Here is a 54,289-nt window from a genome sequence, read left to right on the forward strand (position 1 = left end):
GCGGGACGAGCGCACGGCGCTGATTCTGGTCGGGCGGGCGCTGGCCGCCGAAGGTTTCGACGAAAGCCGCCTTTACGCCGCCGATTACGACCGCCGCTTTCGCCCGGTCGGTGCCGCACCGCGATTCCCGGAATGAAGGGGCTGGTCATCAGCGCCCCTGCCTCGGGCAGCGGCAAGACCACGGTGACGCTGGGCCTGATCGCGGCGCTTCGGGCCCGGGGCTTGGTGATCCAGCCCTTCAAGAGCGGGCCGGATTACATCGACCCCGCCTTTCACCGCGCGGCGGCGGGGCGCGAATCCTTCAATCTCGACAGCTGGGCGATGGGTCCAGAGCAGATCGCGCATCTGGTCGGCAAGGCGGTCGGGGCCGACCTTGCGCTGGCCGAGGGTTCGATGGGGCTTTTCGACGGAGTTGCCCGCCGCGGCGGCGCGGGAAACGGTGCCAGCGCCGATATCGCCGCGCTGACCGGCTGGCCCGTCCTGCTGGTGCTGGACTGCCGCGGGCAGGCGCAATCCGTCGCTGCCATCGCCCTTGGCTTTCGCCAGATGCGGCGCGACCTGCGGCTGGCGGGGGTTGTGCTGAACCGCGTCGCCTCGGCCCGGCACGAGGCGCTGATGCGGCTGGCGCTGGACGCCGTGGCGATCCCGGTGCTGGGAGTCCTGCCCCGCGACGCTGGGATCGAGCTGCCCGAGCGGCACCTTGGGCTGGTTCAGGCGCGCGAACATGCCGCGCTGGACCTGCTTCTGTCGCGGGCAGGCGAATGCATGGCCCGCCACCTTGATCTGGACGCGATCCTCGCCGCGGCCGGCGGCGGTCTTGCGCCGCAGCCGCATCGTCCTTTGTCGCCGCCAGCCGGGCGCATTGCGCTGGCACAGGATGACGCTTTCTCGTTTGTCTATCCGCACCTGCTGGACGGCTGGCGCGCAGTCGGGGCCACGATCCTGCCATTCTCGCCCCTGGCGGATCAGGCGCCCGATGACAGTGCCGGGGCCTGCTGGCTGCCCGGAGGCTATCCCGAGCTTCATGCCGGTGCTCTTGCCGCCGCCGCGCGTTTCCGCGACGGGCTGGCGCGTTTCGCCCTGACGCGCCCGGTCCATGGTGAATGCGGCGGCTACATGGCTATGGGGGCGGGGCTTGTCGACGCGGCGGGCAAACGGCATCGCATGGCCGGGCTTTTGGGGATCGAGAGCAGCTATGCCAGTCGCCGGATGCATCTGGGCTATCGTCTGGCCACGCCGCTGGCGCCGCTGGCCGGAATCCATGCCGGGGTGCTGACCGGGCACGAGTTCCACTATGCCACCATTCTAGACCAACCCGACGCACCGCTGGCCCATGTCACCGATGCCGAGGGCGTTCCCGTTTCCGAAACCGGCTCGCGCCGCGGCAATGCCACCGGCAGCTTCTTCCACCTGATCGGGGAAAGACCATGATCGACCTGACCCTGATCGGCATCGGCACCGGAAGTCCCGGCCACCTGACCCGGCAGGCCATCGCCGCAATGCTGGATTCGGACCTGATCCTGATCCCCGACAAGGGCGAGGACAAGGCGGACCTGGCCTTCCTGCGCGAGGCGCTGTGCCGGCAGGTCCTGCCCAGCCCGCCGCCGCTGGCACGGTTTCCCATGCCCCGCCGCGATGATGCGCAGGGCTATCTGCCGGGGGTGCGAGACTGGCACGATGCCGTCGCCTGTTCCTGGCTGCAGGTGCTGGAAAGCCACCGCGCCAGCCGCCCCAGCCTGCTGATCTGGGGCGATCCGTCGCTTTACGACAGCAGCCTGCGCATTGCCCGCCACCTGTCGGCGCGCATGGCGCTGAACCTGCGCGTCATTCCGGGTATCACCGCGATCCAGGCGCTGTGCGCGGCCCATGCGATTCCCCTGAACGACCTTGGCCAGCCGGTGATCGTCACCACCGGACGCAGGCTGCGGGATCAGGGCTGGCCATCGGGCGCGGACAGGATCGTGGTGCTGCTGGACGGAGAATGCTCGTTTGACCGGCTGGACCCTTTGGGGGTGACGATCTGGTGGGGGGCCTATCTGGGAATGCCGCAGCAGATCCTGCATTCTGGTCCTCTGGCGCAGGCTGGGCCAGAGATCACGCGCATCCGGGCCCGCGCCCGTGCCGCGCATGGCTGGATCATGGACAGCTACCTGCTGGCCCGCCCCTGAAAAGGTGGCCGCCGTCCTTGCGTCGCGTGGAGGGAGGAGAGACGCGGTAAGAACGGCGGCGCTGCCATGAAGAACCCCGTGCGGCGCGGGGTGACAGGGATGCGGCCCCGTCCATTTCAGGTTGCGCCGCAGTGCAGAACAACTCAACGCCAATCCGGTATTGTCGGCTGTATGGACAGCCTCTGCTTGTTTCAGCGCCAGTCCGGCCCGCCCGATGGGCGAAAATCTCGCAAGATCGCAAGCAAGACCAACGCCCAAGCCGATGTGATCACGCAAATGGCACCAACGGTCCGATTGGCAGAATCCAAGGCCTGTGCAACTCTGGCGGCGCGAGCCACGTGCAGCCCAACGCCACACAAAGGACAGACGACATGCGCCAGATCCTGACCGCCGCCTCCCTTGCCGCGCTTTCCCTGCTTCAACCTCTGGCCGCGATGGCCGATGACGACGCCATCGAACAGGCGATCGAGGCCCGCCACGGCTTTTACAACATGCTTGCCATCAACATGGCGACCCTGTCCGGCATGGCCAAGGGCGACATCGCCTATGACGAGGCCGTGGCCAGCCGCGCCGGCGCCAATATCGAGGCGCTGACCCATTACGACCTGCCCAGCCTGTTCATCGAAGGCAGCGCCCATGGCCAGGCCGAGGACAGCGCCGCCAAGCCCGAGATCTGGACCAACCTGGACGATTTCAAATCCAAGTTCGCCGGCCTGGTCGAGGCCGCCACCGGCGCTTCCGAGGCGGTGAAGGGCGGGCAGGACAAGGTCGGCCCGGTGGTCGGCAAGCTGGGCGCTGCCTGCAAGGCCTGCCACGACGTCTATCGCGAAAAAAGCTGATGGCGGGGTCCGCCCCCCGACCCGCGCCTGACGACCCGGTGCAAGAGGTCGCGCTGTGGGATCCGCTGCTGCGCGGGTTCCACTGGACGCTTGCGCTGTTCGTGTCGCTGGGCTGGTGTCTGGGGCAATTCGGCCCGGCCAAGATGACGCTGCATTTCTGGTGCGGCTATGTCGTGATCGGGCTTCTGCTCTTTCGGCTTGTCTGGGGATTCATCGGGCCCGCACCGGCACGGTTTTCGCATTTCCTGCGCGGACCCGGGGCGGTCGCGGGATACATGCGGGGCATCTTCCTGCGCGAACCCAGCCATTGGCCCGGCCACAATCCGCTGGGCGCGCTTTCCGTCATCGCCATGCTGGCGGTGCTGGCCGCGCAGGTTTCAAGCGGGCTGATCTCGGACCCGGACGATTACATCAATATCGGCCCGCTGGCCGGCTATGTCAGCCCGGCGCTGCGAGCCAAGGCAGTCGGCTGGCACGAGGTCGGGGCCAATCTGGTCCTGATCCTGGTGCTTCTGCATGTCGCGATGATCCTGTTCTATCGCTTCTGGAAGCGCGAGGATCTGGTCCGGCCGATGCTGACCGGGCGCAAACAGGTGCGTGATCGCGGGACAGACTGATTGAGCGAATCGCCGCTGCATGCGACCCTGAAGATGCGAACTGCGCACGGATGGCGCCCGATTTCGCCGACCGTGTTTCCCCGCCCTTTCAAGGAGCACGACGACATGACCAAGATCATTGCCGCCGCAGCACTGATCCTGTCCGTGGCAGCTCTGCCAGCAATGGCCTGCCCCTACAGCAAGGCAAAAGCCGATCAGTCCGCTTCGACCACGACGGCCCCGGATGGCACGACGATCATCCTGAAGCCCAAAGCGAACAGCTAAGCGACGGCGGAAAAGTGAAACGGGGCCGGTTCGACCGGCCCCGATTTCAGTTGAACCTGTTGTCCCGCGGGAAGCCGCGCGGTGCCATGTAACCCGCGCCCGCGCGCTTGCCCAACCATTCGGTCAGGTCGGGTTCGCTGCGGGTGCGCCCACCGCTTTCCTGCCAACGCAGGCCGTCGGCCAGCGTGATGCAGATCGCGTCGGACAGGCCACCATCCTTGAACTTCTGCAGGCGCACGCCCTTGCCGCGTCCCATCTCGGGCAGCTCGTCCAGCGGGAAGACCAGCATCTTGCGGTTTTCGCCCACGGTGACGACATGGTCGCCCGTGACCGGGCGGCACAGCAGCGCATCGCCGTTCAGCACCTGCTTGCCGGCGCGGGTCTGGGCCAGGATGTCCGGCGCGCCGACGATGAACCCGTCCCCCGCTTTCGACGCGACAAGATAGCGGGTCCCGTCGCGCCACGGGAACATGTCGATCACCGCGGCATCATTCGGCAGGTCGATCATCAGCCGCAGCGGCTCGCCCATGCCGCGCCCGCCGGGCAGATTGTTCGCCGGCAGGGTATAGAATCGTCCGTTCGCGCCATAGACCATCAGCTTGTCTGTGGTCTCGGCATGAAGTGCCAGGAACGGCCCGTCGCCATCCTTGAACTTCACCTCGGCATCCAGCGGCTGGTGGCCCTTCATCGCACGGATCCAGCCCATCTTGGACAGGATGACGGTGATCGGCTCGCGCTCGATCATCGAATCCATGTCGATCTCGGCCACTTCGCCGGTTTCGCCGATCTCGGTCCGGCGCAAACCGCCGGGGGCCGACTTGCCGAACTTGCCGCGGGTCTCGCGCAGCTCTTCGGCGATCTTCGCCCATTGGCTGCTTTCGTCGGCCAGCATGGCGGCCAGACCCTCGCGTTCCCTTGTCAGGTTCTCATGCTCGGCGCGAAGCTCGATTTCCTCAAGCCTGCGCAAGGCACGCAGGCGCATGTTCAGGATCGCCTCGACCTGGACTTCGGACAGCTTGAACTCGGCGATCATCACCGCCTTGGGATCATCCTCGAAGCGGATGATCTCGATCACGCGGTCAAGGTTCAGGAAGGCGATCATATAGCCTTCCAGCACCTCAAGCCGCGCCGCGATCTTGTCCAGCCGGAAGTTCGCACGCCGCACCAGCACGTCGCGCCGGTGGTCCAGGAAGGCGCGCAGCACCTCTTTCAGCGAACAGACCTTGGGCACGCGGCCGTCGATCAGGACGTTCATGTTCAGCCCGAAACGGATTTCCAGGTCCGAAACGCGGAACAGGGCCGCCATCAACTGCTCGGGGTCGACGTTGCGGGCGCGCGGCTCCAGCACGATGCGCACATCCTCGGCCGATTCGTCGCGGACATCGGCAAGGATCGGCACCTTCTTCAGCTGGATCACCTCGGCCAGCCGCTCGATCAGCTTGGATTTCTGGACCTGATAGGGGATCTCGGTCACGACGACCTGCCAGATGCCCCGACCCAGATCCTCGACCGACCAGCGCGCGCGCAGGCGCAGGCTGCCACGGCCAGTGCGGTATGCCTCGGCGATGGTCTCGCGGCTTTCGACCAGAACGCCGCCCGTCGGAAAATCGGGACCGGGCATGATCGAGATCAGCGTGTCGTCGCGGGCATCCGGCGACTTGATCAGGTGCAGGCAGGCGTCGATGACTTCGTGCAGGTTGTGCGGGGGCACGTTCGTCGCCATCCCGACCGCGATGCCGCTGGCGCCGTTGCACAGCAGGTTCGGGAAGGCCGCGGGCAGCACGATCGGTTCTTCCAGCGTACCGTCATAGTTCGGGCGGAAATCGACCGCATTCTCGGCCAGCCCCTCCATCAGGGCCTCGGCGCTCGCGGTCAGGCGGGCTTCGGTATAGCGGCTGGCGGCCGGGTTGTCGCCGTCGATATTGCCGAAGTTTCCCTGCCCGTCGACCAGCGGATAACGCATGGCAAAGGGCTGCGCCAAACGCGCCATCGCGTCATAGATCGCGGCATCGCCATGCGGGTGATAGTTCCCCATCACGTCGCCGGTAATCTTGGCGGATTTCCGGAACGCACCCGTCGGCGAAAGCCTCAGTTCGCGCATCGCGTAAAGGATGCGGCGATGGACCGGCTTCAGCCCGTCGCGTGCATCGGGCAGCGCCCGGTGCATGATCGTGCTGAGCGCATAGGTCAGGTAACGCTCGCCAATGGCGCGCGACAAGGGTTCGGAGCTGGTCTGATCCGCATTCGGATCGGGGATGTTCGGATCGTCGGACATGTCCGGTTGAATATTCCTGCGCGCGCCGTCGGTCCAGCCGGAAATGCGCGTATTGCGCGAGCGCGCCGCTTGTCGCAGAACCGTCCCGGCAACAGGGGGCCATGCATGAAAACCGTTCTGATCACCGGCTGTTCATCGGGCATCGGACTGGATGCCGCCAGGCACATGCGGACGCGGGGCTGGCGCGTGATTGCCACCTGCCGCAAGCCCGAGGATCTGGCCGCCCGCCGTGACGAAGGCTTCGACGCCATCCACCTGGAACTTTCTGATGAAGACAACGTGGCCCGCGCGGCGGATGAGGCACTGGCGTTGGGGCGCATCGACGCGCTGGTGAACAACGCCGCCTTCGCGATTCCCGGTGCGGCCGAGGATCTGCCCCGCGGCGCCCTGCGCTCGATCTTCGAGGCGAACCTGTTCGGCACCCATGACCTGACCCGCCGCCTGCTGCCGCAATTCCGCGAACATGGCGGGCGCGTGGTCAACATCAGCTCGGTTCTCGGCCTTGTCGGCATCCCTTGGCGCGGTGCCTATGTCGCGACGAAATTCGCGCTTGAAGGGCTGACCGACGTGATGCGCGTCGAGATGGCCGACACCCCGGTCAAGTTCATCCTGATCGAGCCCGGACCGATCGGCACCCGAATCCGCCTGAACTCGATCCCGCATTTCGAAGCCTGGATCGACTGGCGGTCCAGTCCGAGGGCCGAGCAGTATCGCCGCGTGCTGCTGAAACGCCTGTATGAACCGGGCGCGAAAAAGGACCGCTTCGAACTGCCTCCGGCGGCAGTCAGTGCCCGGATCGCGCAGGCGCTGGAAAGCCCGAACCCGCGCCCGCGCTATTACGTCACCACGCCCACCCATGTTTCGGGAATCGGCCGCAGGCTGCTTTCCACGCGCGCACTGGACTGGTTTGCACGCCGCAGCTAGTCTTCCCGAGAAAGGCTTCAAGATGCACGACAAACCCCTGCTAATCCTGCTGGCGATCTGCTGCCTCGCCGTCCTCGTGATCCTCACGACGGGTATCGGCGGCTTTGCCAAGGGCGGCGAATTCAACCGCAAGCACGGCAACCGCCTGATGCGCTGGCGCATCATCGCGCAGGCGGTCGCGATCGTCGTGTTCCTGCTGTATCTTTGGGCAAGGAGCCGCTGATGGTTGTCCTGAACCGCATCTATACCCGCACCGGCGACAAGGGCGAAACCGCGCTGTCGAACGGCGAACGCGTTCCCAAGCACGGCCTGCGGGTCGAAGCCTATGGGTCGGTCGACGAACTGAACGCCACGCTGGGTCTTGCGCGATTGCATGCCGAAGGCGAGATGGCCGCGCGGCTTTCGGTGATTCAGAACGACCTGTTCGACCTTGGCGCGGACCTGTCCCGCCCCCGGATGCATGAGGATGCCGAGGCCCCCTATCCCGTTCTGCGCATCATCGACAGCCAGGTCGATCGGCTGGAATCAGAGATCGACGGCATGAATGCAGCGCTGGCACCACTGCGCAGCTTCATCCTGCCGGGTGGCAGCGCGCTGTCCGCGCATCTGCACCTGTGCCGGACAGTCGCCCGCCGGGCCGAACGTGGGGCCGTGGCGCTGGCCGCGGCCGAGGACGCCAACCCCGCCGCGGTGAAATACCTCAACCGCCTGTCGGACTGGCTCTTCGTTGCGGCCCGCGTCGCCAATGAAAACGGCGCGCAGGACATCCTGTGGGTGCCGGGCGCCAGCCGTTAGCGACATCGGCGCGGGATCGTTGCGAAACGACGCGACGGCGTCGTTTTTTCCCTGTTATTGCCCCGACCGGCCAGCTAACAAAACCCCCGAACAGGTGACGCAACCAAAAGGGAGAGAGACCGATGAAGGTTCTCGTGCCAGTGAAGCGCGTGATCGACTACAACGTGAAGGCCCGCGTGAAGGCCGACGGTTCCGGTGTCGATCTGGCGAACGTCAAGATGTCGATGAATCCCTTCGACGAGATTGCGGTTGAAGAGGCGATCCGTCTGAAGGAGGCCGGCAAGGCCGCCGAGGTGATCGCGGTCAGCATCGGCGTGAAGCAGGCGGCCGAGACGCTGCGCACGGCGCTGGCGATGGGTGCGGACCGGGCGATTCTGGTGGTTGCGGCCGATGACGTGCACCAGGACATCGAACCGCTGGCCGTGGCCAAGATCCTGGCCGCGGTGGCGAAATCCGAGGGCGCCGAGCTGGTGATCGCGGGCAAGCAGGCGATCGACAACGACATGAACGCGACCGGCCAGATGCTGGCGGCGCTTCTGGGCTGGGGCCAGGCGACCTTTGCCAGCAAGCTCGAACTCGAGGCCGGCAAGGCCAAGGTCACGCGCGAGGTCGATGGCGGGCTGCAGACGATCGAGGTCGCGCTGCCGGCGGTGGTCACCGCCGACCTGCGCCTGAACGAGCCGCGCTATGCCTCGCTGCCCAACATCATGAAGGCCAAGAAGAAACCGCTGGACGAAAAGACCGCGGCCGATTTCGGCGTCGATGTCAGCCCGCGGCTCGAGGTGGTCTCGACCCGCGAACCGGCCGGCCGCAGCGCCGGCATCAAGGTAGGCTCGGTCGACGAGCTGGTCGCGAAACTGAAAGAAGCGGGGGTGATCTGATGGCTGTTCTTCTGCTGGGTGAAGTCACCGGGGGCGAATTGAACCGCGACGCGACCGCCAAGGCGGTCAATGCGGTGAAATCCCTGGGCGACGTGACCGTGCTTTGCGCCGGGGCGCAGGCCCGGACCGCCGCCGCCGAGGCCGCCAAGATCGCGGGCGTCAGCAAGGTGCTGGTGGCCGAGGCCCCGCTTTACGGCCATCGCCTGGCCGAACCGACTGCGGCGCTGATCCAGTCCCTGGCCGGCGATTATTCCCATATCGCGGCGCCCGCGACGACCGACGCCAAGAACATCATGCCGCGCGTCGCCGCTCTGCTCGACGTGATGGTGATCTCGGATGTCTCGGCGGTGATCGATGCCGACACGTTCGAACGCCCGGTCTATGCCGGCAACGCCATCCAGACGGTGCGTTCGAAGGATGCCAAAAAGGTCTTCACCCTGCGCACGGCCAGCTTCGACGCGGCCTCCGAAGGCGGCGCGGCCAGCCTGGCCGAGGCCGCCCCGGCCACGGACCCGGCGCTGTCGATCTGGCTTGCCGACGAAGTCGCGGCCAGCGACCGCCCGGAACTGACCTCGGCCAAGCGCGTGGTCTCGGGCGGGCGCGGCGTCGGCTCGAAGGACAGCTTCGCGGTGATCGAGAAGCTGGCCGACAAACTTGGCGCGGCGGTCGGCGCCTCGCGCGCGGCGGTCGACAGCGGCTATGCCCCGAACGACTGGCAGGTCGGCCAGACCGGCAAGGTCGTGGCCCCCGAGCTTTACGTCGCGGTGGGCATCTCGGGCGCGATCCAGCACCTTGCGGGCATGAAGGACAGCAAGGTCATCGTCGCCATCAACAAGGACGAAGAGGCCCCGATCTTCCAGATCGCCGATTACGGCCTGGTCGGCGACCTCTTCACCCTGGTGCCGGAACTGACCGACAAGCTCTGAGCTTCACCGTTTCGGAAAATACCCCGGGGGAGATCCCGAAGGGATCGGGGGCACAGCCCCCACCCCACCCAAACCCGGAAAAACCGTCCGTCACACGGACGGTTTTTGCATTGATGCAACACCGGCGTTGCGCCTATCGTCCCGGCGATAGCGCAAGGGGAAGTCATCATGGCAATTCAATCGGTGGGCGTGATCGGCGCCGGTCAGATGGGCAACGGCATCGCCCATGTCTTCGCCCTTGCGGGCTACGACGTGCTGATGACCGACATCTCGCGCGACGCCATGGACAAGGCGCTGTCGCTGATCGACCGGAACCTTGAACGGCAGGTCAGCCGCGAGAAGATCTCGGCCGAGGACAAGGCCCGCGCGATCGGGCGCATCCGCACGACGATGAATCTGGCCGACCTGGGCCAGTGCGATCTGGTCATCGAGGCCGCGACCGAACGTGAAACGATCAAGCAGGCGATCTTCGAGGACCTGCTGCCACATCTGAAGCCCGAGACGATCCTGGCCTCGAACACATCGTCGATCTCGATCACGCGGCTTGCCAGCCGGACGGACCGGCCGGGGCGCTTCATCGGCGTGCATTTCATGAACCCTGTCCCGGTCATGCAGCTGGTCGAACTGATCCGCGGCATCGCCACCGACGAGGCGACCTATCGAGAGCTGGCCGATGTCGTCCACAGGATCGGCAAGACCGCCGCCAGCGCCGAGGATTTCCCCGCCTTCATCGTCAATCGCATCCTGATCCCCATGATCAACGAGGCGGTCTATACGCTTTACGAGGGGGTGGGATCGGTCAAGTCCATCGACGAATCGATGAAGCTGGGTGCCAACCACCCGATGGGCCCGCTGGAACTGGCCGATTTCATCGGTCTGGACACATGCCTTGCGATCATGAACGTGCTGCATGACGGGTTGGCCGATACGAAGTATCGCCCCTGCCCGCTTCTGGTGAAATATGTCGAGGCCGGGTGGCTGGGCCGCAAGACTGGGCGCGGCTTCTATGACTATTCCGGAGAAACTCCGGTCCCGACCCGGTAACCGCATCCCGGGCTGCCGGGGCGCTGCCCCGGACCCCGGGGTATTTGCAAAACGGTGAAGATCAGGTCTTGCGGCCGATGCGGGGCTCGGTCCCCGCGACGATGCGGGTAATGTTCGCACGGTGGCGCAGGAAGATCAGGGCCGCCATGAAAGCCGTGACCCCGGCCATGCGCGCCCCGTCCAGCCATAGCGCGATGAAGGGGGCAAGCACCGCCGCGACCAGCGCCGACAGCGACGAGATCCTGCCGATCACCGCCGCGAGCAGCCATAGCCCACAGGCGGCAAGCCCCAGCCGCCAGTCGAGTGCAAGAAGCGTCCCGAGGAAGGTGGCGACGCCCTTTCCCCCCTTGAAGCCCAGCCAGACCGGGAACAGGTGCCCAAGGAAAGCGGCCGCGCCCGCGATCATCGCGGCGTCCGGCCCGGCAAGCCAGCGGGCAAGCAGCACCGCGGCCGCGCCCTTTCCGGAATCGAGCAGCAGTGTCGCCAGGGCGGCAGGCTTGTTGCCGGTGCGCAGGACGTTCGTCGCGCCGATATTGCCAGAGCCGATCTTGCGCAGGTCGCCCAGACCCAGCGCGCGCGCGATGACAAGTCCGAACGGGATCGAGCCGAGCAGGTAGCCCAGAATGGCCCAAAGGATCATGCCGATGCCTCCTCGCCAAAGACTCGGCGGCCCGCGACCCAGGTACCCAGCACCTTGCCCTGCATCCGCGCCCCGTCAAAGGGCGTGTTCTTGGATTTCGAGACCAGGGTGAAGCGGTCAAGAACGAAGGGCGAATGCGGGTCGAAAAGCACGAGGTCGGCCGGAGCTCCCGCGACGAGCCTCCCGCCATCCAAACCAAGACGTCGCGACGGGTTCAGCGACATCGCGCGCCAGAGCTGCGGCAGGCTTAGCCCGCCGGAATGGTAAAGCCGCATCGCCGCCGGCAGCAGCGTCTGCAAGCCCACCGCCCCCGGCGCAGCCTCGGCAAAGGGCAGGCGTTTCGATTCCTCGTCCTGCGGGGTGTGGAAGCTGGCGATCACGTCGATCACGCCATCGGCCACCGCCTCGATCATGGCAAGGCGGTCATCCTCGGCGCGCAGGGGCGGGGTGAAGCGGAAGAAGGTGCGATAATCGCCGACATCGAATTCGTTCAGCGTCAGGTGGTGAATCGAGATCCCCGCCGTGACGTCAAGCCCGGCGTCGCGTGCGCGCTGCAAGGCGGGCAGGCTGGCCGCGACGGTGATCTGGTCGGCGTGGTAGCGCGCCCCGGTCATCGCGACCAAAGCAAGATCGCGGTCCAGACCCATCACCTCGGCCATGGGCGAGACGGCGGGCAGCCCGTAAAGCGAAGCGAACTTGCCGCTGGTCGCGGCGGTGCCGCGCGACAGGACCGGCTCCTGCGGGTGGCCGACGATCAGCGCGCCCAGACCCCTTGCATAGGTCATGCAGCGCGACATCAGTCGCGTGTCCGCGATGACGCGGACGCCGTCGGTAAAGGCGACCGCGCCGGCATCCTGCAGGAAGGACATCTCGACCATCTCGCGCCCGCCGCGATCGCGGGTCAGGGCGGCCATGTGTCGGATGTTCACCGGCGCATCCGCGGCACGTCGCGTGGCAAATTCCAGCGACTCGGGCGCGTCGATTGGCGGCAGGGTATCGGGCCGGGCAATGATGGTCGTGACCCCGCCCGCCGCCGCGGCCAGACCCGCGCTGCGGAAACTTTCCTTGTGCCGTTCGCCCGGCTCGCCGATCTTGACGCCCCAGTCGACAAGACCGGGGGCCAGGTACTTGCCGCCGCAATCGATCAGTTCGGCCCCCTCGGGTGCCTCGACATTGACGGCATCGATGCGGCCATCGCGGATCGTCAGCGCGCCGATTTCATCCGTCAGGCCCTCGGGATCGATCAGGCGTGCGTTCTGGAAATGCAGGATCATGCGGGTACCTTTTCGCGATTGGCCCGGATTTCGCGCGCCTGCGCGTCGGCAGCAGACAGGCGCATGGCTTTGATGGATGACAGGTGATTGAGAGGAAGAGCCGTCAGCGGATCCCGCCCTTTGAAAGGACCGCGCGCACGCGAACCGCGACGCGCAAGCTTGACCTGCGCCGCCGGGACGCGACCCGCCGTGATCACGCCATCATCTCCGAGGCTTTCGCCCCGCGTTCGGCGCGCAGGTTCCGTGCCAGCAGGTCCATCGCGGCCATGCGGACGGCGACGCCCATCTCGACCTGGTCCTGGATCACGCTGCGGTTGATATCGTCGGCGATGGTGCCGTCGATCTCGACCCCACGATTCATCGGGCCGGGATGCATGACGATCGCATCGGGCGCGGCCAGTGCCAGCTTGTCGTGGTCAAGGCCCCAACGGTGGTAATATTCGCGCTCGGAAGGGATGAAGCCGCCGTCCATACGCTCTTTCTGAAGACGCAGCATCATGACGACATCCGCGCCCTTCAGCCCCTCGCGCATGTCCTCATAGACCTCGCAGCCCCAGTCGCGGGCCCCGGCGGGCATCAGCGTGGCCGGGCCGACAAGGCGCAGGCGATTCTCCATCTTGCCCAGCAGGAACAGGTTCGAGCGTGCGACGCGGCTATGTGCGATGTCGCCGCAGATGGCGACGGTCAGGCGGTGCAGCCGCCCCTTGGCGCGGCGGATGGTCAGCCCGTCCAGCAGCGCCTGCGTCGGATGCTCATGCCGGCCGTCGCCTGCGTTGATGACCGCGCAATTCACCTTCTGCGCCAGAAGGTCGACCGCGCCCGATTCCGGGTGGCGGACGATCAGCAGGTCCGGATGCATGGCGTTCAGCGTCAGGGCGGTGTCGATCAGCGTCTCGCCCTTCTTCACGCTGGAGGTCTGCATCGACATGTTCATCACGTCGGCCCCCAGCCGCTTGCCCGCCAGCTCGAAGCTGGACTGGGTGCGGGTCGAGTTCTCGAAGAACATGTTGATCTGGGTCATGCCCTCCAGCGCATCCGAATGTTTCACGGTGCGTCGGTTCAGGTCGACATAGGTCTCGGCCAGGTCGAGAAGCGTGGTGATCTCGGCCGGGGCGAGCGGCTCGATCCCCAGAAGATGGCGGGCACGGAACATGGCTTGGGTCCCCCGGTTCGGTTGCGGGTTATATGGCAAATGCCGCGCTTGGCGGCAAGCAGCCACGCGGCGCTTGCCGCGAGCATCCTGCCCCTTGTCTTTGCGCCTGATTTGGCCCATCGCGGAAAGCATGAACGATATGAACGGCATTGTCAGCTTCGTCTCGTCGGGGCCGGGTGATCCCGAGCTTCTGACGCTGCGCGCCGTCAAACGGCTGCAGACTGCGGATGTCGTCCTGTTCGACGACCTTGCCTCGGGGCCGGTGCTGGATTGCGCGGGCCCGGACGCGCTGCGCATCGCGGTCGGCAAGCGCGCGGGTCGGCCCTCGGCCAAGCAGGAGCATGTGAATGCGCTGCTGGTCGAACATGCGCAGGCGGGCCGACAGGTCGTTCGGCTGAAATCCGGCGATTCCGGTGTCTTTGGCCGGCTTGAGGAAGAAATCGCCGCCCTGCGCGCGCATGGCATCCCGTTCGAGATCGTGCCCGGCGTGCCATCCGCCATGGCCGCGGCCGCGGTCGCCGGATTGCCGCTGACCAGGCGGCTGACCGCACGGCGGCTTCAGTTCGTGACCGGGGCCGATGTGACCGGCGGTCTGCCCGCAGACCAGAACTGGGCGGCGCTGGCCGATCCCCATGCCACGACGGTTGTTTTCATGGGGCAGCGCACCTTTCCCGCGATGGCGGAACAACTGATCGGCCACGGCCTGCCGGCTGCTACCCCTGCGCTTTTGGCCGAGGCGGTCGGCCATCCGCACCAGCGGCTGGTGCGCACCACCGTGGCGGGGCTGGCGGCGCTGTTGCAGGCCGAAGGCCCAAGCGCCCATCCGGCGCTGATCCTTTACGGCCCGCTGGCCGAGAGCAACTAGGCGAAATCGCCGATCTCCGGCTCCGCCCGGTTGCGCCTGCCGCCACCGGGACTATTCTGTCCCCCTGATACAGGAGCGGTCATGCTGGGCTTCGTCACCATCGATCATCGGGCGGGCGCCGCCGACCGGCTTCTGGCCGAGATCGCGGATGCGCTGGAAACAGGGGGGCTGCGGCTGGCCGGCGCGATCCAGGTCAACCTGGACCACGGCCCGGACCGCGACTGCGACATGGATCTGCGAATCCTGGGCGACGGCGACGATGCGCCGATCCGCATCTCGCAAACGCTGGGAACCTGCTCCGAAGGCTGCCGCCTTGATACCGGCGCGCTGGCCCGCGCCGTCGGCCGGGCCGAAGCGGTGCTGGCGCAGGGCGCGGATCTGGTGATCGTGAACAAGTTCGGCAAGCAGGAGGAGTTTGGCCGGGGCTTTCGCGAATTCATCGCCAGCGCCCTTGCGCATGGCATCCCCGTCCTTCTGTCCGTCCCGGCCGAACAGTTGCCTGCCTTCCATGCCTTCGCGGGAGACATGGCCGAACCGGTGCCCCCTGAAGGGGCACTGGATTGGTGCCATGCCCGCATCGGGCGCGCAGCATGACCGAAAGCATCGACGCGCGCGGATTGCTGTGCCCATTGCCGGTGCTGAGGCTGCGCAAAAGGCTGATCCCCCTGCCCCCCGGCGCGCGTGTCACTCTGCTGGCGACCGACCGCGCCGCGATGATCGACGTGCCGCATTTCTGCACCGAAGGCGGGCACCGCCTTGTCGCCACCCGCGACATCGGCGATGGCGGAACCGAATACACCGTCGAACGCGGAACCGATGCTTGAAATCTTTCTCAAGACCCTGCCCTTTTTCCTGCTGATCGGCACCGGCTGGCTGGCCGGCCGCGTCGGACTGTTCCCGCAAGAGGCGACTGCGTGGCTGACGAAATTCGTCTTCTACTTCGCGTTGTCCGCGATGCTGTTCCGGTTTGCGGCGACCGTGGACATCGACCGGCTTTTCGATCCGGCCTTCGTTCTGGCCTATCTGTGCGGGACACTGGCGCTTTGGGTGGTCGCGATGGCCGTGGGCCGCTGGCGACGCCTGCCGCTGTCCGAAGCCGGAATGGAGGCGCATAGCGCGATCACCGGAAACACCGGCTTTCTGGGCGTGCCGATGCTGGTCGTCTTGCTGGGGCAGCAGGCGATCGGGCCGGTCCTGATGGTGCTGACGATCGATCTGGTGCTGTTTTCGACCGTCATCACCTTGATCGTCACCGGCGCGCGCCAGGGCCGCATCACTGCAGCGACCATCCTGCCGCTGGCGCGGGGGATCGCGGCAAACCCGATGATCGTCTCGATGGTCGCGGGCCTTGTCTGGGCGCGGCTGCATCTGCCGATGCCGGCCCCACTGGACGAATTCCTGTCCCTTCTTGGGGGCGCGGCGACGCCCGGCGCGCTGTTTGCCATCGGCGCCAGCCTTGCCGGTCGCTCGGCCGAGCGGCTGGGCCCGGCGCTGTGGCTGAGCGGAGCGAAGCTGTTCCTGCATCCGCTGGCGGTCGGCGTCGCGGCACTGGCGCTGTTCCACGTCGACCCTTTCGCGGCAGGGGTGATGATCGCCGCGGCAAGCCTGCCGGTCGCGGGGAACGTCTATATCCTCGCGCAGCATTTCGGCGTCGCGCCGCATCGGGTTTCGACCGCAATCCTGATCTCGACCGCGGCCAGCATCGCCACGGTCCCTGTCGTCATTCACTGGATCACGAAAGGCTAGACCATGCTCGGCATCTCGGAACTGCGGCTGACGAATCTTTTGCTGGCGGTCGATGACGATGGCATCGCCACGGTCACGCTGAACCGCGCAGCCAAGCGCAATGCCCTTGACGCAGAAACCATCGAGGAGCTGATCGGTGTCTTTACCGCGCTGCCATCCTCGGGTGCGCGGGCCGTGGTCCTGCGGGCCGAGGGGCCGCATTTCTGCGCCGGGCTGGACCTTGTCGAGCATGGCCGCGCCGAACGCACCCCCGCCGAGTTCATGCGCCTGTGCCTGCGCTGGCACGAGGCATTCAACAAGATCGAATATGCCGGGCTGCCGGTCATCGCGGCCCTGAAAGGCGCGGTGGTCGGCGGCGGGCTTGAACTCGCCTCGTCCGCGCATATCCGCGTGATGGACGAGACCACCTATTTTGGTCTGCCCGAGGGGCAGCGCGGCCTGTTCACCGGCGGCGGCGCGACGATCCGCGTGCCCGCGCTGATCGGCAAGGCCCGCATGGTCGACATGATGCTGACCGGCAGGCTTTATTCCGGGGATGAGGCCGTGGCCGTCGGCCTGGCGCAATACCGCGTCCGCGACAGCGAGGCCAAGGCGCTGGACCTGGCCCGGCAAAGCGCCCGGAACACGCCCCTGTCGAATTTCGCGGTCTGCTCGGCGATTTCGCACATGCAGAACATGTCGGGTCTGGACGCCGCCTATGCCGAGGCGATGGTGGCGGGCATCGTGAACACGCAGGACGCGGCCAAGGACAGGCTGGACGCCTTTGCCCGCGGGACCGCACACAAGATCGCCCCGGACTAATCGACCGGGCGGATCAGCTTCTTTTCCAGAATGCGCAGGACATTGGCAAGGTCGTGGCCGCGTTTCAGGATGCGCCCGTCCATGCCGATGACCGCGTATTGCCCCTGCGCGCCGCGCAGGCGCGGCCGCTTTTCGATCCGATACAGCGGGTGTTCGGCAGCACGGCGAAAGACCGAAAAGACCGCGACCTCGCGCAGGAAGGACATGGCGTAGTCCCGCCATTCCCCCGCCGCGACCATCCGACCATAGACCGACAGGATCAATCCAAGCTCGGACCGGTCAAAGGCGACCCGGTCATGCTGCGAGGAAATGCCGAAGGGCGCATTCATCATGACGAAATGGTGACATCTCGCGCCGCGCCGATCAATCGAAAAGGCGCGCGCGCCTGCGGCCGCGGCCCGCCATGCGCGACAGCGTGCCGTCGCGCCACATGCCCTCGTGCAGCCCGACCATGACGACATGGCCCGCGATCAGCGCCAGCATCAGCCAGCCCAGCTCTCCGTGCAGGGCATTGCCGAAGCCGACCATCCAGCCGATCTGGGGATCCTGCGCGGCAAAGATCTGGAAACCGAAGGGGGCAAAGACGCGCTCGGACCCATAGGCGCGCAGCAGGGCCGCAAGCGGCACCAGCAGCATCACCGCGTAAAGCGCCAGGTGTCCCGCCCGCGCCGCGACACCCATCAACCCACCGCCATGCGAGGGCCGGTTGCCGCGGTTCGCCACCGCCCACAGAGCGCGCAGCACGATCAGCACGAACAGCACCGTCCCGACCTTCTGATGCGAGCCGGTGAAGAAGGACACAACCGGCGTGCGCCCCAGGATAAGCTTCAACCCCATTCCCAGGAACTGCCAGGCCAGCAGCGCCGCCATGGACCAATGCAGGGCGCGCGTCAGGCGCCCGTAACGCGTGCTGGTGTCTCGCAGGGGCAGGCTTCCGGCCCGATCGGATGGGTGCATAATGGTGCCCGCTAAAAAGTTGACTGAAATTCCATGTCAACCTAGGGCCAGCCGCGGACCAGGGGCAAGCCTTGACGCCCTCGCTCACGTCGATGTGGTCGGACGAAGACATCGTCACGACGGATTCCGCTGCAATCGCTGCGGGGGTGACAAGGATGTCAGGAGGAGGTCCCGGGGCGCTCCGGCAGGAGCCTAAGCCCAGGCTGCAGCGGTCCATGGCTTTCGCGCAAGGCTCGATCGCTGCTCGCAGGCAAGGCTGGTGGCGCCGAACGACGCCGGATCCGGGAAACTTCAGTTCGCGCGCTGACGCGACCGGAAGGGCAGCGGCGCGACGGGAATGCCGTCTTCGATCAGGCTGCGCGCGTCCTCGAGCTTCGCCTCGCCATGAATGGCGCGGGCGGGGGCATCGCCCTCATGGATGGCGCGCGCCTCGGCCGCAAAGGACATGCCGACATAGTCTGAATTTTCCTCGATATGCCGGCGAAGCTTGTCCAGCGCGGCCTCTTCGGGGTTGCGGGCCGTATGCAGATCCCCGGACGGTTTGGAACGCGACGTGGCTATTCCGGGCGCCATCAGCACCTTTTCGACCACCGTCGATCCGCAAAGCGTGCAAGCCACCTGTCCCGCGCTCCGCAAGGTCTCGAACCCTTCGGAAGATCGGAACCAGCCATCGAATTCATGGCCCTTTTCGCAGCGCAGGTCATAGCGGATCATCGTCGATTCCTTTCCCTGCAGATATCGGTTCTGGCAGGGTCTTATGCAAGGCCGCCATGCGCGAGGTCCAGGATCCGTGCGACCAGTGGTTGTGGATCGCCCGCCCGCGACAGCAGCATTTCGCGCGCGGTCTTGCCCATTCCCCGCTGGCGCCGCGGGTCTTGCGCCAGCTCGACCAGCCGGGCCGACAGATCGGCCGCGGTGCAGCCCATCGCCGCGCCCGCCGCATCAAGATCGGCGTAGTCGGCGGCGTGGTTCGAGACATGCGGCCCATGCAGGATCGCGCAGCGCCAGGCACCCGGTTCCCACGGGGTATGGCCGCCATGATCCGCAAAGGAACCACAGGTGACGCAGATACCGGCGGCGGCATACCAATCTGCCATCTCGCCCAGCGTGTCGGCCAGCAGGATCTGCGCGTCCAGATCTCCGCCCGTACTGCGGCGGCGGAAGGCAATGCCCCGCGCGGCCAGGCGCGCCGCGACGGCATCCCCCCGTACCGGATGGCGGGGTGCAAGGATCAGCCGCAATCCGGGCACGATCTCGCGCGCGGCAAGATAGGCATCCAGCACGATCTCGTCCTCGCCCTCATGGGTGGACGCGGCCAGCACGGTCTCGGCGCGATCCGGCCCGTCATGGGGCGGCTGGATGCGCGCCGGGTCCAGAAGCTTCAGGTTCAAGCGGCTGCCGATCGCATCGGGGGGCAGGCCCAGCTGCATCAGGCGCTGTTCGCTGCCGGCATCCTGCGCCGACAGCAGGTCGATGCGTTCCAGCATGGGTCGGATCAGACGCGGCAACCGGGCCCAGCGCTCGGCCGAGCGGGCTGAGATGCGCGCACCCACCACCACCTGCGCCACGCCCAGTTCATCCGCCATGACCGAGCGGTTGGGCCAAAGCTCGTTCTCGACCGTGACCAGCACCGAAGGCTCGATCCGGTCAAGGAAGCGGCCCACGGCCTGCGGCACGTCCAGGGGCGCCAGAACCGCCGTCCATCCCAGCTTGCTGGCCAGAGCGCGACCGGTCGTGCTGTTGGTGGTCACGGTCAGGCGGCTTTGATCAGCCAGCGCCTCGGCCAGCAACCGGGCCGAGGTCAACTCGCCCACGCTGGCGGCGTGAAGCCAGATCCCCCCCGGCACGACCTCGGGGCCGGTCAATGCAAGGCGTTCGCGCCAGTCCGCGCCCGTCATCGGGGCGGTCAGGCGCAGGGCCGTACCGGCAAGCGCAGTCGCGCCGCGCCAGATCATTGCGGTTTCTCGACGATGGGTGCCAGGGCTCGTCTCCGATCGGGTCGGGGCCAGCCTAGCCCCGCCCCCGGCCGGGATCAACGCAGCACGGCCTCGGCTGCGGCGCGGATCGCGCGGATGTTTTCGCCATAGGGTGCACTATTGGAAACCGAGCCGCCCTTGAACACGGCCGAGCCCGCGACCAGCACATCTGCCCCTGCCTCGACGACCAGCGGCGCAGTGGTCGGATCGACCCCGCCGTCGATCTCGATATGGACGGGACGGTCGCCGATCATCGCCCGCAGCGCCCGCACCTTCTCGATCTGGCTGCGAATGAACTTCTGCCCGCCGAAACCGGGGTTCACGGTCATCACGCAGATCAGATCCACGTCGTCGATCAGGCCCTTGGCCGCCTCGGCCGGGGTGCCGGGGTTCAACGCCAGTCCCGCCTTGGCCCCGGTCGCCCGGATCGCCTGCAGGGTGCGGTGGATATGCGGCCCGGCCTCAAGATGGGCGGTGATGAAATCCGCGCCCGATTCCGCGAAAGCATCGATATACTGATCCACCGGCGAGATCATCAGGTGGACATCCATCACGCCCCGGATATGCGGGCGGATCGCCTTGCAGGTGGCCGGGCCAAAGGTGATGTTCGGAACGAAATGCCCGTCCATGACGTCGACATGGACCCAGTCGGCGCCCTGCTCCTCGACTGCGCGGATCTCCTGTCCGAAATTGGCGAAATCCGCCGAAAGGATCGAGGGGGCGATCTTGATGCTGCGGTCGAAGCTCATGGCACGTCCTTCCTGCGGCTGCCGTCAATGTCGAGCCCGCCGGAAAAGACGCGGCTCGCTCGGATATCGGCCTCCGTTATCGTGGAAAGCGATTTGGCGTCAACCACGGCTGCTGCGGAAAAAAGCCGGTTCGCCTGACGCAGTCGCGCCCGGTCCAGCGCATTGCGGATGCTGCGGGCATTGGCGAAATGGGGCTGCTCGCGGCGCAGGCGGACATATTCCGCCATCGCCGCCGCCCCACCCGGATCAAGGACATATCCCTGCGCGCCAAGCATCGCACCCGAGATGCGCCCCAGCTCCTCGTCCGAGTAATCGGGAAACTCGATATGATGGGCAATGCGCGAGCGGAAGCCGGGATTGGCGGAAAAGAAGCGGTCCATCCGGTCGGCATAGCCCGCCATGATCACGACCAGATCGTCTCGGTTGTTTTCCATCACCTGCAACAGGATCTCGATCGCCTCCTGCCCATAGTCGCGTTCGTTGTCTGGCTTGTAGAGGTAATAGGCCTCATCGATGAACAGCACGCCCCCCATCGCCTTTTTCAGCACTTCCTTGGTCTTGGGTGCGGTATGGCCGATATATTGCCCGACCAGATCGTCGCGGGTGACACTGACCAGGTGCCCCTTGCGGACATAGCCCAGCCGATGCAGCAGCCCCGCCATCTTCAGCGCGACGGTGGTCTTGCCCGTGCCGGGATTGCCGGTAAAGGACATGTGCAGGGTCGGCGTCTCATGGGCCAGGCCCAGTTGCCGCCGCGCCCGGTCCACCAGCAGCAGCGCCGCAGTTTCACGGATGCGCTGCTTGACCGGGGCCAGGCCGATCAGCTCGCGGTCAAGCTCGTCAAGGATCTCGCGTACGCCCGAGGATTCGTATTCCGCCCTCAGATCGACCGTGACCGGTGCCGCATCGCCATCCATGACCCCACTCCTTCCTTCATCGTTTGGAAAATACCCTCGGGGGGTCCGGGGGGCAGACGGCCCCCCGGCGCCGCCGGGCCAACAGGCCCGGCAGATGCGTCAGCCCACCATCTCGTGGGTATAGCGGACATGCCGCCCGTCCGCCTCCATCCTCCAGGTGCGGAAGCTCGGCTCATGCGCGGGGCGGTTGACGATGAAGGACATCATCACCGTCTCCCATCCACGACTGCTGTCGAAGGCGTTGATGCGGATATAGGCGTCGCCATGCGCCTTGCGGCACTCGTCCAGTTCCATCATCACGCCCTTCGCGTCCTTCAGGTCGAACATCGGGTTGCCCCACATCTCCCAATAGGTGTTGCGGGGATGGGGCTCGTCGGTGAATTCGATTCCGACCGCCCAGTCGCGGGACAGGATGTATTCGATCTGGTCGCGGATCTGCGCGTCGGTCAGGTCGGGCAGAAAGGAAAAACAACCTTGGGTAATGCGCATCTTTCCTCTCCTTAGCTGACGGATGCGGTGGGAACGAAGTCGGAGGTGTCGGTCGAGGTATAGTTGAAGGTGATGTTCCCCCAGGTATCCAGCGCCGCCTCCAGCGGCTTGCACCACTTCGCGGCCTTGCGCAGGACCTCGGGGCCTTCGGACTTCAGGTCGACGCCCTCGTTCCTGGCCAGGACCATTGCCTCCAGCGCAACGCGGTTCGCGGTTGCGCCCGCCTGGATGCCCATCGGGTGGCCGATGGTCCCGCCGCCGAATTGCAGGACGACGTCATCGCCGAACAGGTCGATCAGCTGGTGCATCTGCCCGGCATGGATGCCCCCCGACGCGACGGGCATGGTCTTCTTCAGGTTGCCCCAATCCTGTTCGAAGAAGATCCCGCGCGGCAGGTCGACCTCGTTATGGATCTCGCGGCAGACATTGTAGAAGCCCTGCACGGTCATCGGGTCGCCTTCCAGCTTGCCGACGGCGGTGCCGCAATGCAGGTGGTCGACGCCCGCCATGCGCAGCCATTTCGCGATCACGCGGAAGCTGATGCCGTGGTTCTTCTGCCTTGTATAGGTGCCATGCCCGGCGCGGTGCATATGCAGGATCATGTCATTCTGGCGGCACCAGTTCGAGATCGACTGGATCGCGGTCCAGCCCACGATCAGGTCGACCATGACGATGACCGAGCCAAGCTCCTTGGCCATTTCGGCGCGGCGATACATCTCTTCCATCGTGCCGGCGGTGATGTTCAGGTAATGACCCTTGATCTCGCCGGTCACGGCGGTCGCCTTGTTCACAGCCTCCATGCAGTAAAGGAAACGGTCGCGCCAATGCATGAAGGGCTGGCTGTTGATGTTCTCGTCATCCTTCATGAAGTCGAGGCCACCCTTCAGCCCCTCATAGACGACGCGGCCATAGTTCTTGCCGGACAGGCCCAGCTTCGGCTTGGTGGTCGCGCCCAGCAGCGGACGGCCGAACTTGTCCAGCCGCTCGCGCTCGACCACGATGCCGGTCGGCGGGCCGGCAAAGGTCTTCATGTAGGCAACCGGAAAGCGCATGTCCTCCAGCCGGGCGGCCTTCAGCGGCTTGAAGCTGAACACGTTGCCGATGATCGAGGCGGTGACGTTCGCAATCGAGCCTTCCTCGAACAGGATCAGGTCATAGGCGACGTAACAGAAATACTGCCCCGGCGTGCCCGGCACCGGCTCGACCCTGTAAGCCTTGGCGCGATATTGGTCGCAAGCGGTCAGCCGATCGGTCCAGACCACCGTCCAGGTCGCGGTCGAGCTTTCTCCGGCGACGGCAGCAGCGGCCTCGATGGGGTCCACGCCCTCCTGCGGCGTGATGCGAAACAGGGCCAGGACATCGGTGTCCTTCGGCACGTAATCGCCGTCCCAATAGCCCATCTGGGCATATTTCAGAACGCCTGCGGCATAGCGCTTCTTGGCGTCGGTGATTTCGGTCTTCGACATCTCGTTCATCGAACTTCCTCCCTTCAGGCGGCTCTGGCGCCGGCAATGGCCGGGTCCAACGCCCCCGACGCGTAGCGTTTGGCCATCTCGTCCATCGGGATGACCCTGATGCGGCCGGCGTGGCCCGCCGTGCCGAAGCGTTCGAACCTGTCGCGACACAGCGCGGCCAGTTCCTCCATCGCGGGGATCAGGAACTTGCGCGGGTCGAATTCCTGCGGGCGTTCGCGGGCGACCTTGCGGAAATGCCCGGTCATGGCCATGCGGCAATCGGTGTCGATATTGACCTTGCGCACGCCGTGGCGAATGCCGCGCTCGATCTCCTCCACCGGGACGCCATAGGTCTGGGGCATCTCGCCGCCCGCCCCGTTGATGAGATCCTGCAGATATTGCGGAACGCTGCTGGACCCGTGCATGACCAGATGCGTGCCGGGCAGGCGCTGGTGGATCGCCTCGATCACATGCATGGCAAGAATGTCGCCATCGGGCTTGCGGGTGAACTTGTAGGCGCCGTGGCTGGTGCCGCAGGCGATCGCCAGCGCGTCGCAGCGGGTGCGCTGGACGAAATCGGCCGCCTGATCGGGATCGGTCAGCAACTGGCTGTGGTCCAGCTTGCCTTCCGCGCCAGATCCATCCTCGGCCGCGGCCTCGCCGGTCTCAAGGCTGCCCAGCACCCCCAGCTCGCCCTCGACCGACGCACCGACCGCATGGGCGGCCTCGGACACCTTGGCCGTCACCGCGACGTTGTAATCGTAGTCGGCGGGCGTCTTCATGTCCTCCAGCAGCGAGCCGTCCATCATCACGCTGGTGAAGCCGTGGCGGATCGCCGACATGCAGGTGCCAAGATTGTTGCCATGATCCTGATGCAGGCAGATCGGGATCGTGGGGTTCATCTCGGCCAGCGCCTCGACCATGCGGCGCAGCATGATGTCGCCAGCATAGGACCGTGCGCCGCGGCTGGCCTGCAGGATCACCGGGGCGTCGGCCTGCGCGGCCGCCTTCACGATGGCCAGCCCCTGCTCCATGTTGTTGATATTGAAGGCGGGCACGCCATAGCCATGCTCGGCGGCGTGGTCCAGAAGTTGCCGAAGCGTGATCAGCGCCATCACTTTCCTCCCGTGATCAGTTGCTGGGCCAGCTCCGCCGCGGCCTCGGCCGTGATGCCGAAATGGCGATACAGCGCCGGGGCGGGGGCGGATGCGCCAAAGCCGGCCATCCCGATGAAGCCGTCACCGGGCCGCAGGAAAAGTCCGTCCCAGCCCTGCCGGATCAGTGCCTCGATCCCGATGCGCGGGGCCGCGCCCAAGACCTCTTCGCGATCGACCTGGGGGCGGGCGGCGAAAAGCTCGAAGCTAGGGGCGGACACCACGGCCGCGGCGACGCCACGCGCGGTCAGCAGATCGGCAGCGCCCAGCGCAAGCTCGACCTCCGATCCGGTGGCGATCAGCGTCACGTCCCGCGGCCCTTGTGTCTCGCGCAGGACATAGGCGCCCTGCCGCGTCATGTTCACGCGGGCGAGGTCACGGACCGTGGGCAGGTTCTGACGCGACAGGCATAGGACCGAGGGGGTGGCCGGCGCAGTCAGCGCGATTTCCCAGGCCTCGGCCGTCTCGATCGCGTCGGCAGGACGAAAGACCGTCAGGTTCGGGATGGCACGAAGGGCGGCCACATGTTCCACCGGCTGGTGGGTCGGGCCATCCTCGCCCAGCCCGATGCTGTCATGGGTCATGACATGGACCACCGGCACCCCCATCAGCGCCCCCAGCCGGATCGCCGGACGGGAATAGTCGCTGAAGGCCAGGAACGTCCCGCCATAGGGGATGAACCCGCCATGCAAAGCGATCCCGTTCATGATCGCCGCCATGCCATGTTCGCGGATACCGTAATGGACATAGCGCCCGCCACGGTCTGCAGCCGTGATGGCCGCCATCCCTTTCGTCCGGGTATTGTTCGATCCGGTCAGGTCTGCCGACCCCCCGATGGTGTTCGGCAGTGTCGCGTTGACCACCTCCAGCGCCATTTCGGACGCCTTGCGGGTCGCGACAGAGGGCCGCTCGACGGCGATGCGTTCGGCATGTTCGGTGATGGCGCGGCGCAGTGCGGATGCGTCGGGCGCGGCCAGCATGGCAGAAAACCTGGGCTTCAGAGGGGAACGGGTCAGCCGTTCCTGCCATGCCGACCGCGCCGTCGCCCCCCGCGCGGAGACGGCGCGCCAGGAGTCGAGGATGGCTTGCGGAAGTTCGAAGGGGTCATGCGTCCAGCCAAGATGCTGGCGGGCCGCCGCGATCTCGTCCTTGCCCAGCGGCGCACCGTGGACATCGTGGCTGCCCTGCTTGTTCGGGGCGCCATAGCCGATCATCGTGCGGCAAGCGATCATCGAGGGGCGGTCATCCGTCCGCGCAGCTTGGATCGCGCGGGCCACGGCCTCTCGGTCATGGCCGTCGACGGCCTGCACATGCCAGCCCGACGCGGCGAAGCGCGCCTGCTGATCGGTGCCGGTCGACAGGTCGGTCGCGCCGTCGATGGTGATGCGGTTGTCGTCCCAAAGCACGACCATCCGGCCAAGGCGCTGGTGCCCGGCGAAATCGATCGCCTCCTGGCTGACGCCTTCCATCAGGCAGCCGTCGCCGCAAATGACATAGGTCCAGTGGTCGACCAGATCGTCACCGAAGCGGGCGTTCATCATCCGCTCGGCCATCGCCATGCCGACGGCGGTGGTGATGCCCTGACCCAAGGGACCGGTCGTGGTCTCGATCCCCCGGGCGTGGCCGTATTCGGGATGACCGGCGGTGCGCGATCCAAGCTGGCGAAAGGCGCGCAGCTGCTCCACCGGCATGTCGTCATAGCCCAGCATGTGGTTGATCGCATAGACCAGCATCGAGCCGTGCCCGGCCGACATCACGAAACGGTCGCGGTCCGGCCATTTGTCATCGGCAGGATCGATCCGCATGAAGCGGTTGAACAGCACCGCCGCCACATCCGCCATGCCCATCGGCGCGCCGGGATGGCCGGATTTCGCGGCCTCGACCGCGTCCATCGCCAGCACCCGGATCGCGGTCGCCATCTGGGCTTCGGCGTCGGTTTCCATGCGCGTCATCTGGTTCATCGCGGCCACTCCTTCAGGCGCGTTTCGATTCGCTGACCATCCGCGTCACCATCGGCGTCAGGATCAGCTGCATCGCCAGGTCCATGCGCGGACCGGGAACGACGATGGAATTGGCGCGGCTCATCCACGAGCCCTGGATCATCGTGGTCAGATAGGGGAAATCGATGCCCCGTGGATTGCGGAAGCGGATCACCACCAGGCTTTCGTCCGGCGTCGGGATCCAGCGCGCGATGAAGGGGTTCGAGGTATCGACCACCGGGACGCGCTGGAAGTTGATGTCGGTCTGCGTGAATTGCGGGCAGATCACATGCACATAGGCGTGCATCCGGCGCAGGATCACGTCTGTCACCGCCTCGGTCGAATAACCGCGGCTGGCCTTGTCGCGATGGATCTTCTGGATCCATTCGACATTGATGACCGGGACGACCCCGATCTTGAGGTCGGCGTGACCGGCGATGTCGATGCCATCGGTCTTCACGGCGCCGTGCAGGCCTTCATAGAAAAGCAGGTCAGACCCCGGCTCGAACTCAGACCATTCGGTGAAGGTGCCGGGCGCGGAACCCCAGATTTCGGCCTCGCGCTCGTCATGGACATAGTGGCGGGTCTTGCCGCTGCCGCTCCGGGCATAGTCCCGGAAGGCCTCTTCCAGCCGCGGCAGCTCATTCGCGTCCAGGCTGAAATGGCTGAAAGTATGATCTCCTGCCTCGGTCCGGCGCGCCAGTTCGGCCTTCATCGCTGCGCGGTCATAGCGGTGGAAGGCGTCGCCCTCGATCGAGGCGGCCCTGATTCCCTCGCGCCGGAAGATCTGGTCGAAGGTGTTCTTGATGGTCGTGGTGCCCGCGCCTGACGAACCGGTGACCGAAATGATGGGGTGCTTCCTGCTCATGTGTTCCTCTCAGGCACGGAAAAGGCCGCGATTGCCGAACAGCGCCGAAACCTCGGTTTCGGGCAGGTCGTGATAGGCGGCGATGCGGGCGACCTTTTCGGCCGATCCGAAGACAAAGGGCGAGCGCTGGTGCAATGCCTGCACCTGCTGGTCGAGCATCGGCTCGCAGGAATCCGACGCACGCCCGCCCGCCTGCTCGATCAGGAAGGCGATGGGACCGCATTCGTAAAGCAGGCGCAGGCGGCCGCGCTCATACCCTTTGCGGGCGTCGGCGGGATACAGGAACACGCCGCCCCGGATCAGGATCCGATGCGTCTCGGCCACCAGCGAGGCGATCCAGCGCATGTTGAAATTCGTCTCGCGCGGGCCGTCGATCCCGGCCAGGCAATCGTCGATGAACGCCCGGACCGGACGCGCCCAATGGCGATAGTTCGAGGCGTTGATGGCGAATTCGAACGAACAGTCGGGCATCATCAGCCGCGTGTTCTCGATCCGGAAAGCGTCGGTCGCGGGGTCCAGGACATAGTGCTGCACCCCGTCGCCGAAGCTGACCATCATCGCGCAGCGCGGACCATAGATGATGTAGCCCCCGCCGATCTGCTGGCGCAGGGGCCGCAGGAAGCTGGCTTCGGCCGTGTCCTCGGCCGGATAGATCGCGAAGATCGAGCCGATCGAGACGTTGGTGTCGATGTTGGATGAGCCATCCAGCGGGTCCATCGCCACGGCAAGCACCCCGGCGGGATCGACCTCGATGGCGTGGTCCTGCTCCTCCGAGACCAGCCAGCGAACTCCGGTCCCGGCCAGCGCCTCGCGGAACATGTCGTCGGCCAGCACGTCCAGCGCCTTTTGTCCGTCGCCATCCGAGTTTCTGCCCACCGCCGCGCCCAGATCGCCTCCACCGCGGATGATCGCGGCCAGCCTGGCACCGGTTTCGGCGATGGCCTGCATCATCGGGCGGAATTCGGCCGGAATCCGGCGACTGTCGATGCTTGTGGCGGTCATCGGCCCCTCCCTTGGCGCGCTTCCCACCTTCTTGTTGACACGGCTGAATTTTAAGGAACATTTAAAAAACTGAAAGCTTCTTTCGGAAAACCTGAATGAACAGGATCGACGCCGTCACCTTGCGCCAGTTGCGCGCCCTGCGCGCCGTCATCGACAGCGGCTCGCTGACGGGGGCGGCCGGCGACCTGGGTCTTAGTCCGCCCGCCGTTCACGGCCAGCTTCGCGCGCTTGAGGATCTGATGGCCGCGCCCCTGGTCCTGCGTGGAGAGCATGGTGCCTTTCTGCCCACCGACGAAGGCCGCGCCATGCTGGAGGCCGAGGCCCAGATCGCAGTCGCGCTGGAAACCTGCGCCCGCCGCGTCGCCGCGCTGCAAAGCGGCCATACCGGGAACGTGTCGCTGGGCGTGGTCTCGACCGGCAAGTATTTCGCCCCGCGCCTTGTCGCAGACCTGCGCCGCGCGCTGCCAGAGGTCGAAGTGACCTTGCGCATCGGCAACCGCGACACCGTCATCCAGTGGCTTGGGGCGCGCGCGGTCGATCTTGCCATCATGGGGCGACCGCCCCGCAGTCCCGCCGTCGTAGCCGAGCCGGTCGGCCCCCATCCCCATGTCATCGTCGCGCCGCCCGGACATCCGCTGGCGGATGCCGATCCCGCGCTGCCGCAGGATCTTCTGGCCGAGACCTTCCTGGCGCGAGAGCGCGGCTCCGGCACGCGGATCCTGATGACGCGCTTTCTGGACCGGATCGGCGACGGGACACCTTGGCGCATGGTCGAGATGGGCACCAACGAGACCATCAAGCAGGCCGTCATCGCGGGACTGGGGATCGCGCTGATCTCGCTTCACACCGTGACCGAGGAATTGCGGGCGGGGCGGCTTGTCTCGATCAGGGCCATCGGCCTGCCGATCCAGCGCAGCTGGTTCCTGCTGCGGCGCGAGGATACGCCGCTTTCCCCAGCCGGGCAGCGCGTGCATGACCATGTCCGCGACATGAACGGATCCTTCCTGCCCCGCGTCTGACGGCCCCCCTTGGGGTTTTCCGTCCAAGGCCTATATTGGGGGCAACGCGCGCCGCCGCTTGGCCCGGTCGCGCCCCTCATTCCGAAGGACAAATGATGGCTCAAACAAAGGATCTTTCCTGGGACGACTGCGTGTTGCCCTTTCAACTGGAAGCATCGGGGGTGCGCGGGCGCGCAGTCCGGCTGGGTCCGACCCTTGAACATATCCTGTCGCGCCACGACTATCCGGTCGCGGTCAGCGCCATGGTGGCCGAACTTGTGGCATTGACGGCGCTGATCGGTCCCACGATCAAGCTGCGCTGGAAACTGTCGCTGCAGGTTCGGGGCAATGGTCCGATCCGTACCATCGCCACCGACTATTACGCCCCCGAGACCGAAGGTGCCCCCGCCCGCATCCGCGCCTGGGCCAGCTTCGACGCCGAGCGCCTGTCCTCGGACCAGCCCGGTTTCGAGCAGGTGGGCGAAGGCTATTTCGCCGTGCTGATCGACCAGGGTCCGGGCATGACCCCCTATCAGGGGATGACGCCGCTGGACGGGGGATCGCTGTCGCGCTGTGCGCAGACCTATTTCCAGCAGTCCGAACAGCTGCCGACCCAGTTCGAGGTGACGGTCGGCCGCTCGCGTCTGGCCGGTGACAGCGCCGAGCATTGGCGCGCGGGCGGGATCATGTTGCAGACCCTGCCGGCGCAAAGCCATGCCGCGCCCGAAGACGGTGCGGAACTGGAATCGGCCGACATCCTGCAAGGCGCCGAGTCCGAGGACTGGAATCGCGCAACCATGCTGATGGGCACGGTTGAGGCGATCGAGCTGGTCGATGCCGGCCTGCCGCTGCCGAATCTGGTCTATCGCCTGTTCCACGAGGAACAGCCGACGGCCTTCCACCGCCAGGACCTGCATTTCGGCTGCTCGTGCAGCCCCGACCGGGTGCGTGGCACGCTGTCGATCTATTCCGCCAAGGACATCGCGCACATGACGACCGAGGACGGAATCGTGACCGCCGACTGCCAGTTCTGCGGCGCGCATTACGAATTCGACCCGCGCAGCCTGGGCTTCGAGGCGACCGTGGACAGTCAGGGCAAGCCCCTGCCCCCTGCCCAGCAAGCGGCGCAATGACATGCTGACCGCGCCGCAGACGCTGCTGCGCGACCAGCTTCGAAGGGCGCTGTCGACCCCGGCGGCGCCCTCGTCCGACTATGACCTGGTGCAAGCGGCGCCCCCGGCCGAGGTGGAGCTGCGCCCCGCCGGCGTGCTGGCGGCGTTTGACAGGCAGGGCCGGCTGGTGCTGACCAAGCGCGCCAGCAGCCTGCGCCATCACCCCGGACAGATCGCGCTGCCCGGCGGCAAGGTCGATCCCGGCGACGCAGACGAGGTCGCGGCCGCCTTGCGTGAGGCGCATGAGGAAATCGGCCTTGATCCCGCGCAGGTCGAGATCCTGGGCAGCCTGCCCCCGCACCGCACGGTCACGAATTTCGCCATGACCCCCGTCCTGGGGTTGATCCGCGGCGAGTTCACCCCCCGGGCCGAGGCCGGGGAGGTCGAGGAAATTTTCACCGTTCCCTTTGCGCATATCGCCGATCCCGCCAGCTATCGCATCGAACGCCGACTGTGGCGTGGCGACTGGCGGAACTATTACGTCGCGCCTTATGGCCCGTATTACATCTGGGGGGCGACGGCGCGGGTCTTGCACGCGCTGGCATTGCGGCTGGCGGCATGACCCGGATCGAGGCCCCCTTTCTTCACGACCCCGCGCTGCGCCGGGTTCTGGCCGCGCTGAGCGATGCGGGGCATCAGGCGCTGGTGGTCGGCGGCGCGGTCAGGAACGCCCTGCTGGGCGAGCCGATCGCGGATGTCGATATCGCCACCTCTGCCCTGCCCGACGACACGCGGCGGCTGACCGAGGCGGCTGGGTTGCGCGCCGTGCCCACGGGTGCCGAACATGGCACCATCACCGTCGTTGCCGATAGCAAAGGCTTTGAGGTCACGACCTTTCGCCGCGATGTCGAGACGGACGGACGCCATGCCGTCGTCGCATTTTCGGACCGGATCGAGGAAGATGCGCTGCGCCGCGACTTCACCATGAACGCGCTTTACGCGGATGCCTCGGGGCAGGTGCTGGATCCGGTCGGCGGCCTGCCCGACCTTGTGGCCCGGCGGCTGCGCTTTGTCGGAGACGCCCGCGCCCGCATCGTCGAGGATTACCTGCGCATCCTGCGCTTCTTCCGCTTCCATGCCCGCTATGGCGCGAAAGGTGCGGCCGATCCCGCCGCGCTGGCGGCCTGCGCCGTGCTGGCGCCGGGCCTTGATGGCATCTCGAAGGAACGGATCGGGGCGGAAATGCGCAAGCTTCTGTCCGCACCGGACCCGGTCGAGGCCGTGGCGATGATGGCCGATGCAGGCGTCCTTGCGCGCATCCTGCCGGGGTCGCGGCCCGATGCCCTGCCCGCGCTGATCGCTGCCGAGGTTCAGGCGGGCGCGTCGCCCGACTGGCAGACCCGGCTGGCCCTGCTTGCCCCCACCAATCCGGTCCATGACCTGCGCCTGTCGCGCGAGGAAGCCCGCGCGCAGGAACATCTGGCAACTGCCCTGACCCTGCCGCTGCCCGAGGCCGCCTATCGGCTTGGCGCGAGAACCGCGCGCCGCGCCGCGCTGATCCGCACCGCGCAGGGCGCCGCCTTCCGCCCCGACTGGCAGGAACGGATCGACCGTGCGGCGGCCGCGCGGCTGCCCCTTGCGGCCCGGGACCTGATGCCGGAACTGTCCGGACCCGCCTTGGGCGAGGCCCTGCGCGAGGCCGAGATTGCCTTTGTCGCCAGCGACTTCACCCTGCCGCGCGATGCCCTGCTGCGGATTGCGCTGGACCGGTCCGGCGAGATGAAAGGTTGACCGCGAGATGCATGACTACTTCGCCCGCATGATCGACGCCTTCCGTCCGGCCGATGGACCGCCACCGCGCAGGCTGATGGCCTTTTTCCGCTGGTGCCTGTCGGGTGCCTGGCCGGGGCTGACGCTGGCGGCCATCGCATCGGCGCTTGGCGGAGTTGCGGATGTCATCTCGGCGATCCTGCTGGGCTGGGTGATCGACGCCGTGGTCGTGACCCCCGCCGACCAGATCTGGGCGCAGCATGGCGGGCTGATCATCGGCTTCGTGCTGTTCTTCCTTGTCGCCCGCCCCGCGATCTTCGGCCTGTCCACCGCCAGTTCCAGCGTCATCATCGGGCCGAACGTGCTGCCGTTGGTCCTGTCGCGGCTGCATCGGTGGACGATGGGTCATTCCGTCACATTCTTCGACAACGACTTTGCCGGGCGCATCGCGCAAAAGCAGATGCAGACCGCGCGTGCAGTGACTGACGTCGCCTCGGAAATGGTGAACGTCGTCGCCTTTGCGCTGGCCTCGGTGCTGGGGTCGGCGGCGTTCCTTGTCTCGATCGACGGCTGGGGCGCGATCGCGCTGCTGGTCTGGCTGGCCTCCTATATCGTGCTGATCCGCTTCTTCCTGCCGCGGATCCGCACGACCTCGGCCGGGCGGGCCTCGGCACGGGCGATGGTGACCGGGCAGGTCGTGGACACGATCACCAATATCAAGACCGTCAAGCTGTTCGCCCATGCCGATCACGAGGATCGCGCCGCACTTGGCGCGATGGCGGGCTTTCGCGAACGCGCGCTGGATTTCGGCCGCGTCAGTTCGTGGTTCCGCTTGTCTCTGATGGCCGTGGCCGGGGCGCTGCCGGTGATCCTGGTCGGCGGCACCATGCTGCTGTGGCGCGAAGGGCTCGCCACTGCCGGCGACATCGCGGCCTCGGGCGCGATCGCGATGCGGCTTGCGCAGATGACCGGCTGGGTCAGCATGGCGCTGATGGGGGTCTGGGGCAGCATTGGCGAGGTCGAGGACGGGATGCAGACCCTGTCCCCGCCCCACGGCCTGACGGACGCGCCCGATGCGCTAGTCCTGGGCCGGGTCGCGGGCCGGATCGATTTCGACCATGTCGATTTCGCCTATGGCCGGACCGAAGGCGGTATCCGCGACCTGGACCTGCATGTCGCCCCCGGCGAGAAGCTGGGCATCGTCGGTGCCTCGGGCGCGGGCAAATCCACGATGGTGTCGCTGCTGCTGCGGCTTTACGACGTGGAACGCGGCACGGTCAGGATCGATGGCCATGACATCCGGCAGGTGACGCAGGAAAGCCTGCGCCAGAACATCGCGATGGTCACGCAGGAAACCGCAATGTTCAACCGCTCGGCCCATGACAACATCCTGTATGGCCGTCCCGACGCCACCGAGGCAGAAGTCATCGCCGCCGCGACCGCCGCCGAGGCGCATGAGTTCATCCTGAACCTGCGCGACCATGCCGGGCGCAAGGGCTATGACGCCCATCTGGGCGAGCGGGGCGTGAAGCTGTCGGGCGGGCAGCGGCAGCGGATCGCGCTGGCCCGCGCCCTTTTGCGCGATGCCCCGATCCTGGTGCTGGACGAAGCGACCAGCGCCCTTGACAGCGAGGTCGAGGCGCAGGTCCAGGACGCCCTGCACCGCGCCATGCAGGGCAAGACGGTGCTGGCGATTGCCCACCGGCTGTCCACCATCGCCGAGCTTGACCGCATCGTCGTGATGGAGGCCGGGCGCATTGTCGAGCAGGGCAGCCATGCCGAGCTGCTGGCGCTTCAGGGCACCTATGCCCGCTATTGGAACCGCCAGTCGGGCGGGTTCCTGGGAACCGACGAAGACGAGACGACCGAGGCTGCCGAGTGACCACCTGGAAGATCGAGCGGCTGGGCCGCAAGGGCGACGGCGTCGCCCTGACCGAAGACGCACGCGCGCTGGCCGCGCTGACCCTGCCCGGCGAGGTGATCGAGGGTGAGGACATCGATGGACGCATCGCCGCACCCCGCATCCTGTCCCCCTCCGCCGATCGGGTGCGCCCGGCCTGCGCGCATTACCGCGCCTGCGGGGGCTGTTCGCTGATGCATGGCTCGGACGCGTTCGTTCGCGACTGGAAGGTCGGCGTCGTGACCGAGGCCCTGCGCGCACAGGGGCTGACCGCGCCGGTGGCGGGTGTCCATGTCTCGCCCCCCCGTTCGCGCAGGCGGGCGGTCCTGTCGGCGCGGCGCACGAAAAAGGGCGTGCTTCTGGGCTTTCACGCCCGTGCCTCGGACATCATCGTCGAGATTGCGGATTGCCATGTCCTGCGCCCGGCCATCCAGGACGCGCTGCCGCTGCTCCGCCAGATCGTCACGACCGGAGCATCGCGTGCCGGTGAGCTTTCGCTGACCGTGACCGAGACGACCTCGGGGCTTGATGTCGCGGTCACGGGGGGCAAGCCGCTTGACCCGCCGCTGTTCGAGGCGCTGGCTGGTCTTGCTGACCGGGGCGATCTTGCGCGGCTCAGCTGGGGCGACCAGTCGATCACGCGGCGTCCGCCGATGGTTTCCTTTGGTCGCGCCAGCGTCGTGCCGCCGCCCGCCGCGTTCCTTCAGGCCACGGCCGAGGGAGAGGCCGCGCTGGCGGGCGCCACCCGCAGCATCGTCGGGGATGCTGCGCGCGTCCTTGACCTGTTCGCGGGCTGCGGCACCTTCACCCTGCCTTTGGCCGAACAAGCCGAGATTCATGCCGTCGAAGGGTTGGCCGCGCCCCTTCAGGCGCTGCAGGCTGCTGCGCGCAAGACTTCGGGATTACGTCGAATCACCACCGAGACCCGCGACCTTGCCCGCCGTCCGCTATTGGCGGACGAGCTGGATTATGACGCGATCGTGATCGATCCGCCACGGTCCGGGGCCGAAGCGCAGGCGCGTCAGATCGCCCTTTCCCGTGTTTCGCGGCTGGCCTGGATCAGCTGCGATCCTGTGACTTTTGCAAGGGATGCGCGGATTCTCGCCGAGAAGAACTGGACCATCACACGGCTTTTCATCGTCGATCAGTTCCGCTGGTCGCCCCATGTCGAAACCGTGGCGGAAATTCGCCGAAGCTAGCCCGTTGGCGGCCCCTGTGCTATCTCATCCCCCAAGAAGCGGTGCAGAGGCACTCTGAGGGCAGTGATGATACGGGCAATTCGCGCAGGGATCGCGGTCATCGCGGTTTTCTTGCTGGCTAACTGCGGCGGTGACAGCGCGCAGCCGCGCAGCAAGTTCAAAAGCTATAACGGTCCGCCGGTGACTCAGGTCGTCGTCAAAAAGGGCGAGCGCAAGATGTACATGGTCAGCGGCACACAGGTGATCGCCAGCTATGACGTCAATCTTGGCAACCAACCGGTGGGCGCAAAGCAGTTCGAAGGCGACGGCAAGACGCCCGAGGGCATGTATTTCATCGATCGCAAGAACCCGCGCAGCCGCTATCACCTGTCGGTCGGGATCTCTTATCCCGCGGCCAAGGATATCGCCTATGCCGCCTCGATGGGATTGCGGCCGGGCGGGGACATCATGATCCACGGGCTGGGACCGGATGGACGGATGCTGAACCGCCCGGACTGGACCGCTGGCTGCATCGCGGTCAACGATGAAGAGATCGAGGATATCTTCGCCATGCTGAACACCGGCGTTCCCGTCTTCATCTACCCCTGACGGAACGACCGCGTCCTGGCAGACAAAGGAAAAGGCCCCGGAGTTCCGGGGCCTTCCTCATTTCCGGGCATCGCCGGGCATGGCCCGGCGATCCGGCCGTCACTGGGTCGAGGCCATCGCGAAACCACCAGGCGCCGCCGGCGTGGCCATCGAGTTGGAACCGGTCAGCAGCACCCACCAGATCTTGCCCGACGGCTCCTGATACCAGCCGATGCCGAAATCGCTGACGCTGGGGTCCATGATGACATCGCGGGTGTCGCGGTTCTGCATCCAGGCGTTCAGCGTGGTGATCTCGTTCTCATAGGTTTCCGAGATGTTCTCACCCACCAGATGCGCGGTATAGCCTTGGCGCCGGACCCGGTCGAGCGGCGAGGAGCCGTCCGAACCGAAATGCCAGGCGCGGTTCTGCGCCGACATGTCGCGGGCATGGGCCTTGGCAGCGGCGTCCAGCATCGGGTTTTCCGTGACCGGCGTTGCGCCGACATTGGCGCGCAGCTGGTTGATCTGACCGGCAAGGCGCGCGGGGATCTGGGCTTCTTCGCGCGGCGTGATCTTGTAGGCCACGGGGATGGGCTGACCATCGGGGCCAAGCTGCGGCTGCTGCTTCTGGCAGGCGGTCAGCGCAAGAACGGAGACCAGCGCAATGGTTGCAAATTTCATCATGTCGTTCTGTCCCGGAGAAGATTTTGCGACAGCCATACAAAAGCGTGTGACTGCCTTCAAACCCAAGATTGCGTGAGCGCAACAGCCTGAGGCTCTGTTGCGACAATGACGCTTGTTTGAATTGCGCGCCACTTCGGGGGCGCGTAAGGCCCAAATCCATAAGCTCATCGCAAATCGGGCAGAGAAGGCCGCTTGAGGCGGCTCGGAACAAATTCAGGAGCGACAGATGATCACGCCGAAAAATCCGGTCTCGCGCCGGAAATTTCTGACCACCTCGGTGGTGGTCGGGGCAGCCGGGCTTGCAGCGCCGGCCATCGCCCAGCAAATCGACCCTTATACCGGGCAGCCGTTGCAGGGGACCGGCGGGGGCGCCACGCCCGACGCGGGCATGGTCCAGTACGACCAGACGCAGGATTCGCGCCGCAACATCTCCAGCTTCCGGATGCAGGACTGGCAGCCCTATTTCAGCAGCCTGACCAATGGCGCGATTCTGGTCGACCTGACCTCGCGCGCGCTGCATTTCTGGTCCGAGGACCAGTCGGTCTACAAACTGTTCCCGACCTCGGTCCCGGTCAGCAAGGATTTGACCCGCACCGGTCGGACCGAGATCATCAAGAAGGTTGTCGGCCCGACCTGGTCGCCGACGCCCGAGATGAAGAAGCGCAACCCCGAATGGCCGGATTTCGTGCCCGCGGGTCCGGACAACCCGCTTGGCACCCACGCGCTGTGGCTGAGCTGGCAGTATTACCGCATCCATGGCACCCACGACACGCGCAAGATCGGCCGCAAGTCCTCGAACGGGTGCATCGGCCTTTACAACGAACACATCAAGCAGCTTTACGACCTGACCACGGTCGGGACGCAGGTGCTGCTGATCTGAGCGAGACGCTCAACCCGGACAGGAAAGGCCCCCGAGGGGGCCTTTTTTCATATCCAGCCGCCAAGGTTCTCGGCGATGATCGCGGTCAGCACGTCCAGATGCGAAGGCTCTGCATTAAGACAGGGGATATAGGTGAACTCCTTGCCCCCGGCATGCATGAAAGCCTCGCGAATCTCGCCCTGAACCTCCTCCAGCGTTTCGACGCAATCGGCCGAGAAGGCAGGCGAGATCACGGCGATCTCGGTGATCCCGCGCCGTGCCAGGTCGGCGACATGTTCCACCGTATAGGGACGCAGCCACTCTTCCTTGCCGAAGACCGACTGGAACGAGGTGTCGATGACATCGCTGTCCCAGCCCAGCCGCGCGCCCAGCAACCGCGAGGTCTGCTGGCAATGGCAATGATAGGGGTCGCCCTCGGTCAGGTAGCGTTTGGGCATCCCGTGATAGCTGGCGACCAGCTTGCGCGGCACCGCGCCCCCCAAGGCGCGCGTGACCGAGCCCGCCAGCGCCTCGATATAGTCGGGTCGAGCGAAATAGGGGGCGACGGTGCGGGCGGCAGGTTGCCATTTCTGCTGCATCAACGCCCGAAAGAACTGATCGTTGGCCGTGGCCGAGGTCGCGCCGGCATATTGCGGGTAAAGTGGCAGGAACAGGATCCTGTCGCAGCCCGCCTTGACCATCCGGTCGACCACCGAAGGGGTCGAGGGATTGCCGTAGCGCATGCAGTAATCGACCATCACCCGGTCGCCCCAAAGGGCGGTGGCCCGCTCACGCAGGCCCGCCACCTGCTGCTTGGTGATGGTCATCAGCGGGCTTTCATTCGCCTCGTTGTTCCAGATGCTGCGGTAATTCGCCCCCGAGCTGAACGGCCGCTTGGTCAGGATGATGCCTTGCAGGATCGGCTGCCATTTCCAGCGCGGCAGGTCGATGACCCGTTCATCCGACAGGAACTCGTTCAGGTAGCGGCGCATCGACCAATAGTCGGTGGCATCGGGCGTCCCCAGATTGGCGATCAGAACGCCGATCCGCCGGGCCGGGATCGCGGGATGGTCGGCGGGCGCGTGTTCGGGACGGGTCATTCCTGCGGTTTCCTCATGCTCGCAAGGGCCTCGGCCAGCGGCATCTTGGCCGAACCGGGCCGCAGGGGGCGTTGCTGACTGGCATCTGGTGCCCATCCGGTCAGGAAGACCAGGTCGAAGGTCGCCCTGATCCGCCCGGCATTCGCCGGATCGGGATGGGATTCGGCATAGATCGCGGCCGCGCGCATCAGCACCTCGCGGCGCGTCGGGTGGCGCAGGCGACCGGACAGGGCGTTCCCCTCGCCCATGCCGCGCAGGTCATGGGCCAGGTGGAACAGGTCGCGATAGCTGACATGGCGGGTGATCTGGTCGGCGACCGGCAGCGCCAGACCGGCGCGCCCAAGCAGCCCTCCAAGGTCACGGATCTCGGCCATCGGCACGACGCGGGGCGAAAGCCCCCCCGTCACCTCGACCTCGGCCCGCGTCAGCGCTTCGCGCAATTCGTTCAGGCTGCGTCCGCCGGGACAGGCCGCGACGAAAAGCCCGTCAGGCCGCAGCGCGCGGGCACATTGCACGATCTGGCCGACGGGATCCTCGGCCCAGTGCAGCGCCATCGCGTGGATCACCAGGTCATGCGCGCCAGGTTCAAGATCCAGCTCGGGCTGATCGGGCACGATCTTCGCCCCCGGGATGGCGCTGGACCAGAAGCCGGGCATTCCGGTCACGACGGCGACGTCGCTAAACCTTCTGTTTACCTCTTCCCGCCTATCCTCGATCTCGTCGGCGACGAGTCGATGCAGGAAGTCGACAGGACCGGCGCTGATGGCGCGGGCGCGGTTGCGTTCAAGCGCGGCGCGGTCCGTTAGGCCGGGAATGGAGCTTTTTCGGATGGCTGTCATGGGGGCGCACAATAGGGGGCTTCGCGGGCTGATGAAAGGCGCATTGCGGCTGGTTTATCCACCCCAATGCCTGTGCTGCGCGAAGCCGGTTTCGGACGAAGGCGGCCTGTGCCCGGACTGCTGGGCCGAGGCGCAGTTCATCTCGGGCACCTGTTGCACGCGCTGTGGCGCCCCCTTGCCGGGCGCCGGGCTGGAGGAGGATGAAGACAGCCTGATCGTCTGCGACGACTGCCTGCACCTGCCCCGACCCTGGCTGCGGGGACGCGCCGCGCTTGTCTATCGCGGAACCGGGCGCAAGCTGGCCCTGATGCTGAAGCATGGCGACCGCCCGGACCTGGCCCCGGCGCTGGGGGACTGGGTCGCGCGCGCAGCAGATCCACTGATCCGGCCAGACATGGTGATCGTGCCCGTCCCGGTCCATCTGCGCCGGCTTGCGCGGCGGAAATACAATCAGGCCGCGCTGCTGTCGGAACGCGTGGCCCGCGTACATCACCTGACCCACCTTCCCCATGCCCTGCTGCGCCGGCGCGACACCCCGATGCAGGATCACGGAACCGTCGGCGACCGCTTCGCCAATGTCGCACAGTCGATGCAGGTGGCGTCGCGCGCTGCCCCGATGATCGAGGGGCGGGCGGTCCTGCTGGTCGATGACGTCATGGCCTCGGGGGCGACGCTTGCCGAAGCGGCGGGGGTGCTGCGCGATGCGGGTTCCGGCCCGGTTTCGGTCGTGGTTCTGGCGCGCGCGGTCAAGGATACCTAGATAGGAGGCAACGGAACCGCAAATCTGGAAGCAGCCGAGATGACCAAGGTCGAAATCTATACGACGCCCACCTGCCCCTATTGCATCGCAGCCAAGGCTCTGCTGACGCGCAAGGGCATCACCTTTGAGGAAACCGATGTCAGCCGCGACCCCAGCCTGCGCGTCGCGATGACCCAGCGTGCCGGTGGTCGCCGTACCGTTCCGCAAATCTTCATCGGCGGTCAGCATGTGGGCGGCAGCGACGACATCCACCTGCTGGATCGGCAGGGCAAGCTGGACGAGCTGCTCGGCATCTCGGCATGACATCGGCGCCGCTTACGGCAGGGCTGGTGCAGCTTTGCGTCTCGGACGACCCCGAACGCAACCTGCCGCAGACACGGGCGCTGATTCGCGAAGCGGCCGCGGGCGGGGCATCCCTTGTGCTGACGCCCGAGGCCACGAACCTGCTGAATGCCGACCGCGAGACCCAGGACCGCCTGCTGCGGACCGAGGCCGAGGACCTGACCCTGGCCGCCCTGCGTGAGGACGCGCGCGCGCTTGGGATCTGGCTGCTGATCGGGTCTCTGTCGCTGAAGACGGACGAGGCCGGGGACGGGCGCTTTGCCAATCGCAGCTTTCTGGTCGCGCCCGATGGCGAAATAAGGGCGCGCTACGACAAGCTGCACATGTTCGATGTGACGGTCTCGGACACCGAGTTCTATCGAGAATCGCAGGCCTTCCGCCCCGGCGGGCGGGCGGTTCTGGCCGATGGTCCCTGGCCGCTGGGAATGAGCGTCTGCTATGACCTGCGCTTTCCCTATCTTTACCGCGATCTGGCGCAGGCGGGGGCGACGGTCCTGACCGTTCCGGCGGCGTTCAACGACACCACCGGTGCCGCCCACTGGGAGGTGCTGCTGCGCGCCCGCGCGATCGAGACGGGCTGTTATGTGCTGGCCCCGGCCCAGTCCGGCTTGCATGAAAGCCACCTGTCGCCCGGCCGCAAACCCCGGCGCAGCCACGGGCATTCTCTGGCGGTCGATCCCTGGGGCCGGGTGATCGCAGATGCCGGAACCGAACCCGGCGTGACGCTGGTTGCGCTTGACCCTGCCGAGGTTGTCGGGGCACGGTCCCGCATCCCCTCCCTGACCCATGACCGGGCCTATTCGGGACCATGAAAGAATGATGCCGAGCAAGATCGTGGAAAATCAGACGCTAAGCGCCGAGCCGTCCCCCGACGCGCTTGCCGCGAGCCTGTTTTCCGAGGTGTTCATCGCAGACCAGCTGGCCCGCGACCTGATCGGCAAGTCGCTGCCCAAAGGCATGCAGATCTCGCATTTCTCGGTGCTGAATCTGCTGGCCCATCTGGGGGTCGAACGCAGCCCGGCCGAACTGGCCGAGGCGTTCCACGTCACCCGCGGCGCGATGACCAACACGCTGTCCCGGCTGGAATGGGCCGGGCACATCCATATCCGCCCCGATTGGGACGACGCGCGGCGCAAATTCGTGTCGATCAGCCCGGCCGGTCGCGCGGCCCGCGACGCGGCGCTGGCCGCCTTCATGCCGCGCATCGCGGATGTCGTGCGCGATATCGGCTCGGACCGGGTCCGCGCCGCGCTGCCCGTCCTGCGCCTGCTGCGCCGCCAGCTTGAGGAAGCGCTGAGCCAGGACATGCGCTGACCGGTCGCGCCGCGACCGGTCATGGGTATTTGGAAAACGGTGAAATCGCTCAGGCCGTGCGCAGGGCCGTCATCGCATAGTTGACGGAAAGGTCGCGATGGGACAGCGACCAGCTCCAACCGAGCGGGTTGAAGACCATGCCGCAGCGGTCGACGACCTCAAGCCCGGTCGCAATGGTCATCGTCGCAAGTTCGTCCGGCGTGATGAAGCGGTGCCAGTCATGGGTGCCCTTGGGCAGCCAGCGCATCACCCATTCCGCGCCGATGATCGCCGCGGCGAAGCTGCGCGCGGTCCGGTTCAGGGTCGACTGGATCAGCATTCCGCCGGGCCGCACCAGGTCGCGGCAGGTGGCGATGAATTCGGACGGCTCCGCGACATGCTCGACGATCTCAAGCGCCATGACCACGTCATAGCTTTTGCCCTCGGCCGCGAGCGCTTCCGAGGTGGTGGCGCGGTATTCGATCGGCAAGCCCTGCTCTTTTGCGTGAAGCGAGGCGATGGTGATGTTGCCCTCGGCCGCGTCGGCGCCGGTCACTGTTGCCCCCAACCGGGCCAGCGGCTCGGCCATCAGCCCGCCGCCGCAGCCGATGTCGAGGATCGAGATCCCTGCGAAAGGCTGTGCCGTGTCGCGGTCGCGCCCGAACTGTGCGGCGATCTGGGCTGTGACATAATCCAGCCGCGTCGGGTTCAGCATGTGCAGCGGCTTGAACTTGCCCTGAGGATCCCACCATTCGGCCGCCATGGCCTGAAACTTGGCGACCTCGGCCGGATCGATGCTGCTGGTTTGCTGTCTTTCTGTCATCTGGCCGTCCTTCGTATGGCGGGCGCCTGCGGGGCGTTATATAGTCGTCGCATGGACAGATTGGCAGGGCAAATCGGCGGCAATCCATCGCCAGGCAAGCTGCACCCGATGGTCGAGCCTTTCGACCAGCGCCAGATCGACGTTGGCGACGGCCATGTCCTTCATGTCGAGCAAAGCGGCAATCCGCGCGGCGTCCCGGTCATCGTCCTGCACGGCGGTCCCGGCGGCGGATGCAGCCCCTATATGCGGCGTTTCTTCGATCCGCGGCATTATCGCGCGATCCTGTTCGATCAGCGCGGCTGCGGGCGTTCGCGCCCCCATGCCGAGGTGCGGGCGAACACGACCCAGCATCTTGTTGCCGATATCGAGCGGATCCGCACGGAACTGGGGATCGAGCGAGCGATCCTGTTCGGCGGGAGCTGGGGGGCGACACTGGCCCTGACCTATGCCGAAGCGCATCCCGACTCGGTTCTGGCCCTTGTCCTGCGAGGCGTGTTCCTGGGCCGGCGGGCCGAATTGGACTGGTTCTATGGTGGCGGCGTCGCGCGCTTCTTTCCCGACCGCTGGGCCGAGTTCCAGAAGCCCATCCCCGAGGCTGAACGCGACGACATGATCATCGCCTATCATCGCCGCCTGTTCAGCGGCGATCGCGGGCAGGAGATCCGATATTCCCTGCCCTGGCTTCAGTGGGAAAACGCGCTGGCGGGGCTTGAGATCTCGGGGGCGGGCCATGCGCCGCCGGATTATGCCCGCGCTTTCGCCCGGCTGGAAAACCACTATTTCGCGCATGGCTGCTTTCTTGAGGAAGGGCAGCTTCTGCGTGACCGGCACCGGATCGAGCACCTGCCCGCCTTCATCGTGCAGGGGCGCTACGACATGGTTTGCCCACCCCAGACCGCGTGGGAGCTGGCGCGGGACTGGCCCTTGGCCGACCTGCGGCTGGTTCCCGCCTCTGGCCATGCGCTGAGCGAGCCGCGAATCGCTACGGAACTCGTCCGGGTGATGGATGGTTTGCGTGATGCGGCGCAAGAAGGCGGCCGCGTCGCCTGACGGTGCGAGATGATCTTTCTAAGCCTGATTCTGGCCTGTGCCGCCGCGGCGGCGACCGGCATCCTGTTTCCGCCCGGCGCCTGGTATGACGGACTGCGCAAGCCGTCCTTCACCCCACCACGCTGGGTCTTTCCAGTGGCATGGACCACGCTTTATCTGCTGATCGCCTGGGCCGGGGCGCGTCTGGCCGTTCTTCCGGGCGCGGGCCTGGCGATGGGGCTGTGGGCTGCGCAGGTCGCGCTCAACACCTTGTGGACGCCCGTGTTTTTCGGCGCGCACCGGACAGGTGCAGCCATGGCGGTCATCGCGCTGCTTTGGCTGGTCGTCGCGGCGCTGGTCGTGCAGGCCTTTGGTCTGGATATCTGGGCGGGGGTGATGCTGCTGCCATATCTGGGCTGGCTGACATTGGCCTCGGCACTGAATTTCAGCATCTGGCAGAACAATCGCTAAGCCCCATTCCCGACAGATGCGCGGCTTTTCCTTGCAATTCGCGATTTGGCGGCCTATATGACGCTCAACAGCGGCGCAGGTGTCCAAAGCCTGCCCACCGATAAGATGTGCGGGCCGCTCAGGCCCGCTTTTTGTTTTTGGGATAGCGATCATGACCGACCTCATCGCCAAGACAGCCATTGACCGACGCATTGCCGAGATCATTTCTCCGGTCATCGAGGATCTGGGTTTCGAACTGGTCCGCCTGCGCCTGCAGGGCGGAAAGACTGCCACGCTGCAGATCATGGCCGACCGGCCGGATGGCGGCATCAATGTTGATGACTGCGCCGATATCTCGACCGCCGTCAGCGCGGTTCTGGATGTCGAGGATCCGCTGGAGGATGCCTATCATCTGGAAGTGTCCAGCCCCGGCATCGACCGGCCGCTGACGCGGATGAAGGATTTCGCGACCTTCGAGGGTTACGAGGCGCGGCTGGAAACCAACCAGCCCATCGACGGACGCAAGCGCTTCAAGGGCGTCCTGGCCGGGATCGAGGGTGACGAGGTCCTGCTGAACATCGAAGAGGCGGGCGAGGTCCAGACAATCGGGCTGAATTTCGACTGGCTTTCGGATGCGAAACTGGTCCTGACGGACGAACTGATCGCCGAGATGCTTCGGCAAAAGAAGGAAGCGGGCGTGCAGATCGAGAATCTGGACGAAACCGACTTTGACGAGATCGAAACGGAATCCGGCGAGACCAACGCCGACGCCAAGGAGTGAGGAATGGCCATCACCTCTGCCAACCAGCTTGAGCTTCTCCAGACCGCCGAGGCGGTAGCGCGGGAGAAGATGATCGACCCCGATCTGGTGATCGAGGCGATGGAGGACAGCTTGGCCCGAGCCGCGAAGTCGCGCTACGGCAGCGAGATGGACATCCGCGTCCACATCGACCGCAAGACAGGCAACGCCACCTTCACCCGCGTCCGCACCGTGGTCGAGGATGACGCCGTCGAGAACTATCAGGCGCAACTGACCGTCAAGCAGGCGCAGCCCTATCTGGACAACCCCCAGATCGGCGACGAGATCGTGGATCAGGTCCCCCCGGTCGAACTGGGCCGGATCGCTGCGCAATCGGCCAAGCAGGTGATCCTGCAACGCGTCCGCGAAGCCGAACGCGACCGCCAATACGAGGAATTCAAGGACCGCGCCGGCACCATCATCAACGGTGTCGTCAAGCGCGAGGAATATGGCAACATCATCGTCGATGTCGGCCGTGGCGAGGCGATCCTGCGCCGCAACGAAAAGATCGGCCGCGAAAGCTATCGTCCGAACGACCGCATCCGCGCCTATGTCAAGGACGTGCGCCGCGAAAGCCGTGGCCCGCAGATCTTCCTGTCGCGCACCGACCCGCAGTTCATGGCCGAACTGTTCAAGATGGAAGTGCCCGAGATCTATGACGGCGTGATCGAGATCAAGGCCTGCGCCCGCGATCCGGGGTCGCGCGCCAAAATCGCCGTGATTTCCTATGACAACTCGATCGACCCGGTCGGGGCCTGCGTCGGCATGCGCGGTTCGCGCGTTCAGGCCGTCGTCGGCGAGCTTCAGGGCGAGAAGATCGACATCATTCCGTGGTCGGATGATCAGGCGACGTTCCTGGTGAACGCGCTGCAACCGGCCGAAGTCGCGAAAGTCGTGTTCGATGAAGACGCGTCGCGTATTGAAGTTGTCGTCCCCGATGAACAACTAAGCCTTGCGATCGGCCGTCGCGGCCAGAACGTGCGTCTGGCCTCGCAGCTGACGGGTCTGGATATCGACATCCTGACCGAGGAAGAGGAATCGAAGCGTCGTCAGGCCGAGTTCAACGCCCGGACGAAGCTGTTTGTCGACGCCCTGGATCTGGACGAGTTCTTCGCCCAGCTTCTGGTCGCCGAAGGCTTTACGAACCTCGAAGAGGTCGCCTATGTCGACCTTGACGAGCTGACCTCGATCGAAGGTGTGGACGAAGGCACGGCGGAAGAACTGCAAACCCGCGCCCGCGAGCATCTGGAAGCGGCCAACCGTACCGCCCTGGAAAATGCCCGCGCCTTGGGTGTCGAGGAAAGCCTGATCGAATTCGAAGGGCTGACCCCGCAGATGGTCGAGGCGCTGGCCAAGGACGGCGTGAAGACGCTGGAAGACTTCGCGACCTGCGCCGACTGGGAACTGGCTGGCGGCTGGACCACCGAAAACGGTCAACGCAAGAAGGACGAGGGCATTCTGGAGCCCTTCGATGTCTCGCTGGAAGAAGCGCAGAATCTGGTCATGACCGCCCGCGTGATGCTGGGCTGGGTCGATCCGACCGAACTGGAACCCGCTGCAGAAGTGGCCGGGGAAACCGAAGACAAGGAGGCCGGGGTGTAACGCCCCGGGAGGCAGATGACACGCGGGGGCCAGACAAAGGACCGCGAGACGCCCGAACGTCGCTGCATCGTGACGGGAGAAACCCAGCCAAAAGCTGGGTTGATCCGCTTTGTCGCGGGCCCCGATGGCGAAGTTATCCCGGATCTGGCCGAAAAGCTGCCAGGTCGCGGCTTCTGGGTCGTCTCGGATCGTGCGGCCTTGGACAAGGCAGCATCTAAAGGCTTGTTTTCGCGAGGGGCAAGGGCGCAAGTTTCGGCCCCTCCGGAACTGCTGGAATTGATTGAAGCCGGGCTTGCAAAGCGTGTGACGAACACGCTGTCGCTGGCTCGCAAAGCCGGTCGCGCCGTGGCCGGCTTCGAGAAGGTCAAGGACTGGCTGGCGAACGGCAAGGCAAAAGTCTTGCTGCAGGCCAGTGACGGATCGGACCGCGGCAAGGGCAAACTCTGGACCCCGCCCGGCGGGCGCTGGTTCGGCTGCCTGACCGCATCAGAATTGGGTTTGTCCTTTGGGCGCGATCATGTCATACACAGCGCGCTTGCGCCGGGGGGCCTGACCGACACGTTGATCAGGGACGCGAGCAGACTGACGGGTCTGCGCGGGCATGACGGCGGTGCATCCGCCGGGAAGGAATGAAAAGCGGAATGAGCGATACTGACGGAAAGAAACCCCTGGGTCTTGGCGGCGGCTCTGGTCGTTCGGGCCAGGTGAAGCAAAGCTTCAGCCACGGTCGGACCCATAATGTCGCGGTCGAGGTCAAGCGCAAGCGCGTTGTCGTGCCGGGAAAACCCGGTGCGGCAGGCGGTTCGCGTTCGGGCTCTCCCGCCGCCATTTCGGGCGACCCCTCGAAACGCCCTGCCGGTATTTCCGATGCCGAGATGGAGCGTCGCCTTGCCGCGCTGAAGGCCGCCAAGGCCCGCGAGGTCGAGGAAGCCGCCCAGCGTGTGGCCGAGGAAAAGGCCCGCGAGGAAGAACGCGAACGCCGCCGGCTTGAGCTGGAGGCGAAGGAGCGCGAAGAGCGCGAGCGCGTCGAAGCGCTTCGGCTGAAAGCCGAAGAAGACGAGCGTCGCGCCCGCGAATCCGAACTGCGCGCCCAGAAAAAGGCCGAGGTCACCAAACCGAAGCCCACCACCGAAGCGCGCCCCGCGCCTGCCGACCGTGCCGCGGCCGAAGCCGCTGCCGCGCGCGCCGAGACCAAGGGTGTCGTCGCGACCGCGCCGCGCAAGACGGAACGTGACCGCGATCCCCGCGGTGGCGCCGACGACCGCAACAACGATCGCAACAAGAACCGCGACGACAACCGCCGCACCGGCAAGCTGTCGTTGACCCAGGCTCTTGACGGCGAAGGCGGACGCCAGCGTTCGCTGGCCGCGATGAAGCGCAAGCAGGAGAAAGCCCGGCAGAAAGCCATGGGCGGACACCAGCGCGCCGAAAAGCAGGTCCGCGACGTCCAGCTGCCTGAAACCATCCTGGTTTCCGAACTGGCGAACCGGATGGCCGAGCGTACGCCCGATGTCATCAAATCGCTGATGCGCATGGGCATGATGGTCACCGCGAACCAGGCGGTCGATGCCGATACCGCGGAACTGGTGATCGACGAGTTCGGCCACCGCGCCGTGCGCGTCTCGGATGCCGATGTCGAACAGGTCATCGACCAGGTCGAGGACAAGGTCGAGGATCTGCAGTCGCGCCCGCCGGTCATCACGATCATGGGTCACGTCGACCACGGCAAGACCTCGCTTCTGGATGCCATCCGCAAGGCGAATGTCGTCTCGGGCGAAGCCGGCGGGATCACGCAGCATATCGGCGCCTATCAGGTGAAAACCGAATCCGGTTCGCTGCTGACCTTCCTTGATACGCCCGGCCACGCCGCGTTCACCTCGATGCGTGCCCGTGGCGCGCAGGTGACGGATATCGTCGTGCTGGTCGTCGCCGCCGATGACGCGGTCATGCCGCAGACGATCGAGGCGATCAACCACGCCAAGGCCGCCAAGGTGCCGATGATCATTGCGATCAACAAGGTCGACAAGCCGGGTGCGAACCCGCAGAAGGTCCGGACCGACCTGCTGCAGCACGAAGTCGTCGTCGAGGCGATGTCGGGCGAAGTGCAGGACGTCGAGGTTTCGGCCAAGACTGGCAAAGGCCTGGACCAACTGCTTGAAGCCATCGCGCTGCAGGCGGAGATCCTTGAACTGAAGGCCAACCCGGAACGCGCCGCGTCCGGCGCGGTGATCGAGGCGAAGCTCGACGTGGGCCGCGGCCCGGTCGCCACCGTCCTGGTCCAGAACGGCACCCTGAAGCGCGGCGACATCTTCGTCGTCGGCGAACAATGGGGCAAGGTGCGCGCGCTGATCAACGATCAGGGCGAGCGCGTCGAAGAAGCTGGTCCCTCGGTTCCCGTCGAGGTCCTGGGCCTGAACGGCACGCCCGAAGCGGGTGACGTCCTGAACGTCGTCTCGACCGAGGCACAGGCGCGCGAGATCGCGGATTACCGCGAGCAGGCCGCCAAGGACAAGCGCGCCGCTGCTGGTGCCGCCATCACGCTGGACCAGATGCTGGCCAAGGCAAAGGCGGACAAGAACGTCGCCGAACTGCCGGTCGTCGTCAAAGCCGACGTGCAGGGTTCCGCCGAGGCCATCGTCCAGGCACTGGAAAAGATCGGCAACGACGAAGTCCGCGTCCGCGTTCTGCATTATGGCGTCGGCGCGATCACCGAGTCGGATATCGGCCTTGCCGAGGCAAGCCAGGCGCCGGTCATCGGCTTCAACGTCCGGGCCAATGCTCCGGCGCGGAATGCCGCCAACCAGAAGGGCGTCGAGATCCGCTACTACTCGATCATCTACGACCTGATGGATGACATCAAGGCGGCGGCCTCGGGCCTGCTTTCGGCTGAGGTCCGCGAGACCTTCATCGGCTATGCCGAGATCCGCGAAGTCTTCCGCGTCACGGGCGTCGGCAACGTCGCCGGCTGCCTGGTCACCGAGGGTGTGGCCCGCCGTTCGGCAGGCGTCCGCCTGCTGCGCGACAACGTGGTCGTCCACGAAGGCACGCTGAAGACGCTGAAGCGCTTCAAGGACGAGGTCAAGGAAGTCCAGTCCGGCCAGGAATGTGGCATGGCATTCGAGAATTACGACGACATCCGCAAGGGTGACATCATCGAGATCTTCGAACGCGAGGAAGTGCAGCGTAAGCTGTAATTTCTACAGACATGACAATCGTGAAGGGGCGGATGCGGAGACGTGTTCGCCCTTTTCGATTCCGCGGCCACGGCAGCACGCCCGTGCCTGCAGTGCAAAATTCGGCGGCTCCAAACGCGGACGGGGCCCCTTTCGGGACCCCGTCTTCGCGTTCATGGCACTGCTGTTTACCCGTTGGCTTATGCCGCGGTCGCCACCGGCTTGCCTTCGTAAGTCTTGGACCCGACGCGGACAACGATGTTGCCGTTCGGAACCTGCCGCTCGAAGACGCCTTGGACAGAAATACAGCTACCGATCGTAATCGTGCGAATCATATCCGGCTCTCTCTCTCCTACCCGTAATTTCATGATTGCCACAAAATCGTTAAGTCTTAACTAATTTTGTGTAACAGACCGGCAGAATGGAAAGACGCCGACCCGTTTGTTGTCGATAAGTCTCATATCCAGTCTCTGAGGACGGGAATCAACGGGATATCGGCCGGAGGCATGGGGTAATTGCACAAATTTTGCGATTTCACCCATGCGATGTTCTGTCCCTCTTGCGGGATGGGCACCCCTTCCCAGCGTCGGCAGGCATAAAGCGGCATCAAAAGGTGGAATGTGTCATAGGTGTGGCTGGCAAATGACAGCGGCGCCAGGCAGGAGTCCCAGGTCTTGATGCCCAGTTCCTCCTCCAACTCGCGGATCAGCGCGACCTCGGGGGTCTCCCCCGCCTCGACCTTGCCGCCGGGAAACTCCCACAGGCCCGCGAGGGACTTGCCCTCGGGGCGCTGCGCCAGAAGAATGCGACCATCCTTGTCGATCAGGGCGACGGCCGCCACCAGCAGGATCTTCATGAACGGTAATCGGCGTTGATGTCGATATAGCGATGGGTCAGATCGCAGGTCCAGACCGTGCGTTTCGCGCGGCCCAGCCCCAGGTCAACGCCGATCACAAGGTGATCGCGCTGCATATAGGCGCTGGCCTTGTCCTCGTCATAGGCCGGCGCGCGCCAGCCATTCTCGGCAAGGACCAGATCGCCGAAGCGGATGGTCAGCTTGTCGCGGTCAGCCACAGCGCCGGACTTGCCGACGGCCATGACCACGCGACCCCAGTTCGCATCCTCGCCCGCGATCGCGGTCTTGACGAGCGGCGAGTTCGCGATCGCCATGGCGACACGGTGGGCATCCTCGGGCGTCGCGGCGCGCGTGACGCGCACCTCGACGAACTTGGTCGCCCCCTCGCCGTCTTTCACGACCTGCTGGGCCAGATCCAGCATGACCTCTCCCAAGGCCTTGGTGAAGGCCCGCCCGGTGGCCGAGCGCAGCTCGGTAATGGGGGCCGCCGCGGATTTCCCCGTGGCCGCCACGATCAGCGCATCCGAGGTCGAGGTGTCGCTGTCCACGGTGATCGCGTTGAAGGTGCTTGCCAACTGGCCGTTCAGCATCCGCTGCAACAGCGCCGGCGCGATCTTCGCATCAGTGAAGATATAGACCAGCATGGTCGCCATATCGGGCGCGATCATGCCCGAGCCCTTGGCAATACCGACGATGTTGATCTTGCCGCCCTCGCCCTCGAAGCTGGCGGTCGCGCCCTTCGGGAAGGTGTCGGTCGTCATGATCGCCCGCGCCGCCTCGGCCGCGCCATCGGCGCTGAGCCCGTTCGCAAGCTCGCTGATGACGGCGGTGATGCGGTCCGCCGGAAGCGGCTCGCCAATCACACCGGTCGAGGATGAGAAGACCCGGTCGCGGGGGATCGACAGCGCCGAAGCGACGCTGCCGGTAACCTTGTCCACCGCCTCCTGGCCATTCCGGCCGGTAAAGGCGTTCGCGTTCCCCGAGTTCACGATGATCGCGGCGCCTTGCCCCACATCCTGCTTCAGCGCCAGCTTGGCCTGGCAGTCAAGGATGCTGGCCGCACGGGTCGATGATCGCGTGAAGGCTCCGGCAATGGCGGTGCCGCGCGCAAGACGCACCAACATCACGTCGGTGCGCCCCTGATATTTGACGCCCGCAGCGCCCGAGGCAAACTCGGCCCCGGCCACCAGCGGAAATTCGGGAAACTCCTCAGGCGCGAGCGGCGAGACGAGCTTTTCCTTTTTCTGCGGGGCCGGCTTTCCGACCGTCTGGGCAAGCGCGCGCGTTGCGGCCTCGACACGGGTCTCGGTCGGGGCTGCACCGCTTTCCGAAGTCTCCTGAAGCTTCTTCAGCTTCTTCTTCAGCTTCTTGAGCTTCTCGGCGTCGGAAATCTTCACCTTCTTCTCGGCCTTGGCCATGGATCACTCTCCCAGCAGATCGGTCTTGCCCAGCAGGTCCGGGCTCAGGCCCTCGGTCTTTTCGACCTTGGAGTCGGCGACGCGCTTCTCGATCTCGGCCTGGACCTTGTCACGGCGGACCTGAACGGCAAGCTGGTCCTTGACCTCTTCCATTTTCGGCGGCTGCACTTCGCGCTGGTCAAGCAGCTTGATGACATGCCAACCGAACTGGGTTTCGACCGGCGCCGAAACTTCGTCCTTTTTCAGGGTCTTCACTGCGTCCGAGAAAGGGGCGACCATCTGCTCGGGCTGGAACCAGCCCAGATCACCCTTGTTCGGGGCGGAGCCGGGATCGGTCGATTTCTCGGCCGCGATCGCGCCGAAATCACCGCCATCCTTCAGCTGCTTCTCGATCGCTTCTGCCTCTTCCTTGGTTTTCACCAGGATATGGGCAGCGTTGTATTCGGTCTTCGGCTCGGTCTGGCCGCCGAACACCTGGTCATAGGCGGCCTTCAGCTCGTCATCGGTCGGCTCGGCAGCAGCGACCTTTTCCAGAACCGAACCGGCCAGATAGGCACGGCGCTCAATCTCAAGCCCCGCCTGGTCACGCTTGCTCAGTTCCTTGCCGGCGGCCTGCGCGACCGCGGTCTGACGGATCATCTGGTCCAGCATCAGGTCCCAGACGGCGGTGTCGGGCAGGCCCTGAACGGCTTGCTCGTCAATGCCCTGGCGCATCGCGATCAGCTGGCCCAGGGTGATTGCCTCATCATTGACCTTTGCGACGACCGTGTCGGCATCCTGGGCAAACGCGGGCGCCGAACCGAACGAGACGGCGACAAGGGCGGTGGCGGCAAGAAGCGATTTCAGCATCTGATTCCCTTTCCTGGGATTGGTTCATTTCCGGCACGTCTACATGACGCAAAACGGCGCAAGCGTTGACAGTCTGGCCTCCGACGCATACATCCGGCGCAACCGAAAATGCGCGCCCGTCGCCATTTTTCCGGCCCATGTGATAGGGCATGGCGAATGGTGGCGGCAAGTGGGCGGAACGTCCGGCGCTTCCACAGATACGCGATTTTGAAGGCTCACATGCTCGGCATCGGAAACTTGGCTAAACTGGTCTTTGGAACGCCCAACGACCGCAAGGTAAAATCTGTGCGCCCGCTGGTCGCCCAGATCAATGCTCTGGAAGAAAAATTCCGCGCGATGTCCGACGCGGAGCTGATCGCAAAGACGCGAGATTTGCAGGGTCGTGCCCAGGGTGGAGAGGATCTGGACAAGCTTCTGCCCGAAGCTTTCGCCAACTGCCGCGAAGGTGCCCGCCGTGCACTTGGCCTGCGCGCTTTCGATACGCAGCTGATGGGCGGGATCTTCCTGCACCAGGGAAACATCGCCGAAATGAAGACGGGCGAGGGCAAGACCCTTGTCGCGACCTTCCCCGCCTATCTGAACGCGCTGGCGGGCAAGGGCGTCCATGTCGTCACCGTCAACGATTACCTCGCAAAGCGTGACGCCGAATGGATGGGCAAGGTCTTCCGCCATCTCGGCCTGACCACTGGTGTCGTCTATCCCTTCCAGCCCGACGAGGAAAAGCGGCAGGCCTATCAGGCCGACGTGACCTATGCCACGAACAACGAGCTGGGCTTCGACTACCTGCGCGACAACATGAAGGGCTCGATCGACCAGATGGTCCAGCGCGGCCACTTCTTCGCGATCGTCGACGAAGTCGATTCGATCCTGGTCGACGAGGCCCGCACGCCGCTGATCATCTCGGGCCCATCGCAGGACCGCAGTGAGCTTTACAAGACGCTCGATCATTTCATGCCCGAGCTGACTGAAGAACATTACAAGCTGGACGAGAAGACCCGGAACGCGACCTTCACCGAGGAAGGCAACGAGTATCTGGAAAAGCGGCTTCAGGCCGCTGGTGTCCTGCCTGAGGGCCAGACCCTCTATGACCCCGAATCGACCACGATCGTG

General features: G+C 65.8%; 59 protein-coding genes (2 of these 59 cut by a window edge). 36 read left to right on the forward strand and 23 right to left on the reverse strand.

All coding sequences use genetic code 11. The features are described from left to right. The 6 genes from cobM to ACO2Q4_RS18340 form a co-directional block, all read left to right on the forward strand. On the forward strand, nt 1–136 hold the 3' end of the coding sequence (gene cobM, locus ACO2Q4_RS18315; protein WP_423321041.1) for a precorrin-4 C(11)-methyltransferase. It extends 638 nt beyond the left edge of the window; the window shows 136 of its 774 coding nt (coding positions 639–774); the start codon falls outside the window, past its left edge; it ends in the stop codon at nt 134–136. Next, nucleotides 133–1,431: a cobyrinate a,c-diamide synthase gene (locus ACO2Q4_RS18320; RefSeq protein WP_423321043.1), complete on the forward strand. Its 1,299-nt coding sequence runs from the start codon at nt 133–135 to the stop codon at nt 1,429–1,431. The genes cobM and ACO2Q4_RS18320 overlap by 4 nt, the downstream gene beginning before the upstream one ends. Then, nucleotides 1,428–2,168 (forward strand): precorrin-6A synthase (deacetylating), encoded by a 741-nt coding sequence (gene cobF, locus ACO2Q4_RS18325; RefSeq protein ID WP_423321045.1) that lies wholly within the window; start codon nt 1,428–1,430, stop codon nt 2,166–2,168. The genes ACO2Q4_RS18320 and cobF overlap by 4 nt, the downstream gene beginning before the upstream one ends. A gap of 371 nt (nt 2,169–2,539) precedes the next feature. Further along, nucleotides 2,540–3,007 carry a c-type cytochrome gene (locus ACO2Q4_RS18330; RefSeq protein ID WP_311757738.1) on the forward strand — a complete coding sequence of 156 codons (468 nt, stop codon included), beginning with the start codon at nt 2,540–2,542 and terminating at the stop codon, nt 3,005–3,007. Further along, nucleotides 3,007–3,624, forward strand: a complete 618-nt coding sequence (locus tag ACO2Q4_RS18335) for a cytochrome b/b6 domain-containing protein (protein WP_311757739.1) — start codon at nt 3,007–3,009, stop codon at nt 3,622–3,624. Before ACO2Q4_RS18330 ends, ACO2Q4_RS18335 begins: the two co-directional genes overlap by 1 nt. A gap of 105 nt (nt 3,625–3,729) precedes the next feature. Further along, nucleotides 3,730–3,888, forward strand: a complete 159-nt coding sequence (locus ACO2Q4_RS18340) for a hypothetical protein (protein ID WP_311757740.1) — start codon at nt 3,730–3,732, stop codon at nt 3,886–3,888. 46 nt (nt 3,889–3,934) lie between these two features. Here ACO2Q4_RS18340 and parC read toward each other — a convergent pair whose 3' ends face one another. After that, a complete protein-coding gene (gene parC, locus ACO2Q4_RS18345) occupies nt 3,935–6,163 on the reverse strand; it encodes a DNA topoisomerase IV subunit A (protein ID WP_311757741.1) in 2,229 nt (742 codons plus the stop codon). Between the two features lie 105 nt (nt 6,164–6,268). Here parC and ACO2Q4_RS18350 point away from each other — a divergent pair, with 105 nt between their 5' ends. The 6 genes from ACO2Q4_RS18350 (at nt 6,269) to ACO2Q4_RS18375 (ending at nt 10,733) form a co-directional block, all read left to right on the forward strand. Continuing rightward, nucleotides 6,269–7,087, forward strand: a complete 819-nt coding sequence (locus ACO2Q4_RS18350) for an SDR family NAD(P)-dependent oxidoreductase (protein ID WP_311757742.1) — start codon at nt 6,269–6,271, stop codon at nt 7,085–7,087. 22 nt (nt 7,088–7,109) lie between these two features. Then, the gene (locus ACO2Q4_RS18355) at nt 7,110–7,310 is read left to right on the forward strand and encodes a twin transmembrane helix small protein (protein WP_311757743.1); all 201 of its coding nucleotides are present in this window, start codon (nt 7,110–7,112) and stop codon (nt 7,308–7,310) included. Next, nucleotides 7,310–7,882: a cob(I)yrinic acid a,c-diamide adenosyltransferase gene (locus tag ACO2Q4_RS18360; protein ID WP_395131459.1), complete on the forward strand. Its 573-nt coding sequence runs from the start codon at nt 7,310–7,312 to the stop codon at nt 7,880–7,882. Before ACO2Q4_RS18355 ends, ACO2Q4_RS18360 begins: the two co-directional genes overlap by 1 nt. 122 nt (nt 7,883–8,004) lie before the next feature. Further along, nucleotides 8,005–8,763 carry an electron transfer flavoprotein subunit beta/FixA family protein gene (locus ACO2Q4_RS18365; RefSeq protein WP_395131461.1) on the forward strand — a complete coding sequence of 253 codons (759 nt, stop codon included), beginning with the start codon at nt 8,005–8,007 and terminating at the stop codon, nt 8,761–8,763. Next, nucleotides 8,763–9,689: an electron transfer flavoprotein subunit alpha/FixB family protein gene (locus tag ACO2Q4_RS18370; RefSeq protein ID WP_311757746.1), complete on the forward strand. Its 927-nt coding sequence runs from the start codon at nt 8,763–8,765 to the stop codon at nt 9,687–9,689. The genes ACO2Q4_RS18365 and ACO2Q4_RS18370 overlap by 1 nt, the downstream gene beginning before the upstream one ends. A gap of 168 nt (nt 9,690–9,857) precedes the next feature. Further along, nucleotides 9,858–10,733 carry a 3-hydroxybutyryl-CoA dehydrogenase gene (locus ACO2Q4_RS18375; RefSeq protein ID WP_423321050.1) on the forward strand — a complete coding sequence of 292 codons (876 nt, stop codon included), beginning with the start codon at nt 9,858–9,860 and terminating at the stop codon, nt 10,731–10,733. A gap of 61 nt (nt 10,734–10,794) precedes the next feature. On the opposite strand, the gene plsY is transcribed toward ACO2Q4_RS18375, so the two are convergent. From plsY to ACO2Q4_RS18390, 3 genes are all read right to left on the reverse strand, one after another. After that, the gene (gene plsY / locus ACO2Q4_RS18380; RefSeq protein ID WP_423321052.1) at nt 10,795–11,373 is read right to left on the reverse strand and encodes a glycerol-3-phosphate 1-O-acyltransferase PlsY; all 579 of its coding nucleotides are present in this window, start codon (nt 11,371–11,373) and stop codon (nt 10,795–10,797) included. Further along, entirely contained in the window at nt 11,370–12,647 is a 1,278-nt protein-coding gene (gene pyrC, locus ACO2Q4_RS18385) for a dihydroorotase (protein ID WP_311757749.1), read from the reverse strand. The genes plsY and pyrC overlap by 4 nt, the downstream gene beginning before the upstream one ends. Nucleotides 12,648–12,840: 193 nt before the next feature. Continuing rightward, a complete protein-coding gene (locus ACO2Q4_RS18390) occupies nt 12,841–13,800 on the reverse strand; it encodes an aspartate carbamoyltransferase catalytic subunit (RefSeq protein ID WP_311757750.1) in 960 nt (319 codons plus the stop codon). Between the two features lie 139 nt (nt 13,801–13,939). Between ACO2Q4_RS18390 and cobA the strand changes: the two genes are divergently transcribed. From cobA to ACO2Q4_RS18415, 5 genes are all read left to right on the forward strand, one after another. Then, nucleotides 13,940–14,665, forward strand: a complete 726-nt coding sequence (gene cobA, locus ACO2Q4_RS18395; protein ID WP_423321108.1) for a uroporphyrinogen-III C-methyltransferase — start codon at nt 13,940–13,942, stop codon at nt 14,663–14,665. Between the two features lie 81 nt (nt 14,666–14,746). Further along, nucleotides 14,747–15,259 (forward strand): DUF2478 domain-containing protein, encoded by a 513-nt coding sequence (locus tag ACO2Q4_RS18400; protein ID WP_311757751.1) that lies wholly within the window; start codon nt 14,747–14,749, stop codon nt 15,257–15,259. Further along, complete coding sequence (locus ACO2Q4_RS18405; protein WP_311757752.1) at nt 15,256–15,489, forward strand: sulfurtransferase TusA family protein; 234 nt, start codon at nt 15,256–15,258, stop codon at nt 15,487–15,489. The genes ACO2Q4_RS18400 and ACO2Q4_RS18405 overlap by 4 nt, the downstream gene beginning before the upstream one ends. After that, nucleotides 15,482–16,411, forward strand: a complete 930-nt coding sequence (locus ACO2Q4_RS18410; protein WP_423321055.1) for an AEC family transporter — start codon at nt 15,482–15,484, stop codon at nt 16,409–16,411. Before ACO2Q4_RS18405 ends, ACO2Q4_RS18410 begins: the two co-directional genes overlap by 8 nt. 3 nt (nt 16,412–16,414) lie before the next feature. Next, nucleotides 16,415–17,212 carry a crotonase/enoyl-CoA hydratase family protein gene (locus ACO2Q4_RS18415; RefSeq protein ID WP_423321057.1) on the forward strand — a complete coding sequence of 266 codons (798 nt, stop codon included), beginning with the start codon at nt 16,415–16,417 and terminating at the stop codon, nt 17,210–17,212. On the opposite strand, the gene ACO2Q4_RS18420 is transcribed toward ACO2Q4_RS18415, so the two are convergent. The 12 genes from ACO2Q4_RS18420 to ACO2Q4_RS18475 form a co-directional block, all read right to left on the reverse strand. After that, nucleotides 17,209–17,541, reverse strand: coding sequence for a DUF2794 domain-containing protein (locus ACO2Q4_RS18420; RefSeq protein ID WP_311757822.1), 333 nt, complete (start codon nt 17,539–17,541; stop codon nt 17,209–17,211). The two genes, ACO2Q4_RS18415 and ACO2Q4_RS18420, sit on opposite strands and share 4 nt — an antisense overlap. Nucleotides 17,542–17,575: 34 nt before the next feature. Beyond that, on the reverse strand, nt 17,576–18,169 hold the full coding sequence (locus tag ACO2Q4_RS18425; protein WP_423321059.1) for a cytochrome b: 594 nt from the start codon (nt 18,167–18,169) through the stop codon (nt 17,576–17,578). Nucleotides 18,170–18,460: 291 nt separating this feature from the next. After that, on the reverse strand, nt 18,461–18,883 hold the full coding sequence (locus tag ACO2Q4_RS18430; RefSeq protein ID WP_311757756.1) for a DUF1178 family protein: 423 nt from the start codon (nt 18,881–18,883) through the stop codon (nt 18,461–18,463). 41 nt (nt 18,884–18,924) lie between these two features. Beyond that, complete coding sequence (locus ACO2Q4_RS18435; protein ID WP_423321061.1) at nt 18,925–20,124, reverse strand: 3-deoxy-D-manno-octulosonic acid transferase; 1,200 nt, start codon at nt 20,122–20,124, stop codon at nt 18,925–18,927. A gap of 77 nt (nt 20,125–20,201) precedes the next feature. Continuing rightward, complete coding sequence (gene rpe / locus ACO2Q4_RS18440; protein WP_395131480.1) at nt 20,202–20,894, reverse strand: ribulose-phosphate 3-epimerase; 693 nt, start codon at nt 20,892–20,894, stop codon at nt 20,202–20,204. Beyond that, a complete protein-coding gene (gene cbbX / locus ACO2Q4_RS18445; RefSeq protein WP_311757759.1) occupies nt 20,891–21,811 on the reverse strand; it encodes a CbbX protein in 921 nt (306 codons plus the stop codon). The genes rpe and cbbX overlap by 4 nt, the downstream gene beginning before the upstream one ends. Nucleotides 21,812–21,910: 99 nt before the next feature. Then, complete coding sequence (locus ACO2Q4_RS18450; protein WP_311757760.1) at nt 21,911–22,300, reverse strand: ribulose bisphosphate carboxylase small subunit; 390 nt, start codon at nt 22,298–22,300, stop codon at nt 21,911–21,913. Between the two features lie 11 nt (nt 22,301–22,311). Further along, nucleotides 22,312–23,766, reverse strand: a complete 1,455-nt coding sequence (locus tag ACO2Q4_RS18455; protein WP_390907811.1) for a form I ribulose bisphosphate carboxylase large subunit — start codon at nt 23,764–23,766, stop codon at nt 22,312–22,314. 23 nt (nt 23,767–23,789) lie between these two features. Next, nucleotides 23,790–24,869, reverse strand: a complete 1,080-nt coding sequence (gene fba, locus ACO2Q4_RS18460; RefSeq protein ID WP_311757762.1) for a class II fructose-bisphosphate aldolase — start codon at nt 24,867–24,869, stop codon at nt 23,790–23,792. Next, complete coding sequence (tkt, locus tag ACO2Q4_RS18465; protein WP_423321111.1) at nt 24,869–26,860, reverse strand: transketolase; 1,992 nt, start codon at nt 26,858–26,860, stop codon at nt 24,869–24,871. The genes fba and tkt overlap by 1 nt, the downstream gene beginning before the upstream one ends. A 22-nt stretch (nt 26,861–26,882) precedes the next feature. Continuing rightward, on the reverse strand, nt 26,883–27,755 hold the full coding sequence (locus ACO2Q4_RS18470) for a phosphoribulokinase (protein ID WP_311757764.1): 873 nt from the start codon (nt 27,753–27,755) through the stop codon (nt 26,883–26,885). 9 nt (nt 27,756–27,764) lie between these two features. Beyond that, a complete protein-coding gene (locus ACO2Q4_RS18475; protein ID WP_423321064.1) occupies nt 27,765–28,757 on the reverse strand; it encodes a class 1 fructose-bisphosphatase in 993 nt (330 codons plus the stop codon). A gap of 95 nt (nt 28,758–28,852) precedes the next feature. On the opposite strand from ACO2Q4_RS18475, the gene cbbR reads away from it, so the two are divergent. The 7 genes from cbbR (at nt 28,853) to ACO2Q4_RS18510 (ending at nt 36,324) form a co-directional block, all read left to right on the forward strand. Beyond that, nucleotides 28,853–29,776: a LysR family regulator CbbR gene (gene cbbR / locus ACO2Q4_RS18480; RefSeq protein WP_311757766.1), complete on the forward strand. Its 924-nt coding sequence runs from the start codon at nt 28,853–28,855 to the stop codon at nt 29,774–29,776. A 95-nt stretch (nt 29,777–29,871) separates the two neighbouring features. Then, a complete protein-coding gene (locus tag ACO2Q4_RS18485) occupies nt 29,872–30,888 on the forward strand; it encodes an Hsp33 family molecular chaperone HslO (RefSeq protein WP_311757767.1) in 1,017 nt (338 codons plus the stop codon). Between the two features lies 1 nt (nt 30,889). Then, nucleotides 30,890–31,489 (forward strand): CoA pyrophosphatase, encoded by a 600-nt coding sequence (locus tag ACO2Q4_RS18490; protein WP_311757768.1) that lies wholly within the window; start codon nt 30,890–30,892, stop codon nt 31,487–31,489. Continuing rightward, the gene (locus ACO2Q4_RS18495) at nt 31,486–32,658 is read left to right on the forward strand and encodes a CCA tRNA nucleotidyltransferase (protein WP_423321066.1); all 1,173 of its coding nucleotides are present in this window, start codon (nt 31,486–31,488) and stop codon (nt 32,656–32,658) included. The genes ACO2Q4_RS18490 and ACO2Q4_RS18495 overlap by 4 nt, the downstream gene beginning before the upstream one ends. 7 nt (nt 32,659–32,665) lie before the next feature. Next, nucleotides 32,666–34,519 carry an ABC transporter ATP-binding protein gene (locus tag ACO2Q4_RS18500; RefSeq protein WP_423321068.1) on the forward strand — a complete coding sequence of 618 codons (1,854 nt, stop codon included), beginning with the start codon at nt 32,666–32,668 and terminating at the stop codon, nt 34,517–34,519. After that, nucleotides 34,516–35,736, forward strand: a complete 1,221-nt coding sequence (locus tag ACO2Q4_RS18505) for a class I SAM-dependent RNA methyltransferase (protein ID WP_423321070.1) — start codon at nt 34,516–34,518, stop codon at nt 35,734–35,736. Before ACO2Q4_RS18500 ends, ACO2Q4_RS18505 begins: the two co-directional genes overlap by 4 nt. A gap of 66 nt (nt 35,737–35,802) precedes the next feature. Further along, entirely contained in the window at nt 35,803–36,324 is a 522-nt protein-coding gene (locus ACO2Q4_RS18510; protein ID WP_311757772.1) for a L,D-transpeptidase family protein, read from the forward strand. A gap of 99 nt (nt 36,325–36,423) precedes the next feature. On the opposite strand, the gene ACO2Q4_RS18515 is transcribed toward ACO2Q4_RS18510, so the two are convergent. Then, nucleotides 36,424–36,987: a CAP domain-containing protein gene (locus ACO2Q4_RS18515; protein ID WP_423321072.1), complete on the reverse strand. Its 564-nt coding sequence runs from the start codon at nt 36,985–36,987 to the stop codon at nt 36,424–36,426. Nucleotides 36,988–37,213: 226 nt separating this feature from the next. Between ACO2Q4_RS18515 and ACO2Q4_RS18520 the strand changes: the two genes are divergently transcribed. Beyond that, a complete protein-coding gene (locus ACO2Q4_RS18520) occupies nt 37,214–37,867 on the forward strand; it encodes a L,D-transpeptidase (protein WP_311757774.1) in 654 nt (217 codons plus the stop codon). Between the two features lie 47 nt (nt 37,868–37,914). Here the strand turns inward: ACO2Q4_RS18520 and hemH are convergent, their stop codons facing one another. Both hemH and ACO2Q4_RS18530 read right to left on the reverse strand, forming a co-directional pair. Next, nucleotides 37,915–38,946 carry a ferrochelatase gene (gene hemH / locus ACO2Q4_RS18525; protein WP_395131500.1) on the reverse strand — a complete coding sequence of 344 codons (1,032 nt, stop codon included), beginning with the start codon at nt 38,944–38,946 and terminating at the stop codon, nt 37,915–37,917. Next, entirely contained in the window at nt 38,943–39,785 is an 843-nt protein-coding gene (locus tag ACO2Q4_RS18530; RefSeq protein ID WP_423321074.1) for a methyltransferase domain-containing protein, read from the reverse strand. The genes hemH and ACO2Q4_RS18530 overlap by 4 nt, the downstream gene beginning before the upstream one ends. A gap of 31 nt (nt 39,786–39,816) precedes the next feature. On the opposite strand from ACO2Q4_RS18530, the gene ACO2Q4_RS18535 reads away from it, so the two are divergent. From ACO2Q4_RS18535 to ACO2Q4_RS18550, 4 genes are read left to right on the forward strand one after another with little or no spacing between them, the layout of a single operon-like run. Then, nucleotides 39,817–40,545 carry a double zinc ribbon domain-containing protein gene (locus tag ACO2Q4_RS18535; RefSeq protein ID WP_423321076.1) on the forward strand — a complete coding sequence of 243 codons (729 nt, stop codon included), beginning with the start codon at nt 39,817–39,819 and terminating at the stop codon, nt 40,543–40,545. 39 nt (nt 40,546–40,584) lie between these two features. Beyond that, entirely contained in the window at nt 40,585–40,848 is a 264-nt protein-coding gene (gene grxC / locus ACO2Q4_RS18540; RefSeq protein WP_395131506.1) for a glutaredoxin 3, read from the forward strand. Further along, the gene (locus ACO2Q4_RS18545) at nt 40,845–41,699 is read left to right on the forward strand and encodes a carbon-nitrogen hydrolase family protein (RefSeq protein WP_423321078.1); all 855 of its coding nucleotides are present in this window, start codon (nt 40,845–40,847) and stop codon (nt 41,697–41,699) included. The genes grxC and ACO2Q4_RS18545 overlap by 4 nt, the downstream gene beginning before the upstream one ends. A gap of 7 nt (nt 41,700–41,706) precedes the next feature. Then, entirely contained in the window at nt 41,707–42,201 is a 495-nt protein-coding gene (locus tag ACO2Q4_RS18550) for a MarR family winged helix-turn-helix transcriptional regulator (protein WP_311757780.1), read from the forward strand. Between the two features lie 49 nt (nt 42,202–42,250). On the opposite strand, the gene ubiG is transcribed toward ACO2Q4_RS18550, so the two are convergent. Continuing rightward, nucleotides 42,251–43,003: a bifunctional 2-polyprenyl-6-hydroxyphenol methylase/3-demethylubiquinol 3-O-methyltransferase UbiG gene (gene ubiG, locus ACO2Q4_RS18555; protein ID WP_423321080.1), complete on the reverse strand. Its 753-nt coding sequence runs from the start codon at nt 43,001–43,003 to the stop codon at nt 42,251–42,253. 51 nt (nt 43,004–43,054) lie between these two features. On the opposite strand from ubiG, the gene pip reads away from it, so the two are divergent. From pip to infB, 6 genes are all read left to right on the forward strand, one after another. After that, nucleotides 43,055–44,053, forward strand: coding sequence for a prolyl aminopeptidase (pip, locus tag ACO2Q4_RS18560; RefSeq protein WP_423321082.1), 999 nt, complete (start codon nt 43,055–43,057; stop codon nt 44,051–44,053). 9 nt (nt 44,054–44,062) lie between these two features. Beyond that, a complete protein-coding gene (gene tspO, locus ACO2Q4_RS18565; protein ID WP_423321084.1) occupies nt 44,063–44,503 on the forward strand; it encodes a tryptophan-rich sensory protein TspO in 441 nt (146 codons plus the stop codon). A 151-nt stretch (nt 44,504–44,654) separates the two neighbouring features. Continuing rightward, on the forward strand, nt 44,655–45,263 hold the full coding sequence (rimP, locus tag ACO2Q4_RS18570) for a ribosome maturation factor RimP (protein WP_311757784.1): 609 nt from the start codon (nt 44,655–44,657) through the stop codon (nt 45,261–45,263). Between the two features lie 3 nt (nt 45,264–45,266). Next, the gene (gene nusA, locus ACO2Q4_RS18575; RefSeq protein ID WP_311757785.1) at nt 45,267–46,883 is read left to right on the forward strand and encodes a transcription termination factor NusA; all 1,617 of its coding nucleotides are present in this window, start codon (nt 45,267–45,269) and stop codon (nt 46,881–46,883) included. Between the two features lie 15 nt (nt 46,884–46,898). Beyond that, nucleotides 46,899–47,516 (forward strand): RNA-binding protein, encoded by a 618-nt coding sequence (locus tag ACO2Q4_RS18580; RefSeq protein WP_311757786.1) that lies wholly within the window; start codon nt 46,899–46,901, stop codon nt 47,514–47,516. Between the two features lie 8 nt (nt 47,517–47,524). Beyond that, entirely contained in the window at nt 47,525–50,077 is a 2,553-nt protein-coding gene (gene infB, locus ACO2Q4_RS18585) for a translation initiation factor IF-2 (RefSeq protein WP_311757787.1), read from the forward strand. Nucleotides 50,078–50,513: 436 nt separating this feature from the next. Here infB and mutT read toward each other — a convergent pair whose 3' ends face one another. Genes mutT through ACO2Q4_RS18600 form a run of 3 tightly spaced genes read right to left on the reverse strand, consistent with a single transcriptional unit; the run spans nt 50,514 to nt 53,179 of the window. Continuing rightward, nucleotides 50,514–50,912, reverse strand: coding sequence for an 8-oxo-dGTP diphosphatase MutT (gene mutT, locus ACO2Q4_RS18590; protein WP_311757788.1), 399 nt, complete (start codon nt 50,910–50,912; stop codon nt 50,514–50,516). Then, nucleotides 50,909–52,330, reverse strand: a complete 1,422-nt coding sequence (argJ, locus tag ACO2Q4_RS18595; protein WP_395131526.1) for a bifunctional glutamate N-acetyltransferase/amino-acid acetyltransferase ArgJ — start codon at nt 52,328–52,330, stop codon at nt 50,909–50,911. Before argJ ends, mutT begins: the two co-directional genes overlap by 4 nt. Nucleotides 52,331–52,333: 3 nt before the next feature. Then, on the reverse strand, nt 52,334–53,179 hold the full coding sequence (locus ACO2Q4_RS18600; RefSeq protein ID WP_311757790.1) for a peptidylprolyl isomerase: 846 nt from the start codon (nt 53,177–53,179) through the stop codon (nt 52,334–52,336). Between the two features lie 219 nt (nt 53,180–53,398). Between ACO2Q4_RS18600 and secA the strand changes: the two genes are divergently transcribed. Continuing rightward, a protein-coding gene (gene secA / locus ACO2Q4_RS18605) for a preprotein translocase subunit SecA (protein ID WP_423321088.1) crosses the window boundary here: on the forward strand, nt 53,399–54,289 show its 5' end (the start). It continues 1,815 nt past the right edge of the window; only the first 891 of its 2,706 coding nucleotides appear in the window; the start codon lies at nt 53,399–53,401; its stop codon lies off the right edge, out of view.

Origin of the sequence: Paracoccus sp. KR1-242, assembly GCF_049446195.1 — a bacterium.
Classification (GTDB): domain Bacteria; phylum Pseudomonadota; class Alphaproteobacteria; order Rhodobacterales; family Rhodobacteraceae; genus Paracoccus; species Paracoccus broussonetiae.

Bases quoted from the DNA above. Each gene is read 5' to 3' on its own strand.
- ACO2Q4_RS18320 (WP_423321043.1), top strand. From the start codon at position 133: ATGAAGGGGCTGGTCATCAGCGCCCCTGCCTCGGGCAGCGGCAAGACC.
- cobF (WP_423321045.1), top strand. From the start codon at position 1,428: ATGATCGACCTGACCCTGATCGGCATCGGCACCGGAAGTCCCGGCCAC.
- ACO2Q4_RS18330 (WP_311757738.1), top strand. From the start codon at position 2,540: ATGCGCCAGATCCTGACCGCCGCCTCCCTTGCCGCGCTTTCCCTGCTT.
- ACO2Q4_RS18335 (WP_311757739.1), top strand. From the start codon at position 3,007: ATGGCGGGGTCCGCCCCCCGACCCGCGCCTGACGACCCGGTGCAAGAG.
- ACO2Q4_RS18340 (WP_311757740.1), top strand. From the start codon at position 3,730: ATGACCAAGATCATTGCCGCCGCAGCACTGATCCTGTCCGTGGCAGCT.
- parC (WP_311757741.1), bottom strand. From the start codon at position 6,163: ATGTCCGACGATCCGAACATCCCCGATCCGAATGCGGATCAGACCAGC.
- ACO2Q4_RS18350 (WP_311757742.1), top strand. From the start codon at position 6,269: ATGAAAACCGTTCTGATCACCGGCTGTTCATCGGGCATCGGACTGGAT.
- ACO2Q4_RS18355 (WP_311757743.1), top strand. From the start codon at position 7,110: ATGCACGACAAACCCCTGCTAATCCTGCTGGCGATCTGCTGCCTCGCC.
- ACO2Q4_RS18360 (WP_395131459.1), top strand. From the start codon at position 7,310: ATGGTTGTCCTGAACCGCATCTATACCCGCACCGGCGACAAGGGCGAA.
- ACO2Q4_RS18365 (WP_395131461.1), top strand. From the start codon at position 8,005: ATGAAGGTTCTCGTGCCAGTGAAGCGCGTGATCGACTACAACGTGAAG.
- ACO2Q4_RS18370 (WP_311757746.1), top strand. From the start codon at position 8,763: ATGGCTGTTCTTCTGCTGGGTGAAGTCACCGGGGGCGAATTGAACCGC.
- ACO2Q4_RS18375 (WP_423321050.1), top strand. From the start codon at position 9,858: ATGGCAATTCAATCGGTGGGCGTGATCGGCGCCGGTCAGATGGGCAAC.
- plsY (WP_423321052.1), bottom strand. From the start codon at position 11,373: ATGATCCTTTGGGCCATTCTGGGCTACCTGCTCGGCTCGATCCCGTTC.
- pyrC (WP_311757749.1), bottom strand. From the start codon at position 12,647: ATGATCCTGCATTTCCAGAACGCACGCCTGATCGATCCCGAGGGCCTG.
- ACO2Q4_RS18390 (WP_311757750.1), bottom strand. From the start codon at position 13,800: ATGTTCCGTGCCCGCCATCTTCTGGGGATCGAGCCGCTCGCCCCGGCC.
- cobA (WP_423321108.1), top strand. From the start codon at position 13,940: ATGAACGGCATTGTCAGCTTCGTCTCGTCGGGGCCGGGTGATCCCGAG.
- ACO2Q4_RS18400 (WP_311757751.1), top strand. From the start codon at position 14,747: ATGCTGGGCTTCGTCACCATCGATCATCGGGCGGGCGCCGCCGACCGG.
- ACO2Q4_RS18405 (WP_311757752.1), top strand. From the start codon at position 15,256: ATGACCGAAAGCATCGACGCGCGCGGATTGCTGTGCCCATTGCCGGTG.
- ACO2Q4_RS18410 (WP_423321055.1), top strand. From the start codon at position 15,482: ATGCTTGAAATCTTTCTCAAGACCCTGCCCTTTTTCCTGCTGATCGGC.
- ACO2Q4_RS18415 (WP_423321057.1), top strand. From the start codon at position 16,415: ATGCTCGGCATCTCGGAACTGCGGCTGACGAATCTTTTGCTGGCGGTC.
- ACO2Q4_RS18420 (WP_311757822.1), bottom strand. From the start codon at position 17,541: ATGAATGCGCCCTTCGGCATTTCCTCGCAGCATGACCGGGTCGCCTTT.
- ACO2Q4_RS18425 (WP_423321059.1), bottom strand. From the start codon at position 18,169: ATGCACCCATCCGATCGGGCCGGAAGCCTGCCCCTGCGAGACACCAGC.
- ACO2Q4_RS18430 (WP_311757756.1), bottom strand. From the start codon at position 18,883: ATGATCCGCTATGACCTGCGCTGCGAAAAGGGCCATGAATTCGATGGC.
- ACO2Q4_RS18435 (WP_423321061.1), bottom strand. From the start codon at position 20,124: ATGATCTGGCGCGGCGCGACTGCGCTTGCCGGTACGGCCCTGCGCCTG.
- rpe (WP_395131480.1), bottom strand. From the start codon at position 20,894: ATGAGCTTCGACCGCAGCATCAAGATCGCCCCCTCGATCCTTTCGGCG.
- cbbX (WP_311757759.1), bottom strand. From the start codon at position 21,811: ATGGATGGCGATGCGGCACCGGTCACGGTCGATCTGAGGGCGGAATAC.
- ACO2Q4_RS18450 (WP_311757760.1), bottom strand. From the start codon at position 22,300: ATGCGCATTACCCAAGGTTGTTTTTCCTTTCTGCCCGACCTGACCGAC.
- ACO2Q4_RS18455 (WP_390907811.1), bottom strand. From the start codon at position 23,766: ATGTCGAAGACCGAAATCACCGACGCCAAGAAGCGCTATGCCGCAGGC.
- fba (WP_311757762.1), bottom strand. From the start codon at position 24,869: ATGGCGCTGATCACGCTTCGGCAACTTCTGGACCACGCCGCCGAGCAT.
- tkt (WP_423321111.1), bottom strand. From the start codon at position 26,860: ATGACGCGCATGGAAACCGACGCCGAAGCCCAGATGGCGACCGCGATC.
- ACO2Q4_RS18470 (WP_311757764.1), bottom strand. From the start codon at position 27,755: ATGAGCAGGAAGCACCCCATCATTTCGGTCACCGGTTCGTCAGGCGCG.
- ACO2Q4_RS18475 (WP_423321064.1), bottom strand. From the start codon at position 28,757: ATGACCGCCACAAGCATCGACAGTCGCCGGATTCCGGCCGAATTCCGC.
- cbbR (WP_311757766.1), top strand. From the start codon at position 28,853: ATGAACAGGATCGACGCCGTCACCTTGCGCCAGTTGCGCGCCCTGCGC.
- ACO2Q4_RS18485 (WP_311757767.1), top strand. From the start codon at position 29,872: ATGGCTCAAACAAAGGATCTTTCCTGGGACGACTGCGTGTTGCCCTTT.
- ACO2Q4_RS18490 (WP_311757768.1), top strand. From the start codon at position 30,890: ATGCTGACCGCGCCGCAGACGCTGCTGCGCGACCAGCTTCGAAGGGCG.
- ACO2Q4_RS18495 (WP_423321066.1), top strand. From the start codon at position 31,486: ATGACCCGGATCGAGGCCCCCTTTCTTCACGACCCCGCGCTGCGCCGG.
- ACO2Q4_RS18500 (WP_423321068.1), top strand. From the start codon at position 32,666: ATGCATGACTACTTCGCCCGCATGATCGACGCCTTCCGTCCGGCCGAT.
- ACO2Q4_RS18510 (WP_311757772.1), top strand. From the start codon at position 35,803: ATGATACGGGCAATTCGCGCAGGGATCGCGGTCATCGCGGTTTTCTTG.
- ACO2Q4_RS18515 (WP_423321072.1), bottom strand. From the start codon at position 36,987: ATGATGAAATTTGCAACCATTGCGCTGGTCTCCGTTCTTGCGCTGACC.
- ACO2Q4_RS18520 (WP_311757774.1), top strand. From the start codon at position 37,214: ATGATCACGCCGAAAAATCCGGTCTCGCGCCGGAAATTTCTGACCACC.
- hemH (WP_395131500.1), bottom strand. From the start codon at position 38,946: ATGACCCGTCCCGAACACGCGCCCGCCGACCATCCCGCGATCCCGGCC.
- ACO2Q4_RS18530 (WP_423321074.1), bottom strand. From the start codon at position 39,785: ATGACAGCCATCCGAAAAAGCTCCATTCCCGGCCTAACGGACCGCGCC.
- ACO2Q4_RS18535 (WP_423321076.1), top strand. From the start codon at position 39,817: ATGAAAGGCGCATTGCGGCTGGTTTATCCACCCCAATGCCTGTGCTGC.
- grxC (WP_395131506.1), top strand. From the start codon at position 40,585: ATGACCAAGGTCGAAATCTATACGACGCCCACCTGCCCCTATTGCATC.
- ACO2Q4_RS18545 (WP_423321078.1), top strand. From the start codon at position 40,845: ATGACATCGGCGCCGCTTACGGCAGGGCTGGTGCAGCTTTGCGTCTCG.
- ACO2Q4_RS18550 (WP_311757780.1), top strand. From the start codon at position 41,707: ATGCCGAGCAAGATCGTGGAAAATCAGACGCTAAGCGCCGAGCCGTCC.
- ubiG (WP_423321080.1), bottom strand. From the start codon at position 43,003: ATGACAGAAAGACAGCAAACCAGCAGCATCGATCCGGCCGAGGTCGCC.
- pip (WP_423321082.1), top strand. From the start codon at position 43,055: ATGGACAGATTGGCAGGGCAAATCGGCGGCAATCCATCGCCAGGCAAG.
- tspO (WP_423321084.1), top strand. From the start codon at position 44,063: ATGATCTTTCTAAGCCTGATTCTGGCCTGTGCCGCCGCGGCGGCGACC.
- rimP (WP_311757784.1), top strand. From the start codon at position 44,655: ATGACCGACCTCATCGCCAAGACAGCCATTGACCGACGCATTGCCGAG.
- nusA (WP_311757785.1), top strand. From the start codon at position 45,267: ATGGCCATCACCTCTGCCAACCAGCTTGAGCTTCTCCAGACCGCCGAG.
- ACO2Q4_RS18580 (WP_311757786.1), top strand. From the start codon at position 46,899: ATGACACGCGGGGGCCAGACAAAGGACCGCGAGACGCCCGAACGTCGC.
- infB (WP_311757787.1), top strand. From the start codon at position 47,525: ATGAGCGATACTGACGGAAAGAAACCCCTGGGTCTTGGCGGCGGCTCT.
- mutT (WP_311757788.1), bottom strand. From the start codon at position 50,912: ATGAAGATCCTGCTGGTGGCGGCCGTCGCCCTGATCGACAAGGATGGT.
- argJ (WP_395131526.1), bottom strand. From the start codon at position 52,330: ATGGCCAAGGCCGAGAAGAAGGTGAAGATTTCCGACGCCGAGAAGCTC.
- ACO2Q4_RS18600 (WP_311757790.1), bottom strand. From the start codon at position 53,179: ATGCTGAAATCGCTTCTTGCCGCCACCGCCCTTGTCGCCGTCTCGTTC.